Source organism: Priestia aryabhattai, assembly GCF_023715685.1.
GTDB classification, from domain to species: Bacteria; Bacillota; Bacilli; order Bacillales; family Bacillaceae_H; genus Priestia; species Priestia aryabhattai_B.
In genome coordinates, this window is record NZ_JAMBOQ010000003.1 from 115343 (window position 1) to 173013 (window position 57671).

Sequence of the window (57671 nt, forward strand, 5' to 3'; positions counted from 1 at the left end):
TATAGGATAAAGCTTCTAAATAATTAATAAATTGTAGAAAGTTCGCATGTTTTAACAACGGTATGTAAAAACTGCTGAAACGTTTTTAACGATCTTTCTATTAAAGCTGTGTCTATATCTCGCACAATAAAAATTAAGTAAGATTCTTGATTGAGTGATGGCCACTGCTCTAAATGTTGCGGGGGATGAATAATATGTTGGACGCCATTTAAAACAACGGGTCCATTTTCGCCAACATCTAGCATTCCTTTTACCCTCATTATATTTTCACCGTTCGCATGGAGTAACATGCTTAGCCATAGCCCGAATGCTGTCCAGTCCAGAGGCTGTGAAAACGAAAACGAAATAGAAGATACATTTGAATTGGTATGTGTAACAGGTGAAGGTAAAGAGTGAATAACTTTTAGACGATCTACATTAGATGTTTCTTGGATGATAAAAGGATCTACTTTGCCATGTACAGCGAGTATGATCACACATGATGGATTTAGAGACTGAATATGTGTCAATATAGCATCGTGTTCTTCTGGTGAACAAATGTCTGTTTTGGTTAAAACAATTTTATCAGCAACGGTAATTTGTTTAATTATTTCCGGATTGTTCCGTAGCTGTAGCATACCATTTTTTGCATCTACTGTAGTGATCACACAATCAACTATATATCGATGCTGTAAAAGAGGATTAGTTAAGACCGTAAATAAAATAGGAGAAGGATCTGCCATTCCTGTGGTTTCAATCACGACACGTTCAAAAGGAGCTTCTCCACTTTCGTCTTCATACAACAGTTCTTTTAGCTCTTCTTCTAAGTCTGCTCGTGAATTGCAGCATATACATCCTCCTTTAAGTAAAATGGTCCGTTCTTCGGCCTGACGCAAGAGATGATGGTCGAGACCAATTTTTCCGTATTCGTTAACAATAACTGCTGTATTGTTATTAATAGAAGGTTCTTTTAAAATATGCTGCAACAATGTTGTTTTACCAGATCCTAAGCATCCTGTTACAATTGTTATCGCTTTTTTTCCATGATGTTTCATTGAGCGGAATTCCTTTCTGCTATTTTATCCAGTAAACTTACATCTAGTGGATCAATGGGGTATCCGAGCATTGCTTCTACATGATGCCAAACGGTTCCGAGGTCATGAACAATTTCAGCATTGCCTTTTGCATCCCGTAAAATAAACTTGCTGCCGTTCCATTCTTCTAACGTTAGGCGATAGTGGCTGAGAAGTTGATTACAAAGGTTGGCGCGGTGAAGGCGGCCGCGCTGCCTAATCCGCTGCTGATTTCCAACTGTTATTTCTGTATCTGTAGAATCTGTGTAATCGGTCCAATGGACTTGCATAATGAATTCGCCGCACAAGATGCACATCTCTATTCCTCCCTGTAAAATAGCTGGATCCGTTCATGTTGAACGGATCCGGCTATTTATAATTGTTTAGCTTCAACTGCTTTTGTACGAGGATTTCTTTTTGCGAAATCATCTGCAATCTCATCGAATGTTACCCATCTAACTCCTTCGTGAGAGCTGATATGCTGAATTAAACGTTCATGCATTTTTAGCACCTGAGGACGTCCGCTCACATCAGGGTGGATAGTCATCGTGAAGACTCCATAGTCCATATTCTCATATACCCAATCAAACTGATCTCTCCACATTTCTTCTAAGTCACGCGGATTTACAAAGCCATGGCTGTTGGGTGACTTCTTAATAAACATCATTGGAGGAAGGTCATCTAAATACCAGTTAGCTGGAATCTCTATTAAATCCGTTTCTTCCCCTCTTATTAGCGGTTTCATCCATTCATTTGCTTTTTTTGCATAATCAATTTTTGTCCAGTTGTCTCCAATCCTTACATAATAAGGAGAAAAGTCATTATGCATCAAGCTGTGGTCGTACTTAATGTCATGTTTGTGTAGCAGTTCATTTGTTACATTAGAAAATTCCCACCAAGGTGCTACATATCCTGTTGGCTTTTTACCGGAAAGTTCTTCGATTAATTTAAGCGATTTTAATAAGACTTCTTCCTCTTGTTGAGGAGTCATTGCAATAGGATTTTCATGAGAATAGCCATGTGCTCCTACTTCATGGCCTCGTTTGACAACTTCTTTCATTTGTTCAGGAAACGTTTCGATAGAGTGACCGGGAATGAACCAAGTTGTTTTTAGCTGATACTTATCAAATAAATCCAATAGTCGGGGCGCTCCCACTTCTCCTGCAAATAACCCACGGGATATATCATCTGGAGAATCTTCACCTCCGTATGACCCCAACCAACCAGCGACAGCATCTACATCTACTCCGTAAGCTACTAAAATTTCTTTTTTATCCACAATGAACAACTCCTTCTTTATGATCTCTTATTAAGAGTTGTTGCAAAAAGTGTGCCAAGTATAAAAAAGGAACAATCAGCGTCTTAACGAGAAGCTATGCTAGAAGAATAGGAGGCAATATGCGTAAAAGCATAAAAAATATGTTTTTTTGCATAGATTTCAGAAGATTCTTAATGATATGATATTATTTTTAAGAGTAGTTGAAAAATCTGATGGTTGGGGTGAGTGTAATTTGTCGAATTCAAATCTTCATATGGTACAACATACATCTATACGAGCAATAGAAGAGTTAATTGAGGAATTTCCCTTTTCTATTGTTATTTATCAAAAGGATTTACAAATTAGAATTGCAAATAAAAGTGCAGAGTCACTTCCAAATGTTTTCTATCAGAATGAAGAGATAAAGCGACAGGTTCAAAGATGCTTTAGTCAGGAGAACAACAGCGAAGAACGTATTCAAGTAATAGACGGTCATAAAAAGTATATACAATTTTACTATATGAGCGAACTAGAGCTAGTTTCTGTCTTAATAATGGATGACTACATAACTGAATATGAAAAGTACAAATCAGAAAGTATGGACTTAAAAGCTATTTTTGAAACTTCTTATGACGTGATGTATGTGTCAGATGGCGAAGGAAATACCATTAGAGCAAGTTCAGCCTGTTTGGAGCTATGGGGGAAAAAAGAGAACGAGTTAATAGGAAGAAACGTCATTGATCTGGAGAAAGAAGGAATCTATACACCGTCTATTACACGATTAGTATTAGAACAAAAGAAAAAAATTTCTGCTATTCAGACTACTAAAGAAGGCAGAAGACTTATGGTTGTGGGAACGCCTATAAAGAACGAACAAGGAGAAGTTATCCGGGTTATTAATGCCTCAAGAGATATCACTGAAGTGAGTCAAATGCAGTCAGAAATCAGTGAGATGAAGCGATTAATTGCAGGTTACAAACAAGAACTTATGGAATTGAAAAAAGATAAAACAGAAAAGGTAAAACTGATTTCTTACAGCAAAAAAATGGAGAAGACTCTAGAACTAGCTAGACGGGTTGCTAATGTAGATTCTACTGTGCTTATTCTAGGGGAATCAGGGGTCGGAAAAGAAATGGTCGCCAATCTTATCCATGAAACTAGTAATCGGAAAAACAGTCCATTTATAAAAGTAAACTGTGGCGCTATTCCTGAAAACTTGTTAGAGTCAGAGCTTTTTGGTTATGAAGGAGGAGCTTTTACAGGCGCAAAAAAGGAAGGGAAAATGGGACTTTTCGAATTAGCTAATAAAGGAACATTATTTTTAGATGAAATTGCGGAGATGCCTCTAGCCCTTCAAGTGAAATTACTAAGAGTCCTCCAAGAAAGAGAAGTAATGAGGGTGGGCGGAGTGAAGCCAGTTGCAGTTAATGTGCGAATTGTTGCAGCCACCAATCGAAACTTGCATGAAGACGTTCAAAAAGGGAATTTTCGTGAAGATTTATACTATCGGCTAAACGTTATACCGCTGCCGATTTTACCGCTTCGCGAGCGCAGAGAAGATATTTTGCCTTTAGCTTCTTATTTTATTGAACAGTTTAATCAAAAATATTTAACGAAAAAAACGCTGTCAGCCGAAACGGCTGAAGCGTTTGAACTGTATAACTGGCCAGGAAATGTAAGAGAGCTTCAGAATATCGTGGAAAGACTCATTGTGATGTCAGATGGAGATGAAATTCAGCACTTGCATTTGCCAGAAGAGATTACAAACTTATCATCTAATAGAGACAAGGTACAGGTGCTAGACATCCTTCCTCTAAAAGAATGTGTGGAAATGGCTGAAAAACAGCTCTTACGTTTAGCTAAACAAAAATATTCCTCCACAGTCAAAATTGCCGATGCTTTACAGGTAAATCAATCAACCATTAGTCGAAAACTTCAAAAGTTAAATGAATAGTAAGGTTTCAAAAGAAGTCTATCTTTTCCTTTTAAGAAGGTAGACTTCTTTTTATTATGCAAAGCCGCATATATTGCAGGATTTTATATGTTCACCTGCATATAAAAAAACTTCTTAATAAATATAAAATAGCCCCGCCGCTCTTTTTCTAAATTGGCATGCATCTTGCAATTAAGAAAATAAGCTAACTAATTGATAAAGGAGAGAATAGGATATGGTTGCTATTAAAAAAGAGGTTGAAAAAGGTAAAAAAGCTCCTGCTGGTTTTATGAAGGCAGTTGTTTATGAAGGTCATAAGCAAGTTGGGCTTCAATATAAAGAAATTCCAAAGGCAGAAGCGGGAGAAGTAGTCATTAAAACGACTTCTACTACAATTTGCGGAACAGATATTCATATTTTACATGATGAACATAAAGTAGAAAAAAACCGAACGTTAGGACATGAGCATGTAGGAGTCGTTCATGAGGTAGGGGAAGGAGTAACAGGAATAAAAGTAGGAGCGCGCGTTATGTGCGGATCTTGTACACCTTGTGGTTCGTGTTATTATTGTCAAAAAAATTTATCTTCTCAATGCATAGGGCCAGAAGGAGATTTTAAAACTCCAGGAGGTTGGCGCTTAGGAAATACGATAGATGGAACGCATGCGGAGTATTTTAAGATGCCTTTTCCACAGTATAACTTAACTAAAATTCCCGATGAATTATCCGATGAAGATGTACTGCTGTTAACGGATATCGCTTCAACTGGAATTGCTGCAGCTGAAAACGCACAAATCCAAATAGGAGATATAGTCGCAGTCTTTGCTTGTGGTCCTGTAGGGCTTTGTGCCATTGCAGGGGCCAGATTAAAAGGAGCTAGCTTTATTATTGGAATAGATGGGAATTCCCAGCGCCTAGACTTGGCTAAAAAGATGGGGGCAGACATCACGTTAAACTTTAACGAAGTGAACGTAGTTGAAGAAATTATGAACTTATCAGGAAATAAAGGAATAGAAGTTGCTATTGAAGCATTAGGCAAAGAAGAAACTTTTCAACAGTGTTTAAAAGTGATTAGACGCGGAGGCTGTATTTCAAGCGTAGGCGTCTATTCGGGGCATGTTGAGATTCCAATTGAACATTTTGCAAGCGGAATGGGAGATCACCGAATTGTAACAACTTTATGTCCTGGTGGAAGAGAACGTATGCAGCAACTTATGAGCCTAGTTATCCAGCAGCGTATGGATTTAAAGCCCATGATTACACACCGCTTTACTATTGATGAAGCAATTGAAGCTTATAGATTATTTGAACATGCGGAAGATCAAATTATTAAACCAATTATTACGTTTTAAATGTAGGAGGGGTAACAAAATGAAACATCAAACATTTATAGCAGCTGCTGTTCAAATGAATTGTGAGCTTGGAAATGTATGCAGTAATTTGGAAAAAGCGTATCGGTTAATTGAACAAGCAGTTTCAAAAGGTGCCTCGTTTATTGTATTGCCAGAACTATTTAATACGGGGTATCGAGTAGAGGTCAAAGACTGGCAATATGCTGAGTATATTCCGGGCTATACGAGTGAATGGCTCGTTCAAACTGCACAGAAGTTCAATGTGACAATAGCTGGGTGCATTTTAGAAAAAGAAAATGATTGTATATACGATACATGTCTAGTAGTAGACAAAGATGGAATTCAAGGAACATATAGAAAAATTTACTTATGGGATCAAGAAAAACAAAGGTTTCAAAAAGGGGACAGGTATGAGGTCACTCAATTAGGTGAAGTAACATTGGGCATGCAAATATGCTATGAAATAGGGTTTCCAGAAGGTGCGCGCATGCTCACGTTAAAAGGAGCAAACGTGTTGATTTATTCTTCTGCATTTGGCTCCTTAAGAAGGTATGCATGGGATATAGCGACTAAAGCAAGGGCTTTAGAGAACGGCTGCTTTGTTATTGCATCAAACCGTACGGGCACAGAAAAGAATGAAACAGTGTTTGGAGGAGGAAGTCGAATTATAAACCCTCAAGGAAAAGTGTTAACAGAAGCTACAAAAGAAGATGAAATCATTGTTGCAGAAATTGATTTGATACAAGTAGAAGAACAGAGGAAGGCAATTCCCTATCTTTTAGATTTACAGAATGACATGTATAAAGAACTATCAAAGTAATGCACATGAAAAACTAACTATTTCATTAATAGGAGGAGTGCTAGTTGAAAAACTCATTGATTTCGAAAGATATTGTACCAACATTAGCAAAACAGCGTGTGATTTCAGGGTTTGGTTTCTTTAATATTTGGGTGGGGATGGCTGTTATTATTGCAACGTTTCAAATTGGTGCAAATGGAATTGACTCTATGTCTTTATGGAAGTTAGCAGGGGCAATTTTACTTGCTAATATTATCATTGCTATTATTGGAAGCTTAAGTGGAGATATTGGAGTGGAGCACGGTCTTTCATTTGCTGCTTATTTACGCGCTCCTTTTGGAATTAAAGGTGTTCATATTCCGGCAGTTAGCAAAGGGATTATCGCGTCAATCTGGTTTGGCATTCAAACGTATTTAGGAGCTACAGCGATCAATTATATCTTTCATAGTTTAACAGGATTTGATTCTTGGTTTTTTTGGTATGTTGCATTTGCTGTTGTACAAATTATTAACACGGCAATGGGAATTAAAGCGATTGATCGTTTTGCAGTGGTTGCGGCACCTTCTATTATTTTAATCTCAGTGTGGATTTTCTTTAAGGTGGCAGGAATGGCAGACGATAAAGGAATTGATGTGTACAGCTATGTTGGAACAAAAGATACCACCACTTGGTTTTTAGTTATGGCTGCTAATATGGGATTTTGGTCGGCACTCGCGGTGGATATTCCTAATATCACTCGATATGTAAAAGCACCTAAAAATGAACGAAGCTGGTTGAAGCGAAACAAAAATAATTATATTCCGCATCTTACAGCTCTTCCTATCGTACAAACTTTTATGGGCGTGATTGGAGCTGTTAGTTTTCTCGGGACGGGTCTTTGGAATCCGATTGAAGTTATTCAACAAACTTCTACAGGATGGGTAATGGCTGTTGTGCTTATTATGGTGGTTTTAGCTCAGTGGTCTACTAACTCTGCTGCTAATCTTATTCCAGCCTCTTTAACATTTGTTAATGCAGGTTCTCGCTTTAAGGTGTCATACACAGTGGGAATTATTCTAGCTGGAGTAGTAGGAACACTATTTCAGCCTTGGGCGATTTTAGATCAATTATTCATCTTTTTAGGGTATTATGGGGCTGTTTTATCTGCGCTTGCAGGGATTATGTTATGTGATTATTACATTATTAGAAGGCGCCGTTTGAATGTAGAAGAACTATATGCAGAGCAAGGTCAATATAGATTTGATGGTGGAGTAAACTGGGCGGGTATGATTTCATGGATCATAGCTGGAGGAGCGGCTATCTATTTTTTAGATTATATGTATATTGTTGGTTTTCCACTAGGAATAGCTTGTTACTATGTGTTAATGAAAGCATGGTATTTAAAACGTCATCCTCAAAAAGAAATTGATAGTTGTTTCTCTGATGAATATTTAGGTACAACAGTAGGAAGAGATTGGCATATTGAAGTGCCGGAAGAAGCGATCCAGCCTTCTTTAAATGAAGTTGGAGTAAAGAAAGGGGATTTAGCATGAAGCTGCAAGGGAAAACAGCAATCATTACAGGAAGTGCAAGAGGAATTGGAAAAGGTATTGCGCTTGCTTATGCCAAAGAAGGAGCAAACTTAGTGTTAAACGTCTATGGCGTAGAACAACAAGAAATAGAAGAGCTCAGTACGGAAGTAAGTTCTTATGGTGGACAAGTTGTCATTATTGAAGGAGATATTACAAAGAAAGAGATCGTTGAGGAAATGGTTCAAACAGCTCTTTCACGTTTTCAGACCATTGACATTTTAGTGAATAATGCAGGAATTTTAACTCAAAGTTTATTAAAAGATATGGAAGAAGCTCAGTGGGACCAAATGATGAATATTGATTTAAAATCAGTATTTCTAACCACAAGAACAGTTGTTCAGTATATGATAGCGCAAAAATCAGGAAGAATTATTAATATCGCGTCTCAAATTGGTCAAAAAGGCGGCGTAGAATTAAGCCACTATGCTGCTGCGAAAGCAGGAGTGATTGCTTTTACAAAATCCATTGCGCTCGAACTTGGAAAATATAATATTACAGCAAATTGTATAGCGCCTGGGCCAATACAAACACAGCTTGTAGATGATATTAATGAAGAGTGGAAATTACAAAAACAAAAGGAATTAGCCGTTCCTCGATTTGGCACAGTGGAAGAAGTGGCACCAACAGCTGTTTTGTTAGCGAGTTCTCCAGATGGAAATATCTATACAGGGCAAACGTTGGGACCAAATAGTGGAGATGTTATGCTGTAATAAAAGAATGGTGCTGTTGTTACAGCACCATTTTTTTAATCAGCGATAAATCTTACTAATTGACACGTAATAAACCGTTAACTGTACAAGAGAAAGAAGCAAAAGAACGGCAATGGGATAAAAGCTAAAAGAATTTGGTAATAGCGGATAAAAAGCCATTAAGATAGCACCTATAGGAATAGAGAATAGGAGGAAAACAAAGGCTTTTTTGCAAGCTTCTGCTGTCATCATTTTTTCTCGCTCATCATCTTCTGCAAATTCAAAAGGAAATAATAAAAGCGAAACGTTCTTCGTCTTTTTACGCACGCAGTAATAAAAAAATGAAACGATTAAAAGGACAATACAAGACGCAAAAGAGCCTATAGACATAGTAGCTTCCCAAGGGGGTTCTGGGTGCTTCATAATTTCGCTAAATTGAACATTTAAGTTTAAAAAATCATATAAAAACCAACCCACGCATAGCAGAGACACTACATTCAACAAATAAGATTTAATAACATTACTCAAATTTTTTCTCCTCCTTTTGAAGTATAAAAACATCTTCCATTTTTAATTGAAAGACATCACAAATTGTTAAACCAAGTAGTAGGGAAGGAACGTAATTCCCCTTTTCAATAGCTGCAATGGTTTGGCGAGTGGCTCCAACTTTTTCAGCTAAATCTCCTTGCGTATATCCATGTTTAGCTCTAAGCTCTTTTACGCGATTAATAAGAGTCAATATGATCACCCGCTGTCTTTTTAATAAAATTTGTTAAGTTGATTTAACATGATGTAAAGTTAATTTAACATCAATTGGATGATTTTTCAATAAATAATGGATGAAAAATACAAAAAAGATCCTAGAAGAATTCTTCAGGATCTTTTTTGTTAATAAATTTCTTTAATGCCAGACAAACGAATGGAAAAAGTGTTTTGTTTTTCATCTCGTAGGGAGAGGGTTTGGTCGGTTAGGTTTAAATTTTGGATTTTTCCTTTGAAGGTTTGAAGCAGGCCATTTTCGTAATAATTCACGGTTACATGTTTGTTTTTCTTTAATGCTTTTAAAATCATCTATTCATCTCCTTTCATGTGTGCATCTGTTATGAAAAGAAAGCTGTGTCTTAAGCATACGAATTTGGAGTATGCTCAAGACAGAATTATTATTATACAGCAAGATGAGAATAGTTTGCAGATAAATTGTGAAAAAATGCACAAGTTTGCAGTACGGGTGTTGCAATAGAATACAGTATATGAGAGGAGAAGGGATTTTATGATGAAAAAGGTGATTTTAGTTTATTTATTTGTGGGTATTAGGTAAACTAGTAGATGAATTTAAAGAATCTATCTATAGTTGTGAAGGCTAAGATTTCATTTAATTTTCATTTTCTATGAGTATAATGATAAAGGTTTTCTATATGTTCTTTGTGAATCTACTCATAAACTAATCGAGATGTTCTTTGTGAATCTACTCATAAACTAATCGAGAAAGGAAAATCAAAATGAAGCGAATCATTTCTAAGCCGCTGCACTATTTCATATTAGCCGCTGTTTTAATGTGGATAAAGTCGTACGTGGCTTATAAAACTGAATTTAACTTAGGCGTAAGCGGCGTAATGCAGCAATTGTTGCTGTTTATAAACCCTGTGAGTTCAGTACTGATTTTTTTAGGAATCGGCTTATTTTTTAAAGGAAAGAAAGCAGGAGCTTGGATTCTTGCAGGCAGTTTCATTATGACGCTGCTGTTATACAGCAACATTCTTTATTATCGTTTTTTTAACGATTTTGTAACGCTTCCCACACTATTGCAGACAAGTAATGCAGGAAGTATGGGCGGAAGCATTATGGATTTATTAAAAGCACATGATGTTTTTTATTTTGTTGATTTTATTATTTATTTTTTCTTCTTTTTTAGTAAAAAAATTGACTGGTATAATGAAAAGGTATCAGTTAAGAATGCTGTAACTATTCTTTCTCTAGGATTCATGGTCTTTTCTGTCAACTTAACACTAGCAGAAATTGATCGCCCGCAGCTTCTATCTCGAACTTTTGACCGCAATTATTTAGTAAAGTATTTAGGAGCCTATAATTATACGATGTATGACGGTGTTCAAACTGCTCAAAACTCTAAACAGCGAGCGTTTGCAAGCAGCAATGATTTAACGAACGTCGTTAATTTTAAAAACAGTCACTATGCGGAACCTAATCCCGTTTATTTTGGAAAAGCTAAAGGGAAAAATATCATTAAAATTCATTTGGAATCATTTCAATCTTTTTTAATTGATTACAAATTAAATGGTCAAGAAGTGACACCGTTCTTGAATTCATTGGCCCATGGAAATGACTTTACGTATTTTGATAACTTTTTTCATCAAACAGGACAAGGAAAAACATCAGATGCTGAACTGATGATGGACAACTCTCTATACGGCCTTCCTCAAGGTTCTGCCTTTGTGCTGAAAGGAAGCAATACGTATCAGGCGGCCCCGGCTATTTTAGATCAAAAAGCTGGCTATACGAGCGCTGTGCTGCACGGAGACTATAAGACGTTTTGGAATCGTAACGAAATTTACAAGCAGTTCGGTGTGGATAAGTTCTTTGATGCAAGTTATTACAATATGACGGGTGAAAATAAAATTAATTATGGCTTAAAAGACAAACCGTTCTTTAAAGAATCTGTTCCAATGTTGCAGTCTTTACCACAGCCATTCTATGCGCATTTAATTACGTTAACAAATCATTTTCCATTTTTACTTGGAAACAATGAGGCAAGCATACAGCCGGCTAACACGGGCGATGCGACAGTTGACCGCTATTTCCAAACGGCTCGTTATTTAGACGAATCATTGCAATCTTTCTTCCAAGAACTGAAAGCTTCTGGGCTTTATGATAATTCTGTGATTATGATTTATGGAGATCACTACGGTATTTCTGAAAATCATAATGCTGCAATGGAAAAAGTAATGGGAAAAGAAATTACGCCTTATGAAAATGCTCAGCTGCAGCGTGTACCTCTATTCATTCACGTGCCTGGAGTAAAAGGCGGAGTTAATCATACGTACGGTGGAGAAATTGATGTAGTGCCAACTCTTCTTCATTTAGTAGGGATTGACAGCAAAGAATTCATCCAATTTGGCACAGATTTATTTTCTAAAGATCATGATGATGTAGTGGCGTTCCGTAATGGCAACTACGTATCTCCGAAGTATACATTAGTGGATGGAACGTATTATGATTCTAAGACGGGAAAAGCGCTTCAAGAAAATAATCAAATGAAAGCTTATAAACAGAAGGTAGCTAAAGAACTGGAGTTATCTGATCAAGTGCTTTATGGAGACTTACTTCGTTTCCACAAGCTGAAGGATTTTCAAACAGTCGACCCTTCTAAATATATGTACGGGAAAGAAGAAACAGAAACATCAGCTAAATAAAGCTAAAATCAAAAAGAACATGATGACTTCTGCAAAGCAGAATGAGCATCATGTTCTTTTTCACTGTAAACTATTCATCAATAAATTTCTTTAATTCCCGATAAGCGAATAGAGAAAGTATTTTGTTGTTCATCTTTTAATGAAAGCGTTTGGTCTGTTAAATCTAAGCGCTGTACTTTTCCTTTAAACGTTTGAAGCAAACCGTTTTTATAATAGTTAATTGTAACGGCACCGTTTTTTCTTAATGCTTTTAAAATCATTTTCAAAACTCCTTCCATATTTAAAATGTGTATGATTAACGAGCTGTAACATTCATTTTCATTTGCATATTTTTATTATACACAAAAATAGAAAGCGTTTTCACTTAAAGTTTGAACACTTTGTGAAAACTTTAACAGAGAATGTGACAAATACATACAGAAACTGATTTATTTGTCGTATTTATGATAAAACACATTTATGAAAGGAGTGTTAAGAATGTGTTAAAACTTTATGGATGGAAGAATATTATAAAATATCGTTTGAAATGTCGTAGTGAATCCACTGATCGTTCGTTACATTTCCGCCCATTTTTCTGTAAAGAGTTTGGGCTCTTGTATTATCATAAGTCGTTTCCCAAGACATAGATGCATACTGATGCTCTTTTGTATACTGGTGACTGGTCGAAAATAACTTTTCTCCAATTTTTTGTCCTCTTGCTTTTTCAGTAACGTACAAGTCATTTAAAATCGCTACAGGCTTTACGCGAGTGGTGCTAAATGTAAAATAAAGCGTTGAAAAACCTACTGCCTCGTCATTTTGAGTCGCGATAAATTGAACGCCAGTATCCTGATGGTGAAACAAGTGATTTATTAAATTTCTCAGCTGTTTTTCGGTAGGCTGAGGACGCTTGTAAAAATCAACAATGTATTCGTTCATTAATGAAATAAGTGCTTCCATGTCAGCAGCATTTGCTTGACGAATTGTAAAAGTAGTCATTAAATCTTCTCCTTTTTAATCAGATGATCTACACTTATAGTAAGAGAAATGTATCCCCTGCAAAAGAGCCAGATTTGAAAAATAAGATAGGGACAGATGAAAGGAGCTAGCGTGAAGTTCACACCTTTATTAAACCGCAAGGATGATACGCCTTTGTATCACCAGCTATATGAATATATAAAAAAAGAAATTGTATCCGGCAGAGTGAAAGTAAATGACAAACTACCTTCTATCCGGTCCTTTGCTGATTACTTAAACGTAAGTCGAAATACTGTAGATATGGCCTATCAGCAGCTTTTAGCTGAAGGATATGTAGAAAGCAGGCCTAAAAGTGGATTGTACGTAACGAATACACAGTTTGATTTACTGCAAACATATAAAAAACCGGCTGTATTTTTACACCCTCAGTCAGAAACAAAGTCGTGTACCTATGATTTTCGGTATGGAAAAGTTGATAGCCGTTTGTTTCCTTTGAATGAATGGAAAAAACGATACAATGAAAGTCTTCAAATTTATAGAGAAGCGCTGTTTACGTATCAAGAAAGTCAAGGAGAAGAATCACTGCGAGAAGAAGTTGCAATGTATCTTTATCAGTCAAGAGGAGTTATTTGTGGGAAACATCAAATTATTATTGGAGCTGGTACTCAGCAATCGCTCAGTTTATTAGCACAGATGTTAAAGCCAGGCATCAGAGATATTGCCTTTGAGAATCCTTGCTATGACGGAGCTAGCTTTGTATTTAAGCAGCATGGATTTTCGTTAAAGCCCGTGTCGCTTAATAGCAAAGGCATAAACATCCAAGAGCTTTATGATAGCCGAGCGCAGGCTGTTTATGTCACACCATCTCATCAATTTCCATACGGAATGATCATGCCTGTTTCAAAAAGAATAGAGCTTCTTGAATGGGCGAATGACTGCAATGGGTTTATTATTGAAGACGATTATGACGGAGAATTTCGTTATAAAGGCAGTCCCATCCCTTCATTGCAAAGCTTGGATTCTAAGGGGCGTGTCATTTATACAGGGACATTTTCAAAATCTTTTATGCCTTCTTTAAGAATCAGCTACCTTGTATTACCTGAAGTTCTTCTAAAGGAATATCATGAATGTTTCTCTTTATACGAGCAAGCTGTTCCAGTTCTTCATCAACAGACGCTCAGCCTAATGATGAAAAACGGAGAGTGGAGTAAACATTTGAGAAGAGTGAGGACTGCTTATCAACTGAAACACAGGACTCTTTTAGGAGCTTTACAGAAGGAGTTTAACAAAAACACTACGTTGTCAGGAGAATATGCAGGTTTGCATATCCATGTCGGCGTGCACAACGATATGAACGAACAAGAATTAATTAACGCAGCTCGAAAGCAAGATGTCTCTGTCTACGGCACCTCTCGTTATTGGCTTACGGAATCACCCCAACAAAAGCCTCATATATTATTAGGTTTTGGAAGTTTGGAGAGAGAAGAAATAGAAGAAGGAATAAGGCGGTTGAAAAAAGCTTGGTTATAAGTCTGTACGCATTTCTTCTGTTTCTTGACAAAAGTTTCCTAGTCCTTTAGACTTTTTTTGCATATATTTTAAATTATCTGAAAGGAGGATAGGGTAATCGAAGCTAACTGCTAGTGGACAACCCTAGATTAAACAATGAATCCTATCCAACAAATTTTACATACATTCCCTGTGATTGTACTAGATGGTGCGATGGCAACTGAACTTGAGAGATATGGCTGTGATTTGAACGACAGCTTATGGTCTGCAAAAGTGTTAATGGAGCAGCCTGAATTGATTAAGAGAGTGCATCAAGATTACTTTGCAGCAGGAGCTGACTGTGCAATTACAGCAAGTTATCAAAGTACATTTGAAGGCTTTGCTAAACGTGGTTTGAGTGAAGCAGAGGCTCGCGAGTTAATTCAAGCATCTGTAAAAATTGCGGCTGAAGCAAGAGATGAATTTTGGCAGCAGGAAGAGAATCGTCTTAATCGCCCAAAACCGATTGTTGCCGCTTCGGTAGGGCCTTACGGAGCATTTTTAGCAAACGGATCCGAATATACTGGACAGTATGACGTAACAGAAGAAGAATTAATGGACTTTCATCGTCCTCGTATGAAAGCATTAATTGAAGCAGGAGCGGACGTATTAGCTTGTGAAACCATTCCTAATTTGATGGAAGCAAGAGCCATTGCGAGGCTGCTAGAAGAATTTGAAGGAGCATATGCATGGATTACGTTCAGCGCAAAAGATGAGCTGCACATTAGCAGCGGAACATTAATCTCGAATTGTGCACGCTATCTGGATTCCTATGAGCAAGTAGCTGCTCTTGGAGTTAACTGTACGCCTCCTCAATATATTTCTTCACTTATTAAGGAAATTAAATCTCAAACGGATAAGCCGGTCATTGTGTATCCAAATTCAGGGGAACATTATGACGCTGAATCTAAAACATGGAACGGGACATCTGTGGGCGAAACGTATGGCTACAGCGCTCACAGCTGGTATGAAGCAGGAGCTCAGTTAATTGGAGGGTGCTGTCGCACAACTCCAGATGATATTAAAGGCATTACAAAATGGGCTAGAAAATAACGGATTGTAAGAAAAGAAGATTCATTGTAATCTTCTTTTTTTCTTGTAAAATAAAAGAATAAAAGTTGAAAAGCTTTTATTTTAACGAAAGAAGGGATGATGAAAGTGAAAGATATTAAAAATATTTATTGTGTAGGACGAAACTACGCACTGCATGCAAAAGAATTACATAATGATATTCCAACATCACCTTTTTTATTTTCAAAACCTACTCACGCTCTCGTTGAGGCAGCTGGACAATCAATCGTTCTTCCTAGCGGCCAAGGAGAGGTGCACTTTGAAACCGAACTGATTCTTCATATTGGACAATCTTACAAAGAAGGCATAACAGTGGATGAACTTGTTGACGAGATGACGATAGGATTAGACTTGACGCTTCGGGACGTGCAGACCGAATTAAAACAAAAAAAGCATCCGTGGCTGCTTGCAAAAGGGTTTAAACATTCAGCAGTCGTGGGAAACTTTATTCCGTTTGAAGGAGTAGAAGCATCTAAGAAGAAAGACTTTTCGTTAGTGAAAAACAATGAACGCGTGCAGCTGGGAAATATTAAAGATTTGATTTTTGATTTACAAACGATTATTGATTTTACAGGAAAACATTTTGGTCTTGATAAAGGAGATCTTATTTTTACAGGTACACCTGAGGGAGTGGGTCCGCTTTCTCATCATGATGAGCTTTCACTTAAATGGGGACAGCAAGAGCTTGGTTCTTGCATCATTTCCTTTCGTTAACAAAAAGGTAAGTCAAATGACTTGCCTTTTTTCTGCGAATGTAGCCTTCAGAATGAATTTAATCTCCAATGGGAAAGCTGTTTCTATCTTCTATAGGAAACGAGGTCCTAAGTATGGTGCTATTAATCCTTACAACGGTGATTTCTATTCTGAGTGTATTAGTTATGCCAAAGCGTATCGGCTGGATGGAAATGTATACAACTTCTTTGTTTGTCATGTTTTTAGGATCGATAGCAGATATATATCTTGATGTTAAATATGATTTTTATGGTTTCTTTACAAAAGGAGTAGACTTTGAATATCTTTTAATTTTTATTTATCCTGCAACGAATAGTGTATTTTTGAATTTTTATCCGCAAGGCAAGAGTTTGTCTAGAAAAGCTTTATATATTACAGTGTGGGTAATTCTTACAACTTTGTTTGAATACATTTCTGCCCAAACAGAAGTGTTTTATTATAATGAATGGAAGACACTATACTCGTTTTGTTGCTATCCTTTTCTATATATAGCGATGGTTTTAAATTTAAAAATGATACGCAGGCTCCAGGTTATCGATAAATAAAAATAGAAATAAAAAAAAGTAATGATAAATCATAAAAAAATGATATTTTATTAATGGCTACATATGTAATATAGTAAAAATAGAAAATAATCGAAGCGGCATATAAGTATGGTTAAAAAATGTCGAAACGGGAATCTTGACATTAACTTCATGTTTTTAACCATGTATTGTGAATGAATATACTTAGTAATAAATAACATATTGGAGAAGGAATTTAGCAAAGGAGGCAAGAAGATGTTTAAACGTAGTGAAAAAATCCAACTTCATGGCGTAACGTTTCATGGAGTCATAAGTGCGAAGCAAAAAGCGGCCCTGCAGGAAATTGCTAATGTAACAGACGAAAAAGATTGGGATGGGCTAAAAGGTGTGTATTGCTTAGGTAGTGTAAAAGTGCAAGGAAAAGATGTGCTAGGTGTGTATTATGGTCAATTTAATGATAACCTTCCAAAAGAGAAGCGTAAACTTCAGTTTGAAATTGACTATATTAAGTATACAGTAACGGAATGTCCTATTGTCTTTATCGATACAACAAAAAATAAAAAGCCTCATCAATTTGCTTTTATCATTTTGCATGAATTAGGCCATCACGTGGATCGTATGAGAAATGGAACGCTTTTAAAAGAAGGAAATAGAACACACGAAATGTTTGCTAATACGTATGCTTTAGAAAAATATTCAAAAATAGAAAAGTTCCAAACAAAAAAATTAAAAAACATTCCATTTTTAGAGGAATCTCTTACTCAATGGAATAAAACTCCTCACCCTGGATCGTATTCTCTTAGAGTTCAAATTGAATAATTCATGAGAATAGTTCCTCTTCCTTTCTTTTATCCTTTCAATGAACAAAAAGGATTTAATTACCCATAAAGTTTTAAAAGTTTTTATAGTACGAATTATTTACACTATACCCTCCTGTAAATTATGATTATTTTAAGAAAAAACAGAAAATTTTAAAGTTTCAAGGTACAACTTAATAGTGAACAAGCGATGTTGTAATCGTATAGACGAACTGGCATACATATGCGAGTCATACATACAAACGAATCGCTTCCACTGTTATGAAAGCGGATTCAAAAATAGGAGGGGTAATAATGTTAGCTATTCTTGGGTTTTTGATGGTTTGTACATTTATGTTTCTGATTATGACAAAACGATTAACGCCGCTTATTGCTTTAATGGTTATTCCAGTATTGTTTGCAATCATAGGAGGATTCACAAGTGATATTGGAGAAATGGCTTTAAATGGTGTAAAAGAGTTAGCACCTACAGGCGTTATGTTAATGTTTGCTATTTTATATTTTGGGATTATGATAGATGCTGGCTTGTTTGATCCAGTTGTAGGAAGAATTTTAAAAATCGTAAAAGGTGACCCACTAAAAATCACAATTGGTACAGCTATATTAGTTCTTATTATTTCATTAGACGGAGATGGAACCACAACATATATGATTACGCTGTCAGCGATGCTTCCGCTTTATAAAAAGCTAAACATGAAGCCGATGATTTTAGCCTGTATCGCTATTATGGGTAGTGGAGTTATGAACTTAACACCTTGGGGTGGACCTACTGCTCGTGTGATGAGCGCATTGAAGTTAGATGCTTCACAGGTGTTTACACCAATGATTCCAGCTATGATTGGCGGAGCTGTTTGGTTATTATTTACGGCTTACTACTTTGGAAAAAAAGAGCGCCAGCGCTTAGGTGTTATTGATATTCAAGACGTCACAAATGCTCAAGTAGCTTTTGCAGAAGCAGCAGCTGCTGAAGGAATCGAGTACAAGCGTCCGAAGCTTTTATGGGTAAACTTTGCTTTAACAGCTCTATTATTAGTAGGATTGATTACAGGTGTTATGCCGCTTCAAATTTTATTTATGATTGGGTTTGCAATCGCTATCATGATTAACTATCCAAATTTAGAAGTTCAAAAAGAGCGCATTACAGCTCACGCAGGTAATGTACTTGCCGTAGTATCTCTTGTATTCGCAGCAGGCGTATTCACAGGTATTTTATCAGGTACAAAAATGGTAGATGCAATGGGTAATAGTTTAGTAGGATTAATTCCAGATGCGTTGGGACCTTATATGTCTGTGATCACAGCTTTCACAAGTATGCCATTTACATTCTTTATGTCAAATGATGCTTACTACTATGGGATTTTACCAATTATTGCTCAAGCAGCTTCAGCATACGGTATTGATGCTGCAGAAATTGGTCGTGCTTCATTGATTGGTCAACCTGTTCACTTACTAAGTCCTTTAGTTGCTTCTACGTATCTATTAGTCGGTATGGCAAAAGTCGAGCTCGGTGAATTTCAGCGCTTTACTTTAAAGTGGACGATTGGAACAGCAATGATGATGCTTTTAGTAGCTATTATTACAGGTGTTATTACGCTGTAAAGATCATGAACCTAAAAACTTATCAATTCCGCTTTTGGGATTGATAAGTTTTTTTGTCTAAAAAGCTTTTGGAATAAGAAGCGGATATACAAAAAAATTTGATAAAATAAAAGAGGAATAGAACTATAAGGTAAAGGCTAAAGGTGCGATGAAATGAAAAAATGGTTTCAAGTATCGTTGCAAACAAAAATCGTAGGTTTATCTGCAGCATTAATCATAACTGTTATTGTTCTTTTAGCGAGTATTTTCTCTTACATGCAGTTTGTAGAATCTAAAAGGCAAGCCGAGCAGCTGGCTCTTCAAGCCGCCAAATCAATATCGTTTATGCCGGAAGTCAAAGCTGCTTTTCAAAAAAAACAGCCGAGTCGCTATATTCAGCCGCTTGCCGAGCAGGTCAGAGAACAAATCGGAGCAGCAAGTATTGTTGTTCAAAACCGCGACCAGATCATCTATTCTCATTCTAATCAAAAATGGATAGGAAAGAAAAACAAAGAATCGATTAACGATAGAGCATTACTGTTCGGTGGATATTATACGCTTGACGGGGAGGGAACAACAGGTCCTGCTATTATGGGAAAAGCGCCTATTGTCATCAATCACGGAAAGTATACAGAAGTGGTGGGAGTGGTGACGGTTGAGTTTTTGAAATCTCATGTTCATGCTCAGCTCATTACGCGCATTCAGCAAATTATCCTATTTTCGCTAGCTGTTTTATTGTTTGGTATGATTGGGGGCATTTTTTTAGCTAAAAGTATTAAAAAAGATACTCTCGGTCTTGAGCCACATGAAATAGCTTCTTTGTACCGTGAGCGAAATGCGATTTTACTTTCGATAAAAGAAGGAATTATTGCTATTGACGATCAAGGCTTTATTACGATGATGAATACGTCAGCTAAAAATATGTTAGGTTTAAAGACGGAATATTTACATCATCATATCATTGAAGTATTCCCTTATACGAATATGATTGAAGTACTAGATACGGGAATAGCCCGAAGCGACCAAGAAATTTTTCTAAATGAAAAAACGTTTATTTTAAACTTAACACCTATTATTGAACATCAAAAAATTGTAGGAGTGGTCGCTAGTTTTCGTGATAAAACAGAATTAAAAAGCTTAATCAATACGATTTCAGAAGTACGAAAGTATTCGGAGGATTTACGAGCTCAAACGCATGAGTTTACGAATAAGCTGTATGTTTTGTCAGGTTTGCTGCAGTTAGGGCAATACAAAGATGCATTTGAGTTTATTCAAAAAGAATCAGCCGTGCACCAAACTCAAAATCGTATTCTCTTTGATCAGATATTGGATTCTAAAGTCCAAGCAATATTGCTTGGGAAGATTGGAAAAGCATCTGAGAAGAAAATTCATTTTTCAGTTGATTCGGAGAGTACGCTTGATACTCTGCCAGAACACATTGAAATTTCTCATCTCATCATCATTATTGGGAACTTAATTGATAACGCATTTGAAGCAGTAAGTCAGCAGTCTAAAAAAGAAGTGTCGTTTTTTATTACCGATATTGGTCATGATTTAATTATTGAAGTGATGGATAACGGACCAGGTATATCAGAAGAAGTACTAAATCAAATTTTCACAAAAGGTTTTTCAACTAAAGGTACAGACAGAGGGTACGGACTGGCAAATATAAAGAAAATGGTAGATGAACTTGGAGGATCTATTGAAGTGTATAATCAGCCAGAAGGAGGAGCCATTTTTTCAGTTTACCTTCCAAAAAACTGAATCATGAAAAGTAAGGGGAGAGTCGAAATGTTACGAGTCGCAATTGCAGAAGACGATTTTCGAATTGCTCAAGTTCAAGAGCGTTTTTTACTAGAAGTAGATGGTGTAGAAGTTGTAGGCAAAGCGTTGAATGCAAAAGAGACGCTTCAAATGCTAAAGGAGACAAATGTTGATTTACTTCTTTTGGACATCTATATGCCAGATGAAATGGGAACGGATTTACTGCCGAAAATTAGAGCGCAGTTTCCACAAGTTGACGTTATCGTGGTAACGGCTGCAACAGAAAAAAACATTGTGGAAATCTGTTTGAGAAACGGCGTCGTCAATTATTTGATTAAGCCGGTTATGATGGAATCCTTCATTAATGCTATTAAACAGTATCAAGAAAAAAAGGAACTGTTTAGTACGCATGAAGAAGTTGATCAATCATTTATTGACGCGTACTTTGGACATGCCAGAACAAAGCCAAAAGTGGATAAATCTCTTCCTTCAGGTATTGATGGTATCACATTACAAAAATCAAAAGATATTTTAAAAAGCATCAAAGGAATTACGATCGAAGAGATGGGGCAACAAATGGGAGTATCTAGAACGACAGCTAGACGATATTTAGAGTATCTAGTATCAGTTGGTGAATGTCACGTTGAATATGATTATGGGATTATTGGGCGGCCGGAGCGCAAGTACTATTTAGCGTAGCATTAGCCTTGAAGGATGGTATATATGATCAAAAAGCTCATGATAGTGTTTATAAGTGTATTGCTTGTTAGCTGTTCTTCTCCCTCTAAAAAAGATAGAGTTGATATGGAAAAAATCGAAATTGTTGCAGCCGGTGCAAAAGGCGGAGGGGCAGACGCAACAGTAAGAGCCATTCAACAAGTGCTAACGGAAAAGAAGATTGTGAATGCAACCGTTTCTGTTAGTAATAAAATAGGCGGGCAAGGCGAAGAAGGATGGAAGTATATTAAACAGAGAAAAGAGGGAAATATTGTTTCCGGGAATTCCAGTTTGCTGATTACAAATAATTTGCTAGGGCAAAGTCAATTAACTTATAAAGACTTTACTCCGCTCGCTATTTTAACATCTGAATGGGAGGTTATCGTGGTTCCTGTTAACTCTCCTATACATAATTTAAAACAGCTCGTACGCACACTAAACCAAAGTGAATCTAGTATCAAAGTGGGAATATCGCCCCGCTTAGGAAACGATGATCATTTATCGTTTATGCAGCTGAATAAAAAAGCAGGCGTAGACTCTTCCAAACTTGAGTTTTTCGTTTACAATAGCAGTCATAAAGTGATTGATGTGCTAGTTCATCACCAGATAGATGTAGCACCCATGTCATTATCAGAAGTAAAAAAGCAGTATGAACAAGGGCAAGTAAGAATACTCGCCGTTTCTTCTCCTAACAGGCTAGAAGAGCTAAAAGAAATCCCAACGTGGAAAGAAGCGGGAATTGACGTAACGTTCAGTCATTGGAGAGGTCTAATGGGACCGCCTAATATGACGAAAGAGCAGGTAGCATATTGGAATAAGGCAGTGTATGAAATGGTTCATACAAAAGAATGGGAACAGCTCCTTAAAGATAACGATTTAACCTCTTTTTATAAAAATAGCAGCGGTGCTAAGGTGTTTCTTGAACAGCAAAGCAAGCTGTATTCAGACTTAATGGGCGGAACAAATGACGAGTAGATATGATAGAAAAAGCTCTCTTAAGTAGAACAGAGAGCTTTTTCTATCAGTGTACATCTTTTAAATCCAAGTTTTGAATGAACTCAATAAAAGCTTTTACGATGTTAATTTTTAAGGAATCCTCATGATAAAACATCCATGTGCTACGTGTTAAAGGCTGCTGATCTTTTGTTTTTAACGTGTATCTGTAAATCTCCGCTGCGTCATCAAGCAGCATACTCGGCAAAATCGCATAACCCAGTCCGTTCACAACCATCTTTTTGCATGTTTCTGCTTTATCCACTTCAATACTGACAAGGGGAGGCTGAGAGTAATTCTCAGCCCACCAGTTATCAACAGATGTTTTCAAAAAACGATCTTGATGATAATCAATTCGAGGTATATTGGGAAGGTTATTTATGTCGACAGGCTGTGCAGACGCAATGCAAATCGTTTCTTTGAAAAGCAGCTCTTTCTGATCTTGCCAGTTATAATCACCTTTTACAAACGCAATATGAACATCATGCTTATACAGCAGGTGAGCCATGTCGCTGCTCCATCCGGTCGTGACTTTGAATTCAACGTCAGGAAATCGCTCTTTAAATAAGCGTAATAGCCCAGGGAGCTTGTAGTCAGTGAAAAAGTTAGACACTCCTAGACGTAAAGTACCGGTTAATTGATCATCCATGTTTAACACATTTTCTTTTATTTTTTGAAGCGTGAGCAGCATTTCTTCTGCGCACTTCACTAAATATTCTCCCTGCGGTGTAAACTGAACCCCGCGGCGCCCTCTATTCACAATCTGAACATGAAATTCCTTCTCCATCTGCTGCAGTCTATGCGTAAGCGCAGGCTGAGATATAAACAGTTCTTTGGCTGCTTTTGTAATATTTTTTTCTCGATACAACACTTGTAGAATAAGCCAATCTCGATCGTCCATACTACCCCTCCAGGAATAAAAAAAATGAATGGTTTATAATAAAATTTTGATATTTTAATTATCTCTAAAATTATACTATAGTTAAGAAGAAGAGTGTTCGGTGTAAGAAAGAAAAGCCTTGTAGAAGGAAGGAAGTAGGTATGAACGCAAGATTTATTTTTTTACAATCTATATTTTTTATTCTATTAACAAGCGTGGGAGGATTTCTTTTATCGTTAACAGGCTTATCCATTGGCTGGATGCTTGGGACCCTCATTTTAGCTGCTGTTCTAGCTTTCCGAAAGCCGCGTTTTTTTTCAAAAACAAGCAAAAAAGGTATTCCAAAATATTGGCTGTACGCTGGACAGTGTATTTTAGGGATTGAATTAGGTCAAAAGATTAACTTGTCTGTGTTGACTACCTTTCAATCTCACTGGTCCACTATTACGATTATGCTTTTGCTGTCCGTTGTTTTTTCTCTTGTATCCGGTTATTTGCTATGGAAGTTCAGTTCCACAGACTTATTAACAAGCTTTTTCGGCACAACTCCTGGTGGAATGAGCGCAATGCCAGGTATGGCTGAAGAGGTAGGAGCCAATACGGCAGTTGTAAGCATTATTCAAACAATGCGTGTGTTTTTAGTTGTGCTTGCTGTTCCTCTATTTGTAGTCTATTGGGGAAGTAATACAGGACGGCATGCAGTGGCAGTTACCCCAAGTATTTTTCAATGGGAATCACTGTTATGGACAGGCGTTTTAATCGTTACAGCAGTAGTGGGCTATTATATAGGAAAAAAACTAAAATTTCCTGCTCCTTGGTTAGTAGGAGGAATGCTTACTGTTGCCATTGTTCAAACAGCTGCTTCATCGTACGTGGGATATAATCTTCAAGCATACTGGCCTCATTCTGTGATGATTTTATCGCAAATTTTTATTGCTTCAAGCATTGGTTCTCGCTTTCATAAAGAAATGTTTATTGGCGTAAAAAAAATTATGGTTGTTGCGCTTATTAATACAATCGGCTTAATTGCCGCTATGTTTGTATGTGCACTAGTAGTTTCCAAAATAACTGGAATCGAGCTTATCACGTCTATTTTAGCTTTTGCTCCTGGTGGCATTGCAGAAATGGCGACGACATCAATTGTACTGCAAGCCGATTCGACGTTAGTGGTAGCGGTCCAAGTGCTTCGTATTTTAACCATTTGGCTCTTGCTTCCGCCGCTGTTTCGAATGTTTCATCAGTGGGGAGAAAGAAAAAGAATACATTCCCACGTTTCATAATAAATATGTGAATGCACTAGATAGAGTAAGAAAGTTTCTAAAGAGGGAAATGGGGGAGCGTAATGAGCAATAAAGAAATGGTTGTCAGCCAGTTCGGGGGAAATGCCGGAAAGTATGTTAAAAGTAAAGGTCATGCGAAAGGCAAAGATTTAGCTGTTTTAGCGGAAATTGCTGAAGAAAATAGGGGAGGAAAGCTGCTTGATGTAGCGACAGGAGGAGGACACGTGGCAAATAAGTTAGCACCTGTCTTTCAAGAAGTAACGGCTTTTGACTTAACTCCTCAAATGTTGCAAAGCGCTGAAGGTTTCATAAAAGGAAATGGTCATGAAAATGTATCTTTTGTTCAAGGGGATGCTGAAGAGATGCCATTTCAAGATGACGAGTTTGATACTGTAACATGCAGAATTGCACCGCACCATTTTCCAAACATTAAACAGTTCATCAAAGAGGTATATCGAGTGTTAAAGCCAGGTGGACAGTTCTTGCTCATTGACAATGTAGCCCCGGAAGTAAATGCTTATGACGAGTTTTATAATCGAGTTGAAAAGACGAGAGATCCAAGCCATTATCGTGCTTATAAAAAAACAGAGTGGCTTTCTATGCTTGAAATGCAAGGATTCCGTACAGAAGTGCTGACAACTTTTCCAAAGCGCTTCTTATTTGATGACTGGTGTGGAATGATGAATGTTCCAGAAGAGACAAAACGTGATCTTACTCAATATATGCTGAATATACCAAGCGGATTTAAGCAGTTTTTCGACATCAAAACGAATCAACAAAGAATTGAATCGTTTCAAGGAGAAGCAATCTTTGTAGCGTGTTACAAAAATAAATAAAAAGAAGCCAACTCATCGGAGTTGGCCTCTTTTTTACTTATGCTCGTTGGTTTGAACGATTTCCAAAATATTGAGTAATACGGTCTAAAATAATCGCTAAAATAACGATTGAAATTCCGGCTTCAAAGCCCGTGCCGACTTCAAGTCGAGAAACTGCACGATATACTTCCGCACCAAGTCCCGGAGCACCTACAAGAGAGGCGATAACAACCATTGAAAGAGATAGCATGATGCTTTGGTTAATTCCTGCCATGATCGTTTTTGTAGCTAATGGAAGCTGTACTTTAAATAATTTTTGTTTTGTCGTTGAACCGTAGGCATTTGCTGCTTCTACTAGGTCAGCGGGTACTTCACGAATACCTAGGTTCGTTAAGCGAATCGTTGGAGGCATTGCAAAGATAACAGATGAGATAACACCTGGTACCACACCGATTCCAAAGAAGAAAAGTGCTGGAATCAAATAAACAAATGCCGGCATTGTTTGCATGAAGTCTAAGATTGGCGTAATAATACGAGCGGTCTTTTCGCTTTGAGATGCCCAAATGCCTAGCGGAATTCCTACTATAATCGAAATCAGTACACTCGTTAAAACGAGGGCTAGTGTGTCCATTGTTTCTTGCCAGTAGCCAAGGTTAAGAATAAACAATAGACCAATCATCGATAAAATAGTAAACGACCATTTTTTACTTGAAAACCAAGCAATGATTCCGACAATTAAGATTAAAATTAATGCTGGGGGAAAGGTTAGTACTAGTACAATAAAACTTACAATACCATCGACAATAGCTGAAATAACATCAAAAAACCCTTTGATATTGTCATTTAAAAACGTGACAAAATGGTCAATCCAATTGCCAACGGGAATTTTAGGAATACTATTCATTTACGTTCACCTCATTACTATCAGTACCAGCGAGTGCTTCAATCACTCGTTCTTTTTTTATGATGCCGCGCAGACGATGGTTTTCATCTACCACTGGCAGTGGAAAGCGACTGATAACCATTTTGTCGTACAAGTTTTCTAGTAGCGTATCTGTTGTAACAGTCGGAATATCCGTATCTAATACGTCTGCCGTCAGTTTATCTTGTTTAATGGCGCGGATAATATCATCTGCAGTTACAACGCCTAGAAGAGTTTTTTTCTTGTCTACTACATAGATGCTTGAATAACCAGCTTCTTGCATAATTTTAAGCGCTACGCGCGGACCACGGTCTACAGTAATGGATTCGGCACGATTCATTACGCTTTCAGCTGTATATACTTTAGCTACATTAACGTCTTCCACAAAGCGCTCGACATAATCGTTCGCAGGATTTGTCATAATTTCTTCGGGCGTTCCTATTTGAACAACACTGCCGTCTTTCATTAAAACGATGCGATCTCCGATTCGAAGGGCTTCATCAAGATCATGAGTAATAAAAATGATTGTTCGTTCCATTTTTTCTTGAAGCTCTAGTAAGAAATCTTGCATGTCTTTACGAATAAGCGGATCTAATGCACTGAATGCTTCATCCATTAATAAAATGTCAGGATCATTGGCAAGCGCTCGAGCGAGTCCGACACGCTGCTGCATACCGCCGCTCAGTTCACCAGGATATTGATTTTCGTATCCTTTCAAACCTACTAATTCAAGCGCTTCTTTTGCTTTTTTTTCACGTTCTGCCTTTGGTGTACCTTGAACTTCTAATCCGTATTCTGTGTTATCAAGAACCGTACGGTGAGGGAACAAAGCAAAGTTTTGGAAGACCATGCTCATTTTTTTTCGGCGCATGTCGCGAAGTTCCTCTTTGTTCATTTTTACTACATCGTCACCGTCTAAAATAAGGGATCCAGACGTTGGTTCAACAAGGCGATTAAACATACGAACTAAAGTGGATTTACCACTTCCAGAGAGTCCCATAATAACGAAGATTTCACCGGATTTGATTTCGAAGTTTGCTTGATTAACTCCAATTGTCATTCCTGTTTCTTCTAGAATTTCTTTTTTTGTTTTTCCTTTTTGAAGTAAATCAATCGCTTTTGACGGATTCTTACCAAACACTTTGGTTATATTTTGTACTTTTAATTTTACGTGTTCCATATGTCCACCTCAATTGTTGTTTTCTTTTACGTTCGTTAATCTTTTGTCCAACTGTCGACTAGCTTTTTATGCTTTTTCACCCATTCTTGCGCTGCTTCTTCAGGGTTTGAAGATTTTTCGACTTGTGACAGAAGAGGACTGATTAATTTATCATTCATTTGTGCATTATTCATCCATTTTATGACTCGAGGATTTGTCTTTTTAAATTCCTTGCTTGTCATTGTGTAAATGTTATCAGGATCTCCAAATGAATTTTTAGGATCTTTTAAGTATTTGATATCAAAATCTGCAAAAGCCCAGTGCGGATTCCACATGGTAACAACAATTGGCTTTTTGGCATCATAGGCTTTGCGTAGTTCACTGAGCATAGCTGCCTCAGACGATTTTACAAGCGTATAGCTTTTTAGGTTATAATCTTTTAACGCTTGTTCCGCTAATCCGTTAATACTGGAGCCTGGGTCAATTCCAATAACTTTGTTGTCGACATCAGAAGCAACTTTAGCAAGGTCTTCCGTTGTGTTCACGTCTTTCATGTAGGTGGGAACTGCGAATCCTAAGCGTGCATTTTTAAGCCAAGGGTCTTCGATGTTCACTTGATCTTTATATTTTTTGTAAAAAGGCGCATCTGTTGTGGGCAGCCATGGTGCAAACGAAATATCAATATCGTCATTAGCTGTTCCTACCCAAACACCGGCTTTTTCTAAGAAAACAGTTCTAACCTTATAACCTCGATCTTCTAAAATCTGTTTCCAAACGTACGTGTAGGCAATGTTTTCAGTATAGTTATTCATGCCAATGGTAATAGTTTTTTCATCTTTAAATGCGCCATTACCGTTGCCGCAAGCGGAAGCAATAACTAGAAGAAAACAAGTCATGCTGATTAACAATAGTTTCTTCATGCAATGTAACTCCTTTATAAAGTTTTAACTCAACTGATTAATATGTAAAACGGATACTAAACACAACGAGATATATACCCGCTTTTTCAAATGATAAACCTAGAAAATTTAAAATGTGAAATAAACATAGTGGATGATTTTAGATGATGTAAAGTTATTTTTAGCTAAAAATGTACATCGTAGTTAAGAGAAATTATGGGAAATAAATAGATGAACTAAGTGACTGTTGAATCAGTTTTACATGTTACCACTCTTTTTTTTACTCCGTCAACTTCAAGTCAAGAGTAATTAAGCGATCAAGCTGTATAAATAAACGCGAAAAAGTATCTTTCTAATAAAGTTATTTTTTCAGAAGAATAGTTGCTTAAAGAGCGTTGTATCAGCTTTTACCTTGAATTATAAAAGGAAGGAAAATAACAGTGGGATATACAGAAAGCGTGAGGGGAAATGGATAAAATAAAAAATATTTTTGGAATCGACATAGTGTCAATTTTTTTGATTAAATTTAAAGATTCAGAAAAATTATCTTGCATAATTTCATATTCTTATAGTAGAATGAATGAAAGTCATTCATTTTATAGGTGGAGGGAAAGATTTGGTTACAAGCACAAGTGAAAAATACGATAAAATTTTACAGGCGGCGATTGAAGTCATATCCGAAAAAGGGCTTGATAAAACATCAATTTCAGACATTGTGAAGCGTGCAGGGGTAGCTCAAGGAACTTTTTATCTTTACTTTAAATCTAAAAATGCCCTTGTTCCAGCTATCGCAGAAAACTTACTTTCTTTATCGCTTGAAAAAATTAAAGAAAGAGCTAAAACAGCAACGGATTTTCTAAGTACATTAGAGGTCATGATTGACGAAACGTATAAAACAACAGATGAATATAGGGATGTTCTTGTTTTATGCTATTCAGGGCTCGCTTTTGATTATTCATTAGAAACATGGGAAGCTATTTATTTACCTTATTACAACTGGTTTGAAGAGGTATTAAATGAGGCAGTTAGAAAAGAAGAAGTCATCAAGCAGCTTAACATTAAATGGACAGCTAAGACGATGATCAATTTGATTGAAAATGCCGCTGAACTTTTTTATATTGGGCGAGAGCAAGATGTCACACTTCACCAATCAAAGGAAGAACTTTTTCAATTCTTAAAGCGTTCTCTTGTGCCCTCCGTGTAATATTAGCACTGCTGATATTACACCTATCAAAATGACTGACATTCATTCAAATTATAAGTTTAATTATCAGAATTATAAGTTTTTAAAGGTTTAAAATGACTGACAATCAGTCGTTATTTGACAAGGAGGTATCTTATGGATCGTACAGCCGTTAAAACTTTAACTTTGAATATGTACATAAACGGAGAGTGGAGAACAGCAGAGAAGCAGCGTTCTACTGTTAACCCAGCTACAGGTGAAGTGATTGGATATGCTGCAGAAGGAAGCATAGAAGATATGAAAACAGCGATTGGAGCAGCACGAGAAGCCTTTGACAGCGGAATTTGGTCTGAGACTTCCGCATGTGAAAGAGCAGCTATATTATTCAAAATTGCCGATAAGCTTGAGGAAGCGAAAGAAGAACTAGCAGCACTAGAAACGATGGATAACGGAAAGCCATATCGCGAAGCTGAAGCTGATGTGGAAGATGCAGCTGTTTGTTTTAGGTATTACGCTGGGTTAATTACAAAGCCAGATGGTCAAACCTACAGTGTTCCTGCACCCATGCAAGCAATGGTTATAAAAGAACCAATCGGGGTGTGCGGGTTGATTGTACCTTGGAATTATCCGCTCTTGATGAGCGTGTGGAAAATTGCACCTGCTTTAGCTGCAGGAAATACGATTGTATTTAAACCTTCTGAAGTGACACCGGCTACTCCTACAAAACTTTTTGAGATTTTAGAAAGCGTGGGATTGCCAAAAGGAGTAGCAAACCTTGTCATGGGAGCCGGAGATACTGTTGGAAATACGCTTATTCAAGATAAGCGAGTTGATAAAATTTCCTTTACAGGCGGAACCGTAACTGGAAAACACATTATGCGTCAAGCAGCGGAAAATGTAACGAAAGTTTCTTTAGAACTTGGAGGAAAGTCACCGAACATTATATTTGCTGACGCTGACTTTGAAACAGCTGTAGATTATGCGTTATTTGGAATTTTTGCAGGAAGCGGCCAAATTTGCGCTGCAGGCTCTCGTATTTTAGTAGAAGAAAGCATTGCTGAGCGATTTATCGAACGTTTTGCAGAACGTTCCCAAAAAATTCAAGTAGGCAATGGAATGGATCAAGAGATTGAAATGGGTCCTCTGGTAAGTGAAGAACATATGAAAAAAGTATTAAAGTACATCGAAATTGGAAAGCAAGAAGGCGCCCGTCTTGTATGCGGAGGCAATCGAATCACCAGCAGTGGATTGGAAAAAGGATTTTTTGTAGAACCCACGGTTTTTAGTAACGTTACGTCAAATATGAAAATTGTGCGAGATGAAATCTTTGGACCCGTTGTCGTTATTCAAACATTTAAAGACGAAAAAGAAGCTATTCAGCTTGCAAATGATACGGAATATGGTTTGGCAGGCAGTGTGTTTACAACCGACGGCGCAAAAGCTCTTCGGGTGATTAAAAAGCTGCGTGCGGGCATCACTTGGGTAAACACGTATCATTTTACATTTAATGAAGCGCCTTGGGGCGGATATAAGCAGAGCGGAATTGGCCGAGGACTGGGCACGTTTGGCTTGGAAGAATTTCAAGAAGTAAAACAAATTAACATTAATTTACAAGTGGAGCCAATTGGCTGGTTTAAAAATTAAAAAGTAAAGAAGGAGCGATATTGAAATGAATACAGTGACGAAAAATCAAGAGGTAAACAAAGCATATGGTGAAGTAAACGAATATATCAACAAAGTGCTGGGACTTATTGAAAAAAGCGAAGTGTCAGCTGAAGAAGCACAGTGGATTACAAAAGAAACAGTAGACGGATTTCGTGAACATGTCAACCCAGGCTTTTTAGAATATCGTAAAACAGTAACGGTGGATACGCAGTTTGCAGCTGTTGAATGGTCAGATGAAGGCTCTTGTTTTACGGATGTAAACGGTAAAAAATATATTGATTGTTTGGGCGGATTTGGAATTTATAACGTGGGGCACCGTCATCCTAAAGTAGTCAAAACTGTTCAAGATCAGCTTCAGCGTCAAGCGCTCCATAGTCAAGACTTATTAGATCCGCTTCGTGCGATGCTTGCTAAAATTTTAGCAGATATTACACCGGGTGATTTGAAGTATTCCTTTTTCACAAACAGCGGAACAGAAAGTGTAGAAGCCGCTTTAAAATTAGCAAAAATGTATAGTGATCGAACAACGTTTATTTCCACAACACGTTCTTTTCACGGAAAAAGTCTGGGTTCTTTATCAGGTACTGCAAAAGGAATGTTCCGTAAACCATTTCTGCCGTTAATTCCAGGTTTCCGTCACGTGCCGTTTGGTGATATTGACATGATGCGCAAAACATTTGAAACGTGCGCGCTTGTAGGGGAAGATGTAGCAGCTGTTTTATTAGAACCAATTCAAGGAGAAGGCGGCATTATTCTTCCTCCAGAAAATTATTTAAAAGAAGTGCGTGCACTATGCGATGAGTACGACGCTATCTTAATTTTTGATGAAGTTCAAACAGGCATGGGACGTACCGGTGAAATGTTTGCATCAGAACTATACGATGTTGTACCAGATATTTTATGTCTTGCTAAAGCATTCGGAGGAGGGGTTATGCCTGCTGGCGCGGTTGTAGCAAAAGAAAAAGTGTTTTCAAGCTTCTTCGATAACCCGTTTATGCACACAACAACGTTTGGAGGCAACCCGCTTGCCTGCGCAGCGGCTATTGCAACCATTAATGTGTTGATCGAAGAGCAGCTGCCAAACCGCGCGAAAGAGCTAGGTGAATATTTCCTTGCTGGTTTAAAGAAAGCTGCTGAAAAACATGAAGATAAAGTACTTGAAATCAGAGGGCAAGGTTTAATGATTGGAATTGAGTTTCACCAAGATGAAATTGGCTACGCGCTTTCTAAAGGTATGTTTGACGAAGGAATTCTAGTAGCCGGTACGCTTGTAAACTCTAAAACGATTCGTATTGAGCCGCCGTTGACTATTTCAGCAGAAGAAGTAGATCAAGTCATTTCTACATTTGAAAAAGTATTAAATGAGCTGAACAACCAATAAATGTAACAAGGAGCAATGAATATGAACCGGCAAACGTTTCTTATTCCCGTGTTGCTTTCGATGATTTTAGTAGTGAAAATGCCTGGCGACTAACTAACTGAAATCATTGAAACGGAGGAGTAAATCATGAAATATCCATTGTCCCCAGATGTCAAACCAGAATTTTGTACAACAGGTTCATTTATGAGGCTTCCAGCGGAAAGAGAAAATGCAAAAGTAGGGCTAGTAGGGATGCCGTTTGATACAGCAGCATCTTTCAGAGTAGGTGCGCGCTTTGCACCTCAAGCAATTCGGCAAGCTTCCATGACGCTGTTTCCTTATCATCCGGTACACGACGTATATCCATTTGATGATACAAATGCTATCGATATCGGTGATGTGCCCGTTATTCCGCATAATATTCACAGAAGCTATGAATTAATGGAAGAAGCGGTAGGAGCTCTTATGGATAGAGGAATTGTTCCGATCGGAATCGGAGGAGATCATTCGGTTACCTTAGCAAGCCTACGCGCTGCTGCTAAAAGATATGGTCCGGTGGCTATGATTCATTTTGATTCCCATACAGATACGTGGGATACGTATTATGATGAAAAATATTGGCACGGATCTCCTTTTATACGTGCATATGAAGAAGGGCTAGTAGATCCAAAGAAGGTTTTTCAAATTGGTATCCGCGGAACATTAAATCATCCGGGAGATGTTCAAGAAAGTAAAGACCTCGGTTATCATGTAGTGACGGCTGGAGAGCTTGAACATAAGGGATTTTCAGTAATTTTGGAGCAAATGAAGATAGCGATTGGAGATACGCCGTGCTTTTTAACATTTGATATTGATTTTGTTGATCCTTCTTGTGCACCAGGAACGGGAACGCTTGAAGTAGGCGGATTCAGCAGCAGAGAAACACTGCAAATGATCCGTTCTCTCACGGAATTTAACTATGTTGGATTTGACTTGGTAGAAGTGCTGCCTTCTTATGATCCAACTCAGATAACCTCTTTGCTTGCAGCTACAATTATTCATGATTTTGCTAGTTTAGTTGCAGTGAAAACGAAAAGAAAGTCATTGGATACGATGATTGAATAACGGTTTGTAAGCAGAAATCCCTCGTATTCAGAGGGTATTTCTGCGTTGATATAGCAGGAGATTAGGACCATATAGCCATTTAAAATAAAGCGCTTTCATAATATGATAAAAAAACATAGTTTGTTAGCAACCCTTACCAACTTAAAGAAAAAAATCATATATTTGCTATAGTAGATGTAACGATTCTTTATACAAAATGAATGAAAGTCATTCATTTTTGTATAAAAAATAAAGTGCAGACGTTTATGGATTAAATTGTCAGAATGTTCTTAATAAATTGAAGGGGGAAGATAAATGAAACATGAAACAGTAACATTAAAAAGGTCGTTGAAATTATGGCAGATTGTATTAATGGGGATTGGGTATATGACTCCAATGGTAGTATTTGATACGTTTGGGATTGCGTCTGATATGACGGATGGACACGTTCCCACGTCTTATATCATAGCCCTTGTTGGAATGCTTCTCACGGCAATAAGCTACAAAAAAATGATTCAAGTGTTTCCAAATGCGGGATCGGCTTATACATATACACAAAAGACGATCAATCCACATTTAGGATTCTTAGTCGGCTGGTCTGCGCTAATGGATTATCTCTTTTTACCGATGGTTAATGCACTTATTTTTCAAATTTATTTATCATCTATTTTTCCTTCGGTCCCATCTTGGATTTGGGTTGTCAGCTTCGTCATTATCGTTACGCTACTAAATTTACGAAGCGTTAATTTTACTGCCAATTTTAATACGTTTCTTGTTGTATTTCAAATGACGATTTTAGTATTGTTTGTTGCTGTTTCGATCAAAGCATTGCTAAGTGGAATGGGGGAAGGAACACTTTTTTCTATGAAGCCTTTCTTTAATCAGAACATGACGTCATCAGGGCTAATAGCAGGAGCTACACTTATGTGTTTTTCATATTTAGGATTTGATGCCGTGGCTATGTTATCAGAAGAAACGCCTAATCCTAAAAAAACGATTCCGCGAGCTATTTTTTTAGTTGCGTTAATCGGAGGAGTCATGTTTACCGTGACATCTTATTTTATTCAAGCGGTTTTTCCGACGTTAGAAGGATTCAAGCACCCAGACGCTGCGGCTCCTGAAATTGCTATGTATGTGAGCGGTACGCTGTTTCAAATTGTCTTTTTGGCGGGAGGAATTGCAGGAACATTATCATCAGGCATGTCATCGCATGCAAGCGTTTCGCGTTTGTTATACGTAATGGGACGCGATCGAATTTTACCTCAGTCATTTTTTGGTTATGTTCATCCTAAGCTGCGCACACCTTCACGAAATATTGTATTAGTCGGAGTTGTATCAGCAACTGCCATTTTTTTTAGTCTGGCAACGGCTACGTCATTTATCAATTTTGGAGCACTCATTGCGTTTTCTTTTGTTAATCTTTCGGTTATTGCGCACTATGCTGTTCATCAAAAGCAACACCGATCGGCTAAGGGATTTTGGTCATATATTGTTATGCCACTATTAGGAGCAGCAGCGATTGGCGTTTTATGGCTTAACTTGGAACGCAATTCATTTTTACTTGGTATTGGCTGGGCGATTGCTGGTTTGCTTTATTTAGTGTATGCAACTAAAGGTTTTAGCAAGCAGCTGTCTTCCATTGAGTTTAAGGAAACAGAAGAAATGTCACCTTTGAGGAAAGTCGGAGAAAAGTAAGGATAGAAACTACCTATTTAAGCCTATCTTATTAAGGAAGCCACATTTATGGATTACGTATTTTGAACGTGTTACTATGTAAGAACGATAAGATAGAAAAAGGTAGGTAAATTATGATTAAAGCAGTTGTGTTTGATTTTGATGGATTAATTATTGATACAGAATCAGTGTGGTACGAGGTGTACCGCGAAATGTTAGAAGACAGGGGAGTAGATCTACCGATTGCAACGTTTGCTTCTTATGTGGGCACTGATGCTACGGCACTTTACGATTACTTGCTTCAGCAGTTTAACAATGAGCTCACAAAAGAGGAGCTGGCTCAAGAATCGTTAAGACGTCATCAAGAAAAAATGAAATCGTTAGTAGCCCGAGAAGGAGTAGCGGAATACTTAGCAGAAGCAAAAGAACTTGGATTAAAAATTGGTTTAGCAAGCAGCTCATATCGCGACTGGGTAACAGCATTTTTAAAAGAGCTAGATTTGCTGCACTATTTTGAAGTCATCCAAACGCGCGATGATGTAGAAAAAGTGAAGCCAGATCCGGCTCTTTACCGAAATGCAATTGAAAAGCTAGGAGTAGAACCTTCTGAAGCTTTAGCATTTGAAGATTCTTCTAATGGGGCAAAAGCTGCCATGGCAGCAGGTTTGCGCTGTGTGATTGTACCAAATCCTTTAACTAAACACCTGTCATTCGAAAGATATCACTTACACATCGAGTCGATGAAAGAAAAAAGTTTAAAAGAAGTGATTCAGTATCTTTGTATTGAAGATTAAAGCTAAAAGCGTCACATTTTTCAAAAGAAAATGTGACGCTTTTTTTATTGAGTCATTGCTCCTTGAGTCAAATCAAGAGGATTACCTACGGAATTATAGACGCCATCTTAATGGTTTTAGTTACTAAAATAATAAGTCAATAACCTTTAAAGAAATCCTAATTCAGCATTAGTAATAACTTCATTTATGTTTCATTATAAAGAGAGAAGTTTCATTGACATTCTGGAAGAATATGTTTTAAGATTACTTCCAAACAGCTTTAATTCTTAGTTAATTTATGTATTTAATTAGTTTTGGAGGTTTCTATGGGGAAACATATTTATTTAAATGCGTTTGATATGAATTGTGTTGTACATCAGACACCTGGCTTGTGGACGTATCCAAGCGATCAGGCGTCCGAATATAAAACGCTAGATTACTGGGTAGAGTTAGCTAAGCTATTGGAAAAAGGAAAGTTTGACGGTTTGTTTTTAGCCGATGTATTAGGCATTTATGACGTTTATAGGCAAAGTAACGAAGGAGCTCTTAAACAAGCTGCTCAGCTTCCCGTGAATGAACCAACTGCCCTCATTTCCGCTATGGCGTATGCCACAAAGCATTTAGGGTTTGGGGTAACGGTATCTACTACTTATGAGAAGCCTTATGCGTTTGCGCGAAAATTTTCGACATTAGATCATTTAACAAATGGCCGTATTGCATGGAATATTGTGACTTCATACCTTGAAAGTGGATCAATCAATCTAGGATTAGAAGAACATTTTACGCATGAAACTCGCTATGATATTGCCGATGAATTTTTAGAAGTCTGCTATAAATTATGGGAAGGAAGTTGGGAAGAAGGAGCTGTTGTAAAAGATAAAGAAAAAGGGGTTTTTACACTTCCAGACCGGGTTCATCCTATTAATCATAAAGGGAAGTGGTTTAATGTTCCAGGCGTACATTTGTCAGAACCTTCACCGCAGCGAACTCCAGTTTTATTCCAAGCAGGAGCTTCTGCCCCAGGAAGAGAATTTGCCGCCAAACATGCTGAATGTATCTTTACAAGTTTTCCTACTAAAAAAGTAGCGGCAGATTATGTAAAGAAAATGCGCGCTCAAATTGCTGCAGAGGGCAGAGACCCGGAGAGTGTATTAATTTTTAATTTATTTACACCAATTGTTGGACGAACAGAAAAAGAGGCTGAAGAGAAGCTTGCTCGGTTTGAGAGCTATGTCAATTTCGAAGGAGCAGCCACGCTGTTTAGCGGTTGGACAGGAATTGATGTTTCTGTCTATGAACCAGAACAGCCTATTGAATTTATTGCTACGAACTCGGTTCGCTCCGCTTTAGAGAAATTTACAATAAGTGATCCGGATAGAAAGTGGACGGTAGAAGAGGTAGTGAAATTTGTCAGTATCGGAGGGATGGGACCAGTTACTGTGGGTAGTCCAGAACAAGTAGCTGATTTTATGAAAGAGTGGATAAACGATACGGGCATGGACGGATTTAATATGGCTTATGTGACCACACCGGGAACGTTTGCTGATTTTATTGATTTAGTTATTCCTGTTTTGCAGGAAAGAGATTTATTCAAAACGGATTACAGTGAAGGAACTTATAGAGAAAAGCTATTTAAAAAATCACGTTTCTTGCCTGATGAACACTATGGTGCTCAGTATCGAAAGACGAGCCAAAAGGAGAGTTTAACATGACTGCGACAACTGTAAAGGAAGAAATTTATCTTGATCAAGCAAAAAAGCTGTCCTTTTCTTTTGCAAAGGATGCAGCACAAAGAGATAAAGAAGGCGGGACACCCAAACAGCAAAAAGATGCTATTCGCCAAAGCGGGCTGTTAAATTTATTAATTCCTCAAAAATATGGCGGAGAAGGCGGGAAATGGTCAACAGCTTTGGCTATTGTTCGAGAGTTGGCGACAGGCGATGCAGCCTTAGGTCACTTATACGGCTATCACTCCTTGTTTGTCTCAGATATTCGAATCAAAGGTACAGAAGAACAGGAGGCTTATTTTTATCCTTTGTCTGTTCAACAGCAAGCTTTTTGGGGCAATGCCTCTAATCCTTTAGTAGAAAGCCTAAAAGGTGATAAGCAATCACAGGGTTATCTGTTAAATGGAACGAAAGCGTTCGGTTCTGGTTCACCTGATTCTCAGTACTTATGGCTATCATTTAATGACAGAGAAACGGGGCAATATTTAAACGGCGTCGTGCCTACTGCAAGAACAGGCATTACCGTCAAAGATGATTGGAATGCGATTGGACAAAGACAGACGGGAAGTGGAAATGTAGATTTTGAAAATGTGCGAATAGAAGAACATGAAGTGGTTCAAGATTTTGTTAAAAATCCTACTCCTTTTTCAACCATTGGAGCCTCGTTGTCGCAAATTATTTTAACGAATGTCTTCATAGGAAGCGCTTTTGGAGCGATTGAAGAAGCACAAAACTACACGGCTTCTAAAACAAGACCTTGGTTAACATCAGGAGTAGAAAAAGCTTCGGATGATCCAGGTATACTGCGAAAATACGGAGAACTCTGGATTCAAGCAAAAGCAGCCAGTGCACTTGCAGATGAAGCAGCTCTCATATTGGATGAAGCGTGGGAAAAAGGCAAAGAACTAACGGAAGCAGAACGTGGAAACCTAGCTGTTCACGTAGCGGCTGCAAATGTTTTTGCTGGTAATGCAGCACTGGATATCACAAGTGAAATATTTGAAGTTATGGGAGCGCGTTCGGTTCACGCTGAATATGGATACGACCGATTCTGGCGTAATGTAAGGACTCATACCCTTCATAATCCAGCTGAATACAAGCTTCGAACGGTTGGGAATTGGGTGTTAAATCAGCAGTACCCTACACCTAATCCGTATGCTTAATTCAAAAATAGTAAAAAATGAAGCTATCAGACAACTGAGGCTCCTTATTGCAGTTTATTTGTAATAACGGAGTTTTTTTTATGTAGCTTTAAAAAGGGGCGAATACAAGTGGAGTTATTTTGGTTTATTCCAACTTATGGAGATGGACGTTATTTAGGAAGCCATGAAGGAGCTAGGGCTGTAAGCTATTCTTATTGCAAACAAGTTGCACAAGCTGCGGATGAGCTAGGATATAGCGGGGTTTTGCTTCCGACGGGAAAGTCATGCGAAGATGCGTGGATTGCTGCATCTACTTTAGTGCCAGTCACTGAAAACCTGAAGTTTTTAGTAGCAGTACGGCCCGGTTTAATGTCGCCTACACAAGCCGCAAGAATGGCTGCAACATTTGACCGCTTTTCTAAAGGAAGGCTCCTTATTAATGTCGTAGCAGGAGGAGATCCCGTTGAGTTAGAAGGAGACGGAGTGTTTTTAAACCATCACGATCGCTATGAGCTGACAGATGAATTTTTAACGATATGGAGAAAGGTATTAAATGAATCCGATGTTCACTTCGAAGGAGACTACTTGAGTGTTAAAGGTGGAGACGTGCTTTATCCGCCGGTCCAAAAACCGTATCCTCCGCTTTATTTTGGTGGTTCTTCTTCTGTGGCGATGGACGTTGCCTCAAGGCATATAGACGTCTATTTGACCTGGGGAGAGCCTCCTGCACAAGTAAAAGAAAAAATTGAACGAATGAAAGAAAAAGCAAAGCAGACAGGAAGAGAAATTCGATTTGGCATCAGGCTTCATGTCATTGTTCGTGAAACAGAAGAAGAAGCCTGGAAAGCTGCAAATGTGCTCATTCAACATGTAGATGAAGAAGCCGTTGAATCAGCCCAAAAAGTATTTTCTCGAATGGATTCAGAAGGCCAGAAACGTATGAGTGCATTGCATCAAGGCGATCGTTCAAACTTAGAGGTAAGCCCTAATCTATGGGCTGGAGTAGGTTTAGTTCGAGGAGGAGCAGGAACTGCTTTAGTAGGAGATGCCGATACGGTGGCAAACCGAATTAAAGAATATGCAGAGTTAGGCATCGAAACATTTATTTTATCTGGATATCCTCATTTAGAAGAAGCATATCGAACAGCAGAGCTTTTGTTTCCAAGGCTTCCAGTTAAGCGTAAGCAAGATGAGAATGACCGCACGTTTATCAGTCCATTTGGTGAAGTGAAAGTTAATAATAAAACACCCGCTAAAAGGTGAGAAAGGAGGGAGTATTATGAACCACACCAAAACGATTGCGGCGTCTCAAGAGAATCTACTAAAATTGGCTGATCAGTTGGCTAAAGAGTTTTCCAAAACAGCTGTAAAAAGAGATAGAGAAGGTGGAACGCCTCTATATGAGCGTAATCTACTTAGAAAAAGCGGTCTTTTAGCCCTCCCGATTCCTAAAGAATACGGAGGTTATGGAGCCAGCTGGCCGATTGTTTTTAAAATCGTGAATATCATTGCGAAAGCAGATAGTTCACTTGCACACTTGTTAGGCTATCATTATTTGACGGTTTGTTCGACTTTTCTGTTCGGAAGTACTCAGCAGTACAAAACTTTTTACAAAGAAACAGCAGCTCAACAGCTTTTTTGGGGAAATGCCTTTAATCCTAGAGATTCAGGGCTAAAAGCAGTTCGAGAAAACGGACGGTTAATGCTCAACGGAAGCAAGAGTTTTTGTTCCGGGGCAACGGATTCAGATCGTTTGTTAGTATCGGCTCAAGAAGGAGGAAGCGGCGAGGTATTGCTATGTGTACTTCCTACTCATAGAGCAGGAATCGTTACTGAAGATAATTGGGACGGGTTTGGACAGCGCCAAACGGATAGCGGAAGTGTAAAGTTTGAAGATGTTATCGTTTATGAAGAAGAAATATTGCATAAAGCAGCTGAAGAGCAAAAGGTTTTTCCTACGGTACGAACGCATTTGGCTCAGCTTATGCTCACTCATTTATTGTATGGTATTGCTCAAGGCGCTTTGGAGGAATCAAAAGCTTATGTGAAAGTTCATACAAAACCGTGGCTAAGTTCAGATGTTGAAGCAGCAGAGCAAGATCCTTACATTATTCAGCAATACGGTGAAATGAGTTTAAACCTTCATGCTTGTTCAGCACTTATAGAAAAAGCTGTTATAGAATTTGATCATGCATGGAAAAAAGAAGATGCGCTAACGAAACAGCAGCGCGGCGAGTGTGGAATTGCCATTGCGATGGCTAAAACATTTACTGTCCAAACGGCCTTACATATTACTTCCACTATATTTGATGGGATGGGAGCGAGAGCCACGTCTGATCAGTATAAATTTGATCGCTACTGGCGCAACGCACGAACAATTAGCTTACACGATCCTGTTGCTTACAAGCTACGTGACATAGGTAAATGGTATCTTAGCAGTGAACTGCCGCCTATTACACCATATTCATAGAAAGTTTACCAAAAAAGACGAGCTTGATATTTCAAGCTCGTCTTTTTTGGTAGAATAGATATAATTTTTTTAATTAAAAGTAACGAATCAGCTTGTTTAAATAGATAAAACTGATATAATGATAACGATTATCAGTTTCAAGAGTCAATTATCTACATAAAGATACAAGCAGGAGGAATGACATTTGAATAAGAAAAAAATAGGACTGCTGGCTTTTATTATAATGCTGGCAATCGGAATGCTTATCGGCTGCAGCAGCACGAATAAGGAAAATTCAGCCGATGAGAAAAATGAAAAAACAAGAGTGGTCAAACATGAGCTTGGAGAGACAAAAGTAAAAGGAAATCCAAAGCGGGTAGTCGTATTAGAGTTAGGTTTTATTGATGCATTGTTAGATGCTGGTATTAAACCTGTGGGAGTAGCTGATGATGATAAAGCAGAACAGCTTATTGATAAAGATGTACTAAAAGAAATCAAAGGATACAAATCAGTTGGCACGCGAGCACAGCCGAGCTTAGAATCGATTAAACTGTTGAAGCCAGATTTGATTATCGCTGATTCAGAACGTCATAAAAATGTATATAAAGAATTATCGAAAATTGCGCCAACGATTGAATTGAAAAATTTAAATGCTAATTACGATGATTTACTAAATACGGAGTTAAAAGTAGGAGAAGCTGTTGGCAAGAAGGCAAAAGTTGAAAAAGTGGTAGAAGAGCATAAGCAAAAAATGAAAGATTTAAAAGCAAAAGCACCAAAAAATCCGGGCAATGTACTTGTTATCGCTGATGCAAATGGTAATATTAATGCTAGAACTTCAAATTTCTTTACAACGGGTGTTCTTGAGCAATTGGGCTTCAAAAATGCATTAACAGATCCTACAAAAGAGTACAGTGTAAAAATGACAATGGAGCAGCTCGTAAAAGCAGATCCAGACAAACTCATTGTTATGCGAAATGAAAAAGGTCATACGCCTTTAGCAAAACAACCATTATGGAAAGAGCTAAAAGCGGTTAAAAATAATCAAGTGTATGAAGTTGATGTATTTAAATGGTCTCTTCGCCGAAGTGTACAAGGTGCAAATGGTATTGCAGATGAAGCAGAAAAGTTATTATTTGAAGGCAAATAATAACGAAGAAAAGAACAATCCAATGGGTTGTTTTTTTTCTTTTTATCGACTTTCAAATGAAAGGAGGCGCAGTCTACTATGAAAGCTGTTCACGGTTTATCCAAAAGAAACAGATCTCCACTTCGTATAATAGCTATTTTTCTTGCTGTTATCATTCTTTTATTGGTTTCCATGTTCTTATCTATTTCCATCGGTTCTATACATATTTCTTTTGGAACGATTAAGCAAGCTTTACTAGATTTTGACGGATCAAAAGAACAATCTATTATTCAAACTGTCCGCCTGCCTCGCCTACTGGTAACGGCATTTGTTGGCGCTAATTTAGCGGTCGCTGGAGCGTTGATGCAAGCATTAACTAGAAATCCATTAGCTTCTCCTGGTATTTTTGGTATTAATGCCGGGGCATCAGCGGCAATGGTATTTTTAACAGTTTTAGTGCCGGGTGTAAGTATGATTGGTGGGGTACTTGGAGCGTTTTTAGGAGGCGCATTTGCTGCTGTTATTGTCTACGTCATGAGTTCGTTGATTAAAGGAGGCGACAGCGATGTAAAGCTTGCTTTAACGGGTGTTGCTATACAAGGTATGCTTATGTCTCTCACGCAAACGCTGCTGATTTTTAATGAAAGCAAAACAGAAGGCGTTATGTTCTGGCTCACCGGCTCAGTTATTGGCCGAGATTGGGGCCATGTTCATGTATTGCTTCCTTTTAGCGTCGTGGGTTTACTTATTGCGTTTGGTCTGGGAAGAGCGTCTTCTTTGTTGTCTTTAGGAGATGACGTAGCTAGAGGACTCGGGCAGCGAGTCTTTGCCATTAGAGCGTTCACTGCAGTTGTCGTGATTGTATTAGCGGGTGTTTCAGTAGCGATTGCAGGTCCAATTGGCTTTGTAGGACTTGTTGTTCCTCATATGGTGCGCTATTTAATAGGTGTAGATTACCGAGTCGTTTTGCCAATGAGCGCGCTGCTTGGTGCATCTTTATTGCTGTTAGCAGACGTATTGTCGCGATTTATTACATATCCGTATGAGACCCCTGTAGGTGCAGTAACAGCATTGCTTGGAACGCCGTACTTTATTTACTTAGCGAGACGCAAAAAAACAGAAAGGAAGGCATGAGTATATATGCAGACTGTCAATAAAACAAAAAAGCAACCATCTCGATTCAAGTCTGTCGGCCTGTTTATTATTCTTTCTGTCTTAATTATAGCGCTGAGCGTGATAAGCCTTAGCTTAGGAGACATCAACATACCTCCTCTAGACATTATTACGTCTTTTATTGGTATTGGCGACCCTGACTTGACGTCCATTTTAGTAGAATTTCGTTTACCTCGTATTTTGCTGGCTATTTTAACTGGAATCGGCCTAGCTGTGTCCGGAGTCGTCGTACAGTCTATTATGAGAAATCCGCTGGCTAGCCCAGATACATTAGGTCTTTCAAGCGGATCAGGATTAGCTGCTGTTGCAATTACTATTTTACTGCCTTTAGCAAGCCCATCTGTTTTATCAGTCGCTGCGTTTGCAGGGGGCTCCCTTGTTTTTGTAATCGTCTATTTGCTTGCTTATAAAAAAGGAGTAGAACCTATTCGATTTGCGTTAATAGGTGTAGCGGTCAGCGCTTTTTGTTCATCAGGTATTCACTTATTAATTTCAAAAGCAAATCCAAACGTAAATGCGGCACTGATTTGGCTGAGCGGCAGTTTATGGGGAAGGACATGGGATCAATTAATTGGTTTACTTCCCTGGGTGATTATATTATTACCGCTGATTTGGCTGTTAGCTGCTCGTTTAGATTTAATTCATTTAGGTGATGAAGTGGCTCGAGGACTAGGGGCTAGAGTAGAGTTAATTCGTTTAGTATTACTAGCAAGCGCAGTGGCAATGACGGCTGCCGTTGTATCGGTTGTTGGCACCATTGGCTTTGTAGGGCTTATTATTCCTCATGTGGCCAAACGGTTAGTGGGACCGAGGCATAAAAAATTAATTCCTACAGCCGCTTTACTTGGGGCTTTGTTTGTACTAGCAGCAGATTTAATTGGGCGAGGAGTTGCTCCTCCGATTGAAATTCCGGCTGGATTAATCATTGGCATTATCGGTGCTCCATATTTTCTTTATTTATTGTGGAGAGAATCTAAAAAATAAGCTCGCGCTAAAGCGCGAGCTTATTTTTATTCCAGATGAATTTTTGGAAATGGAATATGCGGAGGCTCTTCTAGCCATCCCTGTTCAATACTTATTCTTGATACTTCTTTGGCGTATTCCAAAATTTCAGTCGTGAATGTTGTATATTTTAAAGCGAGTCTAAACGCGGACTTGTTGACATCGCAAGCCCATATCCACGTACATTTTCAGTAATCATCGCAGCTAGGTGAAACCTCATTAGTTTTTCTGAAAATGGAGAAAATGATTGATTGTTCATGATAAACTCCTCAATATATAGGTAATTAACATGTTTCTAAAAGGTTATCAACTAGTATAAGTCAAAGGAAGTAAGATAAACACTATAGAAAGTAAAAAGGTATCAACATTTTACTATAAGAGTAAACGTCATGCATAACTTAAAGGTTCTTTTAGGAAAAGAAGGGCGCAACCGCTTCTTTCTTGCAAAACAGAAATAAAACCGAAATAATAAATGAAGAAAGTTAGGCAAGAAAGGAGTTTCATTATATGCCAGAAGGTCCAGAAATTAGACGAGCAGCCGATGAAGTCGAAAAAGCGATTATCGGTCTTCCCGTTAGTGAGATATGGTTTTATTTTCCATCTTTGCAGCATTACGAAGAAGTATTAACAGGTGCTAGTATTCAAAGAGTAGATACAAAAGGGAAGGCTATGCTTATTCGTTTCGACAACGGTTATACCATTTATTCACATAATCAGCTTTATGGAAAATGGTATGTACGTTCATCTTACAATTATCCATCTACAAACAGACAGCTGCGCCTTGCTATTCATAATGAAAAGAAATCAGCGCTGCTTTACAGCGCTTCTGATATTGAAGTATTGCGTGATGAAGAAGTTTCTGCTCATCCTTTTGTATCAAGAGTAGGTCCGGATATCTTAAGTGAAGAAGTAACGGCAGCTGAGCTTTTAGATCGCTTTTGCTCTAAGCCATTTTATCGTAGAAAATGGGCGTCGCTGCTGTTAGACCAAAGCTTTATAGCGGGGATCGGAAATTACTTGCGAAGTGAAATCTTATTTGTAGCGGGGATTAATCCTACAGCTCGTCCAGTAGACTGCACGGAAGAACAGCTTAAAAAGGCAGCTGAAGCAACCATTTCTCTTGTAAAACAGTCCTATGAAACAGGAGGCATTACAAATGATGTAAAGCTTGCTGAAACGTTAAACAAGAAAGGCCAAAAGCGCTCTGCTTACCGCCACTGGGTTTTTAACCGTGAAGGAGAAGCTTGTCGAATTGACGGCACGCATATTTTAAAAGTGCAAGCTGCTTCTAGAAGGCTTTATTACTGTCCTACTTGTCAAAAATAGCAGGATATTTATTCTGCTATTTTTTCGATGTAAAAATGAATGATTGTTCATTTTATGATATAGTTAAAGAGTAAAGTGCGGAATCTTAAGAGGAGGGATAGGATGAAATGTAAAGCAGGAGATACATTTACGTGGCAAAGAACGTTTCAAGAGGAAGAAATCATGCAGTTTGCGGAGATGACTGGAGACCGGGGTAAACATCATTTGGAACGTGATGATAAAGGGCGGCTAATGGTTCATGGACTTATGACTGCTAGTATTGGAACAAAAATAGGAGGAGACTTGAACTATATTGCAAGAGAAATGGTGAGTGAATTTCTTCGTCCGGTTTTTTCAGGAGATACGGTTACCTGTGAATGCATATTAACTGAAGTAGAAAAAGCAGATGGTTTTCAAAAAGTAAAAATCAAATCGGTTTATCGAAATCAACAAGGTAAAGAAGTACTGATAGGGACAAGTAATGGAATTATTAGAGATTAAAATGAAAGCGTAAACAAAATGTGGGGTATGAATGTTATTAGAAAAGTCACAGATTCGTGACTTTTTTTACGTATTTTTTAAAATATAATTTTAAAAAATAAAATAAATTATTGAAATTATATTTTAAACGAATTATAATAACCATAACTTCACTACACGATGAAAAAGGAGCTAAAAAGATGAATGAACAGCTTACATTATTAATAACAGAGTCCCAAAACGAGCAGACAATGAAGATAGATACAGCTAGTACAAAAGAAATTTTAAACGTAATGAATAAAGAGGATCAAAAAGTGGCGCTGGCCGTGCAACAAGTACTTCCAGACGTAGAGGTGGCAGTTGAGTTTGTAAGCGAATCGTTTCAAAAGGAAGGTCGCCTTATTTATGTCGGCGCGGGAACAAGCGGACGACTGGGAGTATTGGATGCTGTTGAATGCCCGCCTACTTTCAGTACCAATCCCACTCAGGTACAGGGACTGATGGCTGGAGGAGAAAAAGCATTTGTTAAAGCAGTTGAAGGTGCAGAAGATAAAGAAGAATTGGGAGCAGCAGACTTACAAAAAATTCATTTGAATGAACGAGACACAGTCATTGGAATTGCTGCAAGCGGACGCACTCCTTATGTGATTGGTGCATTAAGATATGCAAGATCTGTAAAAGCTAAAACGGTGGCGCTGTCTTGCAATTGTAATTCTCTTATTGGAAAAGAAGCGGATCATAGTATTGAGGTAGTAGTAGGTCCAGAAGTGCTAACAGGTTCAACAAGGTTAAAAGCAGCAAGCGCTCATAAAATGATTCTCAACATGATTTCCACAGCGGCTATGATTAAAGTAGGAAAAGCATATGAAAATTTAATGATAGATGTTCATGTGAGCAATGAAAAGCTCAAAGAACGAGCGATAGGTATTATTTGTAAAATAACAGGTGTTTCTTATGACAAAGCAAGTCAAACGCTTGATGAAGCAAATAACGAGGTAAAAACAGCAGTGGTTATGATTAAAACAAATGAAAATTATGACACCGCGAAGATGTTACTGAATGATGCGGACGGTTATGTGAGAAAAGCGATTGAACATTACGTATAAAGGAGAGAAACGATGTCAACAGGCGGATTAACAATGATTAAAAACACGGTGGCTAAGCTCCCCGATTCAGAGAGGAAAATTGCTGAATATATTTTAAACAATCCGCATACTGTGGTAAACAGTACGGCTGGGGAACTAGGAAGACTAGCGAATGCGAGCAGTGCTGCTGTTATTCGTTTGTGTAAATCTATAGGGGTTAGCGGCTTTCAAGAATTAAAGGTAAGAGTAGCCGGTGATTTAGCTAGAGATACGGAGCAAGGATACCGGGATATTGAAACAAATGAAACGATTCAATCTATTGTCAAAAAAACGGCAAGCAACAGCATTCAAAGTCTAAGTGATACGGCCGAGCTTGTGAATTATAAAGAAGTAGAGCGGGCTGTTTTGGCGCTGATTGATTCCAAAAACATTCATTTTTTTGGAATCGGTGCCTCCCATATTATTGCTATAGATGCGCAGCAAAAATTTCTTCGAATTAATAAAAATGCTACGGCTTTCGCAGATAGCCATTTAGCAGCTACACTCATCGCAAATGCAAGTAAAGACGATGTAGTCGTGGGTATTTCTTTTTCAGGGGAGACTCCTGAAGTAAGCAACGTCTTATCTTTAGCTAAAAATCGCGGAGTAAAGACGATTAGCTTAACCAAATACGGACAGTCTACAGTTTCGTCTTTAGCTGATATTTGTTTGTATACGTCTTATTCTCAAGAAGCGCCGTTTCGAAGCGCAGCTACATCGTCTCGTTTAGCCCAGCTTTACGTAATTGATGTTTTATTTTTAAGTATTGCAGCGCAGCAGTATGACCAGACGATTGAGTATATTGATAAAACAAGGGATGCCATTCAGTTTTTAAAAAATAAGAAATAAAAAAAGAAAGCGATTACAAAAAAGGGGATTTTGTGGTCTGTTTCCTCAGTAACGTATCCATCTAAGAGGAAAATACAAAGGGGGATTAACATGTCTTTAGATAATCATCAATTAGCAAAGGTTATTTTGGAGATGCTTGGGGGAGCATCCAATATTGAAGCGTATACGCATTGTATGACTCGGCTGCGTGTGACTGTAAAAGATGGTTCAATTGTGAAAAAGGCAGATATACGAAAACTTGAAGGCGTGCTCGGATTAGTTGAACAAGAAACGATGCAAATTATTATTGGTCCTGGCAAAGTGAACAAAGTAACAGAGGAATTTGGAAAGCTAATTGATGAATCCGGCGGTATTAACTTAGAAAATCGTGCAGCTCAGCGGAAATCGGAGCTGAAAGAAAAAAATGCAACTCCGTTTAAGCTCTTGCTTCGCCGAATTGCGAGTATTTTTATTCCGTTGATACCTGCTCTTGTAGCATCCGGACTTATCACCGGGGTGACAAAAGCAGCTGTTCAAGCGAAGTGGCTTCCGGCAGATTCACAGATTGCTATTCTTTTAACCGTCATAGGAAGCGGCTTATTTGCTTATCTTGGTATTTTAGTAGGCATTAATGCAGCAAAAGAGTTTGGTGGTTCGCCAGCTCTAGGAGGCTTAGCAGGTATTTTAGTCATTAATCCTGCCGCAGCTGATATTAAACTTTTTGGTGAAGCTCTTTTACCAGGGCGTGGTGGCTTAATAGGGGTATTGCTTGCAGCAATCTTTATGGCCGTAGTGGAAAAACGAGTACGTAAATTTGTCCCTCAGTCACTTGATATTATTATTACACCGACTGTTACGGTGTTAATTACAGGAATTATTACGTATGTAGTATTCATGCCAATAGGAGGCTTGATTTCAGATGGAATCACAAAAGGTCTTCTAGGAGTTTTAGAGGTTGGAGGAGTTGTAGCAGGCTTTGTTTTAGGAGCAACGTTCTTGCCGCTCGTCATTACAGGACTGCATCAAGGTCTTACTCCTGTTCATTTAGAGCTTATCAATTCAATTGGAGATGATCCGCTTCTTCCCATACTAGCAATGGGCGGAGCCGGTCAGGTAGGTGCAGCTTTTGCTATCTATATAAAAACAAAGAAAAAACGTTTAAAGCGAGCAATTGGAGGCGCTCTTCCTTCAGGACTGCTCGGAATCGGAGAGCCGCTCATTTTTGGGGTCACGCTTCCTTTAGGGCGTCCATTCTTAACCGCTTGTCTTGGAGCTGGAATCGGAGGAGCATTTCAGGCTCACTTCCATATTGCGACTGTAGCAGTTGGAGTATCAGGTTTGCCGCTTACGTTTTTAGTTCATGCGCATCAAATTCTTCTTTATTTACTCGGGTTAGTTGTTGCTTATGCAACAGGTTTTATTTGTACCTATTTCTTTGGATTTAACGATGAAATGGCGAGGGAGTTTGAATGATTGGTATTTCGTTTTACTTACATGATAAAGATGCTAAAAAAAGATTATTAGAAGCAAGTGAGTACGGCGTCACACGCGCATTCACTTCGCTTCACATTCCCGAGGAAAAAGGAGATTTGGCTGAACGAGCAAAAGAATTGCTTCATGTGGCTAGAAATTGTGGAATAAGCGTGTATGCAGACGTATCTAAGCACACGCCGGTTCATTTAGGGATAGAAAGCCTTATGACTCTATCTTTACTTGGCGTATCGGGTATTAGACTAGACGATGGCTTTAGCGTAGAAGAAACTCTTTCACTTGCGAATGAATTTTATATTGCTGTTAATGCAAGTACATTATCAAAACAAGAAATTGAAGCGCTGTTATCTGCAGGCCTTCATCATCATCAGCTGCTTGCATGGCATAATTTTTATCCGCGTCCTGATACAGGACTTGAAGAAACGTTTTTCCAACAGCAGACAGATTTATTTAATGAACTTCAAATTCCAGTCTGCGCTTATATTCCCGGAGAAGGCGAAAAGAGAGGCCCTATTTATCAAGGCCTTCCTACTAGAGAAAAAGACCGTAATAGATGTCCTTTTACATCTGCAGTAGATTTATACAGATGCGGAGTAACGGAGATTTATATTGGAGATCTATCCGCCAATTTAAATCTATTAAAACGTTTAGTTCAATATCAAGAAAACCGGATTATTCCGCTTCGCATTCGTTCACCTCATATAGAGGGAACGTACAGCGTGCGTCCGGATCTATCAAGAGACGTTCTGCGGTTGGTTGATACGCGATCTATAAAACCAGTCCCGCCATATCATACAGTAGAACGCAGGATGGGAGCAATTACAATGGATAATGATGGCTATGGACGTTACAGAGGAGAGGTTCAAATAGCTAAAACGAATTTGCCTGCAAATGCTAATGTTAACGTGATTGGGTATGTGATAGAGGAAGATCATGAGCTGCTTTCATTAGTGAGACCGGGGCAAAAACTTGAGCTTGTCACTGTTTAAATGGAAAAATGGATTCGATGATGAGTCCATTTTTTTATTTGAGATGAAAGTAAAAAAAGAATTGTCAAACTAAAATGAAAGCGTTATACTGAGTTTAGTAAAACGTTAAACTAAAAATGGAGATGGTCATCTGGTTACGATTAAAGATATTGCAAAAGCAGCAGATGTTTCAATTACGACTGCCTCCCTCATTTTAAATAACAAGCCGGGAGCAAGCAGAATTTCTGAAGCTACTAAACTGCGTGTAATTGCAGCTTCAAAAAAATTAGGCTATATCCCCAATATGTCTGCACGTAACTTGCGTGGACAAGACAAATCAGCGCAGCTAACAATTGCTCTTATTTGGCCAATTGATACGCGCGTCTCGTTAGTGGGACGTATTCTCACAGGTATTCAAAGCTACATAGCTTCATTAAAAAACGGCCCTACTATTAAATTATTAGTCGAAACGTTTCAAAATGAAGAAGGTATTTCCTCTGTAAAAGGTCTTCAAACATCTTCATACTTTAACGGGGCGATTATTGCTAATACAACGGCAGCTGATGAGGCTTATATTCAAAGATCTAAACCTGGTGTTCCGATTATTTTATTTAATCGGGTCTCACCTATATACTCTGTTATACAATCCAAAAATTATGAAGCTGGTCAAGCGGTAGCAGATCATTTTATTCATAATAATCACCAGCATATTAGTATTTTAGTTCCAGATGTGTCGTCACAGGCTTTAGAAGCAGGAGTAAAAGGTATGACAGATAGAATTGAACAGACTGATGTTACGTATTGTCACCATTACTGTTCATATACAGAACAAGGTGGCTATGACAGCATCAAACAGCTTATTGAACAAGGACAAGTTCCAACCGCTGTGATTTGTTTGAGTGACCACGTTGCGTTAGGAGCTCTTTCTGCTCTTAATGACTACGGCATCTCTGTACCAGCTGATTGTGAAGTGATGGGATTTGATAACCAAGAGTTCTCAAAATTTACTAATCCGAAACTTTCTACTGTCAATTTGCCGGTAGAGAAAATGGCTTATTGTGCAGGGGAGCTTTTAGTTAAAACTATTTCTGATCCATATGGGGATGTGGACCAACAGATATTTGATTTGGAAATTATTCACCGCAATACAACGAGAATTAAATAAAAAGCAATGTCATTTATAAGGTCTCTTTTTAAAGAGACCGATTTAGAAAATAAGAGCAAGCTTTTTATTTTTTTATTAGTAAAACGTTTTACTAAATATAGATGAATTCACTACTAACAAAGGGGAGAAGGAAATGAAACATTTATACGGGGTTACAACAGCAATGGTTACACCGTTTGCTAAAACGGGTGAAGTAGATTTAGAGAAAGTAGTAAATTTAACAGAGTTTTTAATTTCAAAAGGAGTGCACTGCTTGTATCCGCTTGGTACAACGGGAGAGATGCTACGTCTGTCTGTAAAAGAAAGAAAGGAAATAGCAGAAACAGTAGTGAAACAAGCGGCTAATCGTGTAACCGTATTCATACACGTAGGGGCTATGAATGAAGAAGATACAATTGAGCTCGCAAAACATGCCTGTGAAATTGGAGCCGACGGTATCGGAGTGGTTACGCCTATGTTCTTTGGAGCAAACGACAATGAGCTAGAAACGTATTTTACAAAAGTAGCACACAGTGTTCCAAATGATTTCCCCATGTATTTATATAATATTCCTCAGTCTTCAAGCAATGATTTAACTGCAGAGGTAGCGCAAAAAGTAGCAGAGGCATGCAAGAATGTAATTGGTATTAAATATAGTTATCCTGACTATTTACGAGTAAATGATTATTTAAATATTAACGATGGAAACTTCTCTGTTCTTCCAGGAACCGATCGTTTATTTTTAGCGGCTCTGGCTATGGGGTGTGAAGGAGTTGTATCCGGTGTATCCGGCGTTTATCCCGAGCCGTTTGTAGAGACTTATAATGCATTTAAAGCTAATGATTTAGAAAAGGCAAGAAAGATGCAAAAAGTTGCTATACAATATTGTGAAGCTCTTTTAAACGGAAGCAACATGTCTTATTTTAAAGAAGCATTAAAATTAAGAGGTATTAACGTTGGTGGCATGAGATCTCCTCAAATAGATTTAACAGAAGAAGAAGTCAAAGAATTAGATGATAAACTAAATAGCATTCATCCAAAAAGCAGTGTTTAATAAATGGTTCATGTTCTGAATAAACTCATGCAATTCTAGTGAATAGGGCTGTTTGATTATAAGCAGGCAGCTCATTCACTATAACTATTAAAGTTATGGAGGAATGTTCTATGGCGGTTACATCTAAAACAAATGAAAGCGTTAACAAAGATTTGGGTCTTGTAAAAAAAGATGTAAAAAAGACGAATATACGCTGGTGGCTCATTACTGTATTGTTAATTGGAGCAGTTGTTAACTATTTAGACCGATCCAATTTAAGTATCGCTAATACCACTATTGCTAAAGAGTTTGGGCTGTCCTCTACACAAATGGGTCTTTTACTTTCAGCTTTTCTATGGCCATATGCTTTAGCAAATCTACCTGCCGGCTGGTTGGTTGATAAATACGGGCCAAAAAAAATGTTTGCATGGGCATCTGGCCTATGGTCTGTAGCAACGGTAGCAAGTGCTTTTACTAACACGTACTCCGCTCTTTATGCCATGAGAATGCTTCTAGGTGTATCGGAATCTCCTTTTTTCACATCCGGAATTAAAGTGACGGAAAGATGGTTTTCAAAAGAAGAGCGTGGCCTTCCTACTTCTATTATTAATACAGGGTCTCAAATTGCTAATGCGATTGCTCCGCCGTTGTTAACGGTATTACTTTTAACGATGAGCTGGAGAGGAATGTTTGTTGTTATAGGAGCAGCCGGCTTTATTGTGATGTTTGTTTGGCTAAAGATATATCGGGATCCGGATTATGTTGCCAATAAAGTGAAAGCTGTCCCTAAAGAAGAAATAAAAAGCAGTCATACCTCACAAGCAAAATGGTCACAGCTTTTTAAATATAAAAGCACGTGGTTTATGATTATCGGGAATTTCGGAATTATGTTTACAATATGGGTTTATTTAACTTGGCTTCCGAGCTACTTAGAAACAGAGCGCGGTTTCAGTCTAAAACAAACGGGGTGGATTGCTGCTATTCCGTTTCTAGCTGGAATTATAGGAGTGTTGCTCGGCGGTGCAATTTCAGATCGTTTTATTCGAAAAGGAGTTCATGCAGTAACAGCAAGAAAAATTCCAATTGTAGGCGGGGCGATCTTGGCGGCAGCATCGGTGGCACCCGTTCCTTTTATTGATAACGCAGCCTTGAGTATTGTCTTATTATCCATTGGCTACTTCGCATCACAGTTGCCATCAGGCGTAATTTGGACCCTAGCGGCGGATGTTGCACCAAGGGAACAAGTTGCTTCACTCGGCGCTATTCAAAATTTCGGAGGGTTTCTAGGAGCAGCAATGGCCCCTATTGTAACGGGATTTATATTAGATGCAACCGGAACTTTTACAGTGGTGTTCCTATTAGGCGCAGGACTGCTTTTAATTGGCGCTATTAGTTATGGCGTATTTTTAAAGAAGCCGATAGCTAACTAGTAATCTTATAAAAGTAAAGAGCGCACACTACTTGAAAAAGGTTTGTGCTTTTTATTTTACTAAAAAGGAAACTATTTTCATTGCTAGATCATAAACCTTTCTATTGAATAAAACGCTTTACTATGATAAAACTATTAAAGGTAAACATATGATAATAGATTAATTTCATAAAGATACAACACCACTAGGGGTGCTTTCGAAGCTGAGAGAGACGAGAAGTCTTAACCCTTATAACCTGAACTAGGTAATACTAGCGTAGGAAAGAGGTATTGTAATGAATGTTTTGTATGGGATTCCCTTACGAACTCGTTATAATAATTTTGTTTATATACACAAAAACACTTCTTTCCTGCGAAAGAAGTGTTTTTTTATGCGTAAAGGAAGGTGTCATACATGGAAGAAACAATTGATTTGCTTGTCAAACAGGTAGAGGAGCGCAAAGAGGAGCTAATCCGGTTATTAACAACGCTTGTTTCATATAAAACGCCGGCGCCTCCTGCACGAAATTCTCATGAAGCGCAGCTATACGTAGCGGATTTTCTTAAAAACTGCGGGTTTTCCATCGATATGTGGGACTTATATTCCAACGATCCTATCGTAGTGGGGACGTTAAAAGGAAAAAAATCAGCAGACTACCAAAGCTTGATTATTAACGGGCATATGGATGTTGCTGAGGTACAAGAAAATGAAAAGTGGGAGACAGATCCGTTTGAAGCTGTCGTGAAAGGCAATACGATAATCGGACGCGGAGTTGCGGATATGAAAGGCGGCTTGGCAGGAGCGTTATTTGCAGTCCAGCTTTTAACAGAAGCAGGAATTGAGCTTCCGGGAGACTTAATTTTTGAATCTGTTGTAGGAGAAGAAGTGGGAGAAGCAGGTACGCTGCAATGCTGTCAGAAAGGATATACAGCTGACTTTGCGCTCGTAGCGGATACGAGTGATTTACATATTCAAGGTCAAGGCGGAGTTATCACGGGATGGATTACCATAAAAAGCAGCAAAACTTATCATGACGGTACACGCCGAAGTATGATTCATGCTGGAGGAGGACTGTTAGCTGCGAGCGCTATCGAAAAGATGGCAAAAGTTATCGGAGGGCTGCAAGAATTAGAACGTCACTGGGCTATTACAAAGAGCTATCCAGGATTTTTGCCAGGGACAAATACGATTAATCCAGCGGTAATTGAAGGGGGAAGGCATGCTGCTTTTATTGCAGATGAATGCAGGCTGTGGATCACCGTTCACTATTATCCTAATGAATCGTACGACCAAGTATCAAGAGAAGTGGAAGAATACATTTTAGCTATTGCAAAAGCAGATCCATGGTTAAAAGATAATCTGCCAACCTTTGAATGGGGAGGCACATCGATGATTGAAGACAGAGGAGAAATCTTTCCGTCATTAGAAATTGATGAAGGTCATGCAGGAGTGCAGCTGCTTGCAAATACTCATGAACAAATTGAAGGAAAAAAGCCTCCAATTGATGTGTCAACTAGCGTAACAGACGGCGGTTGGCTAGCCGATGCCGGTATTCCGGCAGCTATTTACGGTCCGGGAAATTTAGCGAATGCACATGCTGTGAACGAACAATTAGATGTGAATCAGCTTGTTCAATATACAAAAGTGATGGTGCAGTTCATTTATACGTGGCTGCATACGCATAAGGAGTGATCATCATGAAATTTAGTGAACGATTATACGAAAAGCTTCAGCCTATTTGGCGTCAAAATCATAATCATCCCTTCGTACAGGGGATGGGAGATGGAACGCTTGAAAAGGAGAAGTTTCGCTTTTATATGATTCAAGATTATCTTTACCTAATTGATTATGCCAAGTTATTTGCGATTGGAGCCATGAAGGCTACCGATGTCCAAACGATGGGGGAATTTGCTACACTTTTAGATTCTACATTAAATGAAGAAATGAGCTTGCACCGTGAGTATGCCAAGAAATTTGAAATCAGCGAAAAAGAATTAGAAAAAGCGCAGCCATCTCCTACAACATTGGCATACACACACTATATGCTGCACGTTGGTCAAAGCGGAACGTTAGCTGAATTAGTGGCGGCTCTTTTACCTTGTATGTGGAGCTACTGGGAAATAGGAAAAGAGCTCAGTGAAAAGTCTGGAGCTAACAATGAATTTTACCGTGAGTGGATTGAGATGTACAGCTCAGAAGAATTTGGCGCACTGGCGACATGGTGTATTAACTTATTTGACTCACTTACTGAAGACAAATCAGAAGCTGAATTAGAAAAACTCGAAGAAACTTTCTTAAATACGACGCGTTTTGAGTATATGTTCTGGGATATGGCTTATAACGAAGCGATGTGGCCGATCCATGAATAAGTCTGTGTTATCTTTCCAAAACGTCAGTTTTACCTACAAAAACGGTGACCAACCGATTTTAAAATCATTAAACTTAGACGTGAAAGAAGGCGAGTTTGTCAGTATCGTTGGAGCAAGCGGCTCGGGAAAAAGTACGTTGTTTCGCCTCATTACAGGTCTTGAACAGCAAAGTGAAGGCGATATAGTTATTAACGGACAGTCTTATGAAAAGCGTCTTGGAAAAGTAGGCTACATGCCGCAGCAAGATTTGCTCCTTCCGTGGCGTACAATTCTAGACAATGCAGCGCTGCCGCTTGAGCTTCACAATGTGTCAAAAGCAAGTGCTCATAGGCAAGTATCTCAGCTGCTCGAAGAGTTTGGGTTAAAAGGATATGAAAACCGTTTTCCCAGTGATTTATCCGGAGGAATGAAGCAGCGTGTTT

The 57671-nt window shown here is 38.3% G+C and carries 56 protein-coding genes, 1 pseudogene and 1 riboswitch (1 of these 58 cut by a window edge); of the genes and pseudogenes, 43 read left to right on the forward strand and 14 right to left on the reverse strand.

The window, feature by feature from the left end:
- Window positions 1-23: 23 nt before the first annotated feature.
- Genes M3225_RS13730 through M3225_RS13740 form a run of 3 tightly spaced genes read right to left on the reverse strand, consistent with a single transcriptional unit; the run spans window position 24 to window position 2331 of the window.
- Window positions 24-1034, reverse strand: a complete 1011-nt coding sequence (locus tag M3225_RS13730; RefSeq protein ID WP_251394603.1) for a CobW family GTP-binding protein — start codon at window positions 1032-1034, stop codon at window positions 24-26.
- Window positions 1031-1369, reverse strand: a complete 339-nt coding sequence (locus M3225_RS13735; RefSeq protein WP_251394605.1) for a hypothetical protein — start codon at window positions 1367-1369, stop codon at window positions 1031-1033. Before M3225_RS13735 ends, M3225_RS13730 begins: the two co-directional genes overlap by 4 nt.
- A 56-nt stretch (window positions 1370-1425) precedes the next feature.
- A complete protein-coding gene (locus M3225_RS13740) occupies window positions 1426-2331 on the reverse strand; it encodes a polysaccharide deacetylase family protein (protein ID WP_251394607.1) in 906 nt (301 codons plus the stop codon).
- Window positions 2332-2563: 232 nt separating this feature from the next.
- Here M3225_RS13740 and M3225_RS13745 point away from each other — a divergent pair, with 232 nt between their 5' ends.
- From M3225_RS13745 to M3225_RS13765, 5 genes are all read left to right on the forward strand, one after another.
- Window positions 2564-4264: a sigma-54 interaction domain-containing protein gene (locus tag M3225_RS13745; RefSeq protein ID WP_251394609.1), complete on the forward strand. Its 1701-nt coding sequence runs from the start codon at window positions 2564-2566 to the stop codon at window positions 4262-4264.
- Window positions 4265-4478: 214 nt separating this feature from the next.
- On the forward strand, window positions 4479-5594 hold the full coding sequence (locus tag M3225_RS13750) for a zinc-binding dehydrogenase (protein WP_251394611.1): 1116 nt from the start codon (window positions 4479-4481) through the stop codon (window positions 5592-5594).
- Window positions 5595-5613: 19 nt separating this feature from the next.
- Window positions 5614-6414: a carbon-nitrogen hydrolase family protein gene (locus tag M3225_RS13755; RefSeq protein WP_251394613.1), complete on the forward strand. Its 801-nt coding sequence runs from the start codon at window positions 5614-5616 to the stop codon at window positions 6412-6414.
- 44 nt (window positions 6415-6458) lie between these two features.
- Window positions 6459-7925 (forward strand): NCS1 family transporter, encoded by a 1467-nt coding sequence (locus tag M3225_RS13760; RefSeq protein ID WP_251394615.1) that lies wholly within the window; start codon window positions 6459-6461, stop codon window positions 7923-7925.
- Window positions 7922-8674, forward strand: coding sequence for an SDR family NAD(P)-dependent oxidoreductase (locus tag M3225_RS13765; RefSeq protein WP_251394617.1), 753 nt, complete (start codon window positions 7922-7924; stop codon window positions 8672-8674). The genes M3225_RS13760 and M3225_RS13765 overlap by 4 nt, the downstream gene beginning before the upstream one ends.
- Window positions 8675-8713: 39 nt before the next feature.
- Here the strand turns inward: M3225_RS13765 and M3225_RS13770 are convergent, their stop codons facing one another.
- The 3 genes from M3225_RS13770 to M3225_RS13780 all read right to left on the reverse strand — a co-directional run bounded on the left by M3225_RS13770 (window position 8714) and on the right by M3225_RS13780 (window position 9724).
- Window positions 8714-9181, reverse strand: a complete 468-nt coding sequence (locus M3225_RS13770; RefSeq protein WP_251394619.1) for an MFS transporter — start codon at window positions 9179-9181, stop codon at window positions 8714-8716.
- A complete protein-coding gene (locus tag M3225_RS13775) occupies window positions 9174-9392 on the reverse strand; it encodes a helix-turn-helix transcriptional regulator (protein ID WP_251394621.1) in 219 nt (72 codons plus the stop codon). Before M3225_RS13775 ends, M3225_RS13770 begins: the two co-directional genes overlap by 8 nt.
- A 149-nt stretch (window positions 9393-9541) precedes the next feature.
- On the reverse strand, window positions 9542-9724 hold the full coding sequence (locus M3225_RS13780; protein WP_251394623.1) for a YolD-like family protein: 183 nt from the start codon (window positions 9722-9724) through the stop codon (window positions 9542-9544).
- Window positions 9725-10152: 428 nt separating this feature from the next.
- Between M3225_RS13780 and M3225_RS13785 the strand changes: the two genes are divergently transcribed.
- A complete protein-coding gene (locus tag M3225_RS13785) occupies window positions 10153-12081 on the forward strand; it encodes an LTA synthase family protein (RefSeq protein ID WP_251394625.1) in 1929 nt (642 codons plus the stop codon).
- A 77-nt stretch (window positions 12082-12158) separates the two neighbouring features.
- On the opposite strand, the gene M3225_RS13790 is transcribed toward M3225_RS13785, so the two are convergent.
- Together M3225_RS13790 and M3225_RS13795 are read right to left on the reverse strand one after the other, a co-directional pair.
- Window positions 12159-12359 carry a YolD-like family protein gene (locus M3225_RS13790; protein ID WP_074893948.1) on the reverse strand — a complete coding sequence of 67 codons (201 nt, stop codon included), beginning with the start codon at window positions 12357-12359 and terminating at the stop codon, window positions 12159-12161.
- Window positions 12360-12588: 229 nt separating this feature from the next.
- The gene (locus tag M3225_RS13795; RefSeq protein ID WP_251394627.1) at window positions 12589-13059 is read right to left on the reverse strand and encodes a GNAT family N-acetyltransferase; all 471 of its coding nucleotides are present in this window, start codon (window positions 13057-13059) and stop codon (window positions 12589-12591) included.
- 111 nt (window positions 13060-13170) lie between these two features.
- Here M3225_RS13795 and pdxR point away from each other — a divergent pair, with 111 nt between their 5' ends.
- The 9 genes from pdxR to M3225_RS13840 all read left to right on the forward strand — a co-directional run bounded on the left by pdxR (window position 13171) and on the right by M3225_RS13840 (window position 22765).
- Window positions 13171-14568, forward strand: coding sequence for a MocR-like pyridoxine biosynthesis transcription factor PdxR (gene pdxR, locus M3225_RS13800; protein WP_251394629.1), 1398 nt, complete (start codon window positions 13171-13173; stop codon window positions 14566-14568).
- 135 nt (window positions 14569-14703) lie between these two features.
- Window positions 14704-15639, forward strand: coding sequence for a homocysteine S-methyltransferase (gene mmuM, locus M3225_RS13805; RefSeq protein WP_251394631.1), 936 nt, complete (start codon window positions 14704-14706; stop codon window positions 15637-15639).
- A gap of 99 nt (window positions 15640-15738) precedes the next feature.
- Window positions 15739-16371: a fumarylacetoacetate hydrolase family protein gene (locus tag M3225_RS13810; RefSeq protein WP_251394633.1), complete on the forward strand. Its 633-nt coding sequence runs from the start codon at window positions 15739-15741 to the stop codon at window positions 16369-16371.
- A gap of 113 nt (window positions 16372-16484) precedes the next feature.
- Window positions 16485-16934 (forward strand): CBO0543 family protein, encoded by a 450-nt coding sequence (locus M3225_RS13815; RefSeq protein ID WP_251394635.1) that lies wholly within the window; start codon window positions 16485-16487, stop codon window positions 16932-16934.
- Window positions 16935-17168: 234 nt separating this feature from the next.
- A complete protein-coding gene (locus tag M3225_RS13820) occupies window positions 17169-17732 on the forward strand; it encodes an ImmA/IrrE family metallo-endopeptidase (RefSeq protein WP_251394637.1) in 564 nt (187 codons plus the stop codon).
- Between the two features lie 293 nt (window positions 17733-18025).
- A complete protein-coding gene (locus tag M3225_RS13825) occupies window positions 18026-19330 on the forward strand; it encodes a CitMHS family transporter (RefSeq protein WP_251394639.1) in 1305 nt (434 codons plus the stop codon).
- A 153-nt stretch (window positions 19331-19483) separates the two neighbouring features.
- On the forward strand, window positions 19484-21073 hold the full coding sequence (locus M3225_RS13830; protein ID WP_251394641.1) for an ATP-binding protein: 1590 nt from the start codon (window positions 19484-19486) through the stop codon (window positions 21071-21073).
- A gap of 27 nt (window positions 21074-21100) precedes the next feature.
- Window positions 21101-21772 (forward strand): response regulator, encoded by a 672-nt coding sequence (locus tag M3225_RS13835; protein WP_251394643.1) that lies wholly within the window; start codon window positions 21101-21103, stop codon window positions 21770-21772.
- Between the two features lie 24 nt (window positions 21773-21796).
- Window positions 21797-22765 (forward strand): tripartite tricarboxylate transporter substrate binding protein, encoded by a 969-nt coding sequence (locus M3225_RS13840; protein ID WP_251394645.1) that lies wholly within the window; start codon window positions 21797-21799, stop codon window positions 22763-22765.
- A 46-nt stretch (window positions 22766-22811) separates the two neighbouring features.
- On the opposite strand, the gene M3225_RS13845 is transcribed toward M3225_RS13840, so the two are convergent.
- Window positions 22812-23684, reverse strand: coding sequence for a LysR family transcriptional regulator (locus M3225_RS13845; protein ID WP_013055563.1), 873 nt, complete (start codon window positions 23682-23684; stop codon window positions 22812-22814).
- A 140-nt stretch (window positions 23685-23824) separates the two neighbouring features.
- Between M3225_RS13845 and M3225_RS13850 the strand changes: the two genes are divergently transcribed.
- Window positions 23825-24943: an AbrB family transcriptional regulator gene (locus tag M3225_RS13850; protein WP_251394647.1), complete on the forward strand. Its 1119-nt coding sequence runs from the start codon at window positions 23825-23827 to the stop codon at window positions 24941-24943.
- 62 nt (window positions 24944-25005) lie between these two features.
- Window positions 25006-25779, forward strand: coding sequence for a class I SAM-dependent methyltransferase (locus tag M3225_RS13855; protein WP_251394649.1), 774 nt, complete (start codon window positions 25006-25008; stop codon window positions 25777-25779).
- A gap of 37 nt (window positions 25780-25816) precedes the next feature.
- On the opposite strand, the gene M3225_RS13860 is transcribed toward M3225_RS13855, so the two are convergent.
- From M3225_RS13860 to M3225_RS13870, 3 genes are read right to left on the reverse strand one after another with little or no spacing between them, the layout of a single operon-like run.
- Complete coding sequence (locus M3225_RS13860; protein WP_013081885.1) at window positions 25817-26662, reverse strand: ABC transporter permease; 846 nt, start codon at window positions 26660-26662, stop codon at window positions 25817-25819.
- Window positions 26655-27860, reverse strand: a complete 1206-nt coding sequence (locus M3225_RS13865; protein ID WP_251394651.1) for a quaternary amine ABC transporter ATP-binding protein — start codon at window positions 27858-27860, stop codon at window positions 26655-26657. The genes M3225_RS13860 and M3225_RS13865 overlap by 8 nt, the downstream gene beginning before the upstream one ends.
- 35 nt (window positions 27861-27895) lie before the next feature.
- A complete protein-coding gene (locus M3225_RS13870) occupies window positions 27896-28759 on the reverse strand; it encodes a glycine betaine ABC transporter substrate-binding protein (protein ID WP_251394654.1) in 864 nt (287 codons plus the stop codon).
- 595 nt (window positions 28760-29354) lie between these two features.
- On the opposite strand from M3225_RS13870, the gene M3225_RS13875 reads away from it, so the two are divergent.
- The 13 genes from M3225_RS13875 (at window position 29355) to M3225_RS13935 (ending at window position 45080) form a co-directional block, all read left to right on the forward strand.
- On the forward strand, window positions 29355-29942 hold the full coding sequence (locus tag M3225_RS13875) for a TetR family transcriptional regulator (protein WP_251394656.1): 588 nt from the start codon (window positions 29355-29357) through the stop codon (window positions 29940-29942).
- 135 nt (window positions 29943-30077) lie between these two features.
- Entirely contained in the window at window positions 30078-31565 is a 1488-nt protein-coding gene (locus M3225_RS13880) for an aldehyde dehydrogenase family protein (protein WP_251394658.1), read from the forward strand.
- Window positions 31566-31590: 25 nt separating this feature from the next.
- Window positions 31591-32967 carry a putrescine aminotransferase gene (locus M3225_RS13885; protein ID WP_251394660.1) on the forward strand — a complete coding sequence of 459 codons (1377 nt, stop codon included), beginning with the start codon at window positions 31591-31593 and terminating at the stop codon, window positions 32965-32967.
- A 126-nt stretch (window positions 32968-33093) separates the two neighbouring features.
- Window positions 33094-34050 (forward strand): agmatinase, encoded by a 957-nt coding sequence (gene speB / locus M3225_RS13890; RefSeq protein WP_251394662.1) that lies wholly within the window; start codon window positions 33094-33096, stop codon window positions 34048-34050.
- Between the two features lie 294 nt (window positions 34051-34344).
- Window positions 34345-35724 (forward strand): APC family permease, encoded by a 1380-nt coding sequence (locus M3225_RS13895; RefSeq protein ID WP_251394664.1) that lies wholly within the window; start codon window positions 34345-34347, stop codon window positions 35722-35724.
- 116 nt (window positions 35725-35840) lie between these two features.
- Entirely contained in the window at window positions 35841-36497 is a 657-nt protein-coding gene (locus M3225_RS13900) for an HAD family hydrolase (protein ID WP_251396076.1), read from the forward strand.
- 305 nt (window positions 36498-36802) lie between these two features.
- Entirely contained in the window at window positions 36803-38188 is a 1386-nt protein-coding gene (locus M3225_RS13905; RefSeq protein WP_251394666.1) for an LLM class flavin-dependent oxidoreductase, read from the forward strand.
- On the forward strand, window positions 38185-39366 hold the full coding sequence (locus M3225_RS13910) for an acyl-CoA dehydrogenase family protein (protein WP_251394668.1): 1182 nt from the start codon (window positions 38185-38187) through the stop codon (window positions 39364-39366). Before M3225_RS13905 ends, M3225_RS13910 begins: the two co-directional genes overlap by 4 nt.
- 108 nt (window positions 39367-39474) lie before the next feature.
- Window positions 39475-40608 carry an FMNH2-dependent alkanesulfonate monooxygenase gene (gene ssuD, locus M3225_RS13915; RefSeq protein ID WP_251394670.1) on the forward strand — a complete coding sequence of 378 codons (1134 nt, stop codon included), beginning with the start codon at window positions 39475-39477 and terminating at the stop codon, window positions 40606-40608.
- Between the two features lie 16 nt (window positions 40609-40624).
- Window positions 40625-41815, forward strand: coding sequence for an acyl-CoA dehydrogenase family protein (locus M3225_RS13920; protein WP_251394672.1), 1191 nt, complete (start codon window positions 40625-40627; stop codon window positions 41813-41815).
- Window positions 41816-41999: 184 nt separating this feature from the next.
- The gene (locus M3225_RS13925) at window positions 42000-42944 is read left to right on the forward strand and encodes an ABC transporter substrate-binding protein (protein ID WP_251394674.1); all 945 of its coding nucleotides are present in this window, start codon (window positions 42000-42002) and stop codon (window positions 42942-42944) included.
- Window positions 42945-43022: 78 nt separating this feature from the next.
- Complete coding sequence (locus tag M3225_RS13930; RefSeq protein WP_251394676.1) at window positions 43023-44057, forward strand: FecCD family ABC transporter permease; 1035 nt, start codon at window positions 43023-43025, stop codon at window positions 44055-44057.
- A 6-nt stretch (window positions 44058-44063) separates the two neighbouring features.
- Complete coding sequence (locus tag M3225_RS13935) at window positions 44064-45080, forward strand: FecCD family ABC transporter permease (RefSeq protein WP_251394678.1); 1017 nt, start codon at window positions 44064-44066, stop codon at window positions 45078-45080.
- A gap of 26 nt (window positions 45081-45106) precedes the next feature.
- On the opposite strand, the gene M3225_RS29930 is transcribed toward M3225_RS13935, so the two are convergent.
- Complete coding sequence (locus M3225_RS29930) at window positions 45107-45202, reverse strand: hypothetical protein (RefSeq protein ID WP_349254704.1); 96 nt, start codon at window positions 45200-45202, stop codon at window positions 45107-45109.
- A 26-nt stretch (window positions 45203-45228) separates the two neighbouring features.
- Window positions 45229-45357 carry a DUF3231 family protein gene (locus M3225_RS13940; protein ID WP_251394680.1) on the reverse strand — a complete coding sequence of 43 codons (129 nt, stop codon included), beginning with the start codon at window positions 45355-45357 and terminating at the stop codon, window positions 45229-45231.
- 248 nt (window positions 45358-45605) lie between these two features.
- On the opposite strand from M3225_RS13940, the gene nei reads away from it, so the two are divergent.
- From nei to M3225_RS14000, 13 genes and pseudogenes are all read left to right on the forward strand, one after another.
- On the forward strand, window positions 45606-46424 hold the full coding sequence (gene nei, locus M3225_RS13945; protein ID WP_251394682.1) for an endonuclease VIII: 819 nt from the start codon (window positions 45606-45608) through the stop codon (window positions 46422-46424).
- Window positions 46425-46526: 102 nt separating this feature from the next.
- Window positions 46527-46904, forward strand: a complete 378-nt coding sequence (locus tag M3225_RS13950; RefSeq protein ID WP_251394684.1) for an FAS1-like dehydratase domain-containing protein — start codon at window positions 46527-46529, stop codon at window positions 46902-46904.
- Window positions 46905-47083: 179 nt separating this feature from the next.
- Entirely contained in the window at window positions 47084-47989 is a 906-nt protein-coding gene (gene murQ / locus M3225_RS13955) for an N-acetylmuramic acid 6-phosphate etherase (protein ID WP_251394686.1), read from the forward strand.
- 12 nt (window positions 47990-48001) lie between these two features.
- Window positions 48002-48856: a MurR/RpiR family transcriptional regulator gene (locus M3225_RS13960; protein WP_251394688.1), complete on the forward strand. Its 855-nt coding sequence runs from the start codon at window positions 48002-48004 to the stop codon at window positions 48854-48856.
- 90 nt (window positions 48857-48946) lie between these two features.
- On the forward strand, window positions 48947-50308 hold the full coding sequence (locus tag M3225_RS13965) for a PTS transporter subunit EIIC (RefSeq protein WP_251394690.1): 1362 nt from the start codon (window positions 48947-48949) through the stop codon (window positions 50306-50308).
- A complete protein-coding gene (locus tag M3225_RS13970; RefSeq protein ID WP_251394692.1) occupies window positions 50305-51315 on the forward strand; it encodes a MupG family TIM beta-alpha barrel fold protein in 1011 nt (336 codons plus the stop codon). The genes M3225_RS13965 and M3225_RS13970 overlap by 4 nt, the downstream gene beginning before the upstream one ends.
- A gap of 148 nt (window positions 51316-51463) precedes the next feature.
- Window positions 51464-51586 (forward strand): annotated as a pseudogene (locus M3225_RS29935) (LacI family DNA-binding transcriptional regulator); the annotation flags it as partial.
- A 12-nt stretch (window positions 51587-51598) separates the two neighbouring features.
- Window positions 51599-52459 (forward strand): LacI family DNA-binding transcriptional regulator, encoded by an 861-nt coding sequence (locus M3225_RS13975; protein WP_251394694.1) that lies wholly within the window; start codon window positions 51599-51601, stop codon window positions 52457-52459.
- A gap of 133 nt (window positions 52460-52592) precedes the next feature.
- Complete coding sequence (locus tag M3225_RS13980; RefSeq protein WP_251394696.1) at window positions 52593-53492, forward strand: dihydrodipicolinate synthase family protein; 900 nt, start codon at window positions 52593-52595, stop codon at window positions 53490-53492.
- A 110-nt stretch (window positions 53493-53602) separates the two neighbouring features.
- Entirely contained in the window at window positions 53603-54901 is a 1299-nt protein-coding gene (locus M3225_RS13985) for an MFS transporter (protein WP_251394698.1), read from the forward strand.
- Between the two features lie 176 nt (window positions 54902-55077).
- Window positions 55078-55180, forward strand: a riboswitch (TPP riboswitch).
- 114 nt (window positions 55181-55294) lie between these two features.
- Window positions 55295-56572: an acetylornithine deacetylase gene (locus M3225_RS13990; protein WP_251394700.1), complete on the forward strand. Its 1278-nt coding sequence runs from the start codon at window positions 55295-55297 to the stop codon at window positions 56570-56572.
- Between the two features lie 5 nt (window positions 56573-56577).
- The gene (gene tenA, locus M3225_RS13995; protein ID WP_251394702.1) at window positions 56578-57249 is read left to right on the forward strand and encodes a thiaminase II; all 672 of its coding nucleotides are present in this window, start codon (window positions 56578-56580) and stop codon (window positions 57247-57249) included.
- Window positions 57242-57671, forward strand: partial view of an ABC transporter ATP-binding protein gene (locus M3225_RS14000; protein ID WP_251394704.1) — the 5' portion only. Its footprint extends 335 nt past the window's final position; only the first 430 of its 765 coding nucleotides appear in the window; it begins with the start codon at window positions 57242-57244; its stop codon lies beyond the right edge, outside the window. Before tenA ends, M3225_RS14000 begins: the two co-directional genes overlap by 8 nt.

Bases quoted from the DNA above. Each gene is read 5' to 3' on its own strand.
- M3225_RS13895 (WP_251394664.1), top strand. From the start codon at position 34,345: ATGAAACATGAAACAGTAACATTAAAAAGGTCGTTGAAATTATGGCAG.
- M3225_RS13885 (WP_251394660.1), top strand. From the start codon at position 31,591: ATGAATACAGTGACGAAAAATCAAGAGGTAAACAAAGCATATGGTGAA.
- M3225_RS13830 (WP_251394641.1), top strand. From the start codon at position 19,484: ATGAAAAAATGGTTTCAAGTATCGTTGCAAACAAAAATCGTAGGTTTA.
- M3225_RS13975 (WP_251394694.1), top strand. From the start codon at position 51,599: ATGTCTGCACGTAACTTGCGTGGACAAGACAAATCAGCGCAGCTAACA.
- M3225_RS13815 (WP_251394635.1), top strand. From the start codon at position 16,485: ATGGTGCTATTAATCCTTACAACGGTGATTTCTATTCTGAGTGTATTA.
- mmuM (WP_251394631.1), top strand. From the start codon at position 14,704: ATGAATCCTATCCAACAAATTTTACATACATTCCCTGTGATTGTACTA.
- M3225_RS13790 (WP_074893948.1), bottom strand. From the start codon at position 12,359: ATGGAAGGAGTTTTGAAAATGATTTTAAAAGCATTAAGAAAAAACGGT.
- M3225_RS13855 (WP_251394649.1), top strand. From the start codon at position 25,006: ATGAGCAATAAAGAAATGGTTGTCAGCCAGTTCGGGGGAAATGCCGGA.
- speB (WP_251394662.1), top strand. From the start codon at position 33,094: ATGAAATATCCATTGTCCCCAGATGTCAAACCAGAATTTTGTACAACA.
- M3225_RS13765 (WP_251394617.1), top strand. From the start codon at position 7,922: ATGAAGCTGCAAGGGAAAACAGCAATCATTACAGGAAGTGCAAGAGGA.
- M3225_RS13845 (WP_013055563.1), bottom strand. From the start codon at position 23,684: ATGGACGATCGAGATTGGCTTATTCTACAAGTGTTGTATCGAGAAAAA.
- M3225_RS13935 (WP_251394678.1), top strand. From the start codon at position 44,064: ATGCAGACTGTCAATAAAACAAAAAAGCAACCATCTCGATTCAAGTCT.
- murQ (WP_251394686.1), top strand. From the start codon at position 47,084: ATGAATGAACAGCTTACATTATTAATAACAGAGTCCCAAAACGAGCAG.
- M3225_RS13980 (WP_251394696.1), top strand. From the start codon at position 52,593: ATGAAACATTTATACGGGGTTACAACAGCAATGGTTACACCGTTTGCT.
- M3225_RS13990 (WP_251394700.1), top strand. From the start codon at position 55,295: ATGGAAGAAACAATTGATTTGCTTGTCAAACAGGTAGAGGAGCGCAAA.
- M3225_RS13730 (WP_251394603.1), bottom strand. From the start codon at position 1,034: ATGAAACATCATGGAAAAAAAGCGATAACAATTGTAACAGGATGCTTA.
- M3225_RS13870 (WP_251394654.1), bottom strand. From the start codon at position 28,759: ATGAAGAAACTATTGTTAATCAGCATGACTTGTTTTCTTCTAGTTATT.
- nei (WP_251394682.1), top strand. From the start codon at position 45,606: ATGCCAGAAGGTCCAGAAATTAGACGAGCAGCCGATGAAGTCGAAAAA.
- M3225_RS13850 (WP_251394647.1), top strand. From the start codon at position 23,825: ATGAACGCAAGATTTATTTTTTTACAATCTATATTTTTTATTCTATTA.
- M3225_RS13785 (WP_251394625.1), top strand. From the start codon at position 10,153: ATGAAGCGAATCATTTCTAAGCCGCTGCACTATTTCATATTAGCCGCT.
- M3225_RS13810 (WP_251394633.1), top strand. From the start codon at position 15,739: ATGAAAGTGAAAGATATTAAAAATATTTATTGTGTAGGACGAAACTAC.
- M3225_RS13865 (WP_251394651.1), bottom strand. From the start codon at position 27,860: ATGGAACACGTAAAATTAAAAGTACAAAATATAACCAAAGTGTTTGGT.
- M3225_RS13920 (WP_251394672.1), top strand. From the start codon at position 40,625: ATGAACCACACCAAAACGATTGCGGCGTCTCAAGAGAATCTACTAAAA.
- M3225_RS13940 (WP_251394680.1), bottom strand. From the start codon at position 45,357: ATGAACAATCAATCATTTTCTCCATTTTCAGAAAAACTAATGAGGTTT.
- M3225_RS13840 (WP_251394645.1), top strand. From the start codon at position 21,797: ATGATCAAAAAGCTCATGATAGTGTTTATAAGTGTATTGCTTGTTAGC.
- M3225_RS13860 (WP_013081885.1), bottom strand. From the start codon at position 26,662: ATGAATAGTATTCCTAAAATTCCCGTTGGCAATTGGATTGACCATTTT.
- M3225_RS13950 (WP_251394684.1), top strand. From the start codon at position 46,527: ATGAAATGTAAAGCAGGAGATACATTTACGTGGCAAAGAACGTTTCAA.
- M3225_RS13985 (WP_251394698.1), top strand. From the start codon at position 53,603: ATGGCGGTTACATCTAAAACAAATGAAAGCGTTAACAAAGATTTGGGT.
- M3225_RS13965 (WP_251394690.1), top strand. From the start codon at position 48,947: ATGTCTTTAGATAATCATCAATTAGCAAAGGTTATTTTGGAGATGCTT.
- M3225_RS13970 (WP_251394692.1), top strand. From the start codon at position 50,305: ATGATTGGTATTTCGTTTTACTTACATGATAAAGATGCTAAAAAAAGA.
- M3225_RS13755 (WP_251394613.1), top strand. From the start codon at position 5,614: ATGAAACATCAAACATTTATAGCAGCTGCTGTTCAAATGAATTGTGAG.
- M3225_RS13880 (WP_251394658.1), top strand. From the start codon at position 30,078: ATGGATCGTACAGCCGTTAAAACTTTAACTTTGAATATGTACATAAAC.
- M3225_RS13910 (WP_251394668.1), top strand. From the start codon at position 38,185: ATGACTGCGACAACTGTAAAGGAAGAAATTTATCTTGATCAAGCAAAA.
- M3225_RS13930 (WP_251394676.1), top strand. From the start codon at position 43,023: ATGAAAGCTGTTCACGGTTTATCCAAAAGAAACAGATCTCCACTTCGT.
- M3225_RS13960 (WP_251394688.1), top strand. From the start codon at position 48,002: ATGTCAACAGGCGGATTAACAATGATTAAAAACACGGTGGCTAAGCTC.
- M3225_RS13795 (WP_251394627.1), bottom strand. From the start codon at position 13,059: ATGACTACTTTTACAATTCGTCAAGCAAATGCTGCTGACATGGAAGCA.
- M3225_RS13820 (WP_251394637.1), top strand. From the start codon at position 17,169: ATGTTTAAACGTAGTGAAAAAATCCAACTTCATGGCGTAACGTTTCAT.
- M3225_RS13750 (WP_251394611.1), top strand. From the start codon at position 4,479: ATGGTTGCTATTAAAAAAGAGGTTGAAAAAGGTAAAAAAGCTCCTGCT.
- M3225_RS13905 (WP_251394666.1), top strand. From the start codon at position 36,803: ATGGGGAAACATATTTATTTAAATGCGTTTGATATGAATTGTGTTGTA.
- M3225_RS13780 (WP_251394623.1), bottom strand. From the start codon at position 9,724: ATGATTTTAAAAGCATTAAAGAAAAACAAACATGTAACCGTGAATTAT.
- M3225_RS13835 (WP_251394643.1), top strand. From the start codon at position 21,101: ATGTTACGAGTCGCAATTGCAGAAGACGATTTTCGAATTGCTCAAGTT.
- M3225_RS13735 (WP_251394605.1), bottom strand. From the start codon at position 1,369: ATGTGCATCTTGTGCGGCGAATTCATTATGCAAGTCCATTGGACCGAT.
- M3225_RS13825 (WP_251394639.1), top strand. From the start codon at position 18,026: ATGTTAGCTATTCTTGGGTTTTTGATGGTTTGTACATTTATGTTTCTG.
- tenA (WP_251394702.1), top strand. From the start codon at position 56,578: ATGAAATTTAGTGAACGATTATACGAAAAGCTTCAGCCTATTTGGCGT.